At 66.0% G+C, this 45,897-nt stretch carries 42 protein-coding genes; 29 read left to right on the top strand and 13 right to left on the bottom strand.

The window, feature by feature from the left end; all coding sequences use genetic code 11:
• Positions 1-174 precede the first annotated feature (174 nt).
• A complete protein-coding gene (gene lexA, locus ACS5PJ_RS21650) occupies positions 175-921 on the bottom strand; it encodes a transcriptional repressor LexA (RefSeq protein WP_439436907.1) in 747 nt (248 codons plus the stop codon).
• A 310-nt stretch (positions 922-1,231) separates the two neighbouring features.
• Here lexA and ACS5PJ_RS21645 point away from each other — a divergent pair, with 310 nt between their 5' ends.
• The 8 genes from ACS5PJ_RS21645 (at position 1,232) to ACS5PJ_RS21610 (ending at position 7,465) form a co-directional block, all read left to right on the top strand.
• A complete protein-coding gene (locus ACS5PJ_RS21645; RefSeq protein ID WP_439436906.1) occupies positions 1,232-1,630 on the top strand; it encodes a LysM peptidoglycan-binding domain-containing protein in 399 nt (132 codons plus the stop codon).
• 85 nt (positions 1,631-1,715) lie between these two features.
• Positions 1,716-2,834 carry a histidinol-phosphate transaminase gene (locus ACS5PJ_RS21640; protein ID WP_439436905.1) on the top strand — a complete coding sequence of 373 codons (1,119 nt, stop codon included), beginning with the start codon at positions 1,716-1,718 and terminating at the stop codon, positions 2,832-2,834.
• 59 nt (positions 2,835-2,893) lie between these two features.
• The gene (hisB, locus tag ACS5PJ_RS21635; RefSeq protein WP_439436904.1) at positions 2,894-3,517 is read left to right on the top strand and encodes an imidazoleglycerol-phosphate dehydratase HisB; all 624 of its coding nucleotides are present in this window, start codon (positions 2,894-2,896) and stop codon (positions 3,515-3,517) included.
• Positions 3,514-4,248, top strand: coding sequence for an imidazole glycerol phosphate synthase subunit HisH (gene hisH, locus ACS5PJ_RS21630; protein ID WP_439436903.1), 735 nt, complete (start codon positions 3,514-3,516; stop codon positions 4,246-4,248). The genes hisB and hisH overlap by 4 nt, the downstream gene beginning before the upstream one ends.
• 1 nt (position 4,249) lies before the next feature.
• Positions 4,250-4,399 carry a CG2302 family histidine operon protein gene (locus ACS5PJ_RS21625; protein ID WP_500691046.1) on the top strand — a complete coding sequence of 50 codons (150 nt, stop codon included), beginning with the start codon at positions 4,250-4,252 and terminating at the stop codon, positions 4,397-4,399.
• Between the two features lie 59 nt (positions 4,400-4,458).
• On the top strand, positions 4,459-5,205 hold the full coding sequence (priA, locus tag ACS5PJ_RS21620) for a bifunctional 1-(5-phosphoribosyl)-5-((5-phosphoribosylamino)methylideneamino)imidazole-4-carboxamide isomerase/phosphoribosylanthranilate isomerase PriA (protein WP_439436902.1): 747 nt from the start codon (positions 4,459-4,461) through the stop codon (positions 5,203-5,205).
• Positions 5,206-5,223: 18 nt separating this feature from the next.
• Positions 5,224-6,111, top strand: a complete 888-nt coding sequence (locus ACS5PJ_RS21615) for an SseB family protein (protein WP_439436901.1) — start codon at positions 5,224-5,226, stop codon at positions 6,109-6,111.
• 52 nt (positions 6,112-6,163) lie between these two features.
• Positions 6,164-7,465 (top strand): MFS transporter, encoded by a 1,302-nt coding sequence (locus tag ACS5PJ_RS21610; RefSeq protein ID WP_439436900.1) that lies wholly within the window; start codon positions 6,164-6,166, stop codon positions 7,463-7,465.
• Positions 7,466-7,570: 105 nt separating this feature from the next.
• Here the strand turns inward: ACS5PJ_RS21610 and ACS5PJ_RS21605 are convergent, their stop codons facing one another.
• Positions 7,571-7,957 carry a DUF1844 domain-containing protein gene (locus ACS5PJ_RS21605; protein ID WP_131685122.1) on the bottom strand — a complete coding sequence of 129 codons (387 nt, stop codon included), beginning with the start codon at positions 7,955-7,957 and terminating at the stop codon, positions 7,571-7,573.
• Positions 7,958-8,268: 311 nt separating this feature from the next.
• On the opposite strand from ACS5PJ_RS21605, the gene infC reads away from it, so the two are divergent.
• From infC to ACS5PJ_RS21585, 4 genes are all read left to right on the top strand, one after another.
• Positions 8,269-9,450 (top strand): translation initiation factor IF-3, encoded by a 1,182-nt coding sequence (infC, locus tag ACS5PJ_RS21600; protein WP_439436899.1) that lies wholly within the window; start codon positions 8,269-8,271, stop codon positions 9,448-9,450.
• 115 nt (positions 9,451-9,565) lie between these two features.
• Entirely contained in the window at positions 9,566-9,760 is a 195-nt protein-coding gene (rpmI, locus tag ACS5PJ_RS21595) for a 50S ribosomal protein L35 (protein WP_009358635.1), read from the top strand.
• A 118-nt stretch (positions 9,761-9,878) separates the two neighbouring features.
• The gene (gene rplT, locus ACS5PJ_RS21590) at positions 9,879-10,325 is read left to right on the top strand and encodes a 50S ribosomal protein L20 (RefSeq protein WP_354147289.1); all 447 of its coding nucleotides are present in this window, start codon (positions 9,879-9,881) and stop codon (positions 10,323-10,325) included.
• Positions 10,326-10,375: 50 nt separating this feature from the next.
• Positions 10,376-11,299, top strand: coding sequence for a TrmH family RNA methyltransferase (locus tag ACS5PJ_RS21585; protein ID WP_439436898.1), 924 nt, complete (start codon positions 10,376-10,378; stop codon positions 11,297-11,299).
• 76 nt (positions 11,300-11,375) lie between these two features.
• On the opposite strand, the gene ACS5PJ_RS21580 is transcribed toward ACS5PJ_RS21585, so the two are convergent.
• Positions 11,376-11,651 carry a GlsB/YeaQ/YmgE family stress response membrane protein gene (locus ACS5PJ_RS21580; RefSeq protein ID WP_439436897.1) on the bottom strand — a complete coding sequence of 92 codons (276 nt, stop codon included), beginning with the start codon at positions 11,649-11,651 and terminating at the stop codon, positions 11,376-11,378.
• A gap of 222 nt (positions 11,652-11,873) precedes the next feature.
• Between ACS5PJ_RS21580 and ACS5PJ_RS21575 the strand changes: the two genes are divergently transcribed.
• Complete coding sequence (locus ACS5PJ_RS21575; protein ID WP_439436896.1) at positions 11,874-12,845, top strand: cation diffusion facilitator family transporter; 972 nt, start codon at positions 11,874-11,876, stop codon at positions 12,843-12,845.
• 66 nt (positions 12,846-12,911) lie between these two features.
• On the opposite strand, the gene ACS5PJ_RS21570 is transcribed toward ACS5PJ_RS21575, so the two are convergent.
• A complete protein-coding gene (locus ACS5PJ_RS21570) occupies positions 12,912-14,120 on the bottom strand; it encodes an MFS transporter (RefSeq protein ID WP_439436895.1) in 1,209 nt (402 codons plus the stop codon).
• 114 nt (positions 14,121-14,234) lie between these two features.
• On the opposite strand from ACS5PJ_RS21570, the gene ACS5PJ_RS21565 reads away from it, so the two are divergent.
• The gene (locus ACS5PJ_RS21565) at positions 14,235-14,696 is read left to right on the top strand and encodes a (deoxy)nucleoside triphosphate pyrophosphohydrolase (protein WP_439436894.1); all 462 of its coding nucleotides are present in this window, start codon (positions 14,235-14,237) and stop codon (positions 14,694-14,696) included.
• On the opposite strand, the gene ACS5PJ_RS21560 is transcribed toward ACS5PJ_RS21565, so the two are convergent.
• From ACS5PJ_RS21560 to ACS5PJ_RS21550, 3 genes are all read right to left on the bottom strand, one after another.
• Positions 14,693-15,820 carry an Rv2578c family radical SAM protein gene (locus ACS5PJ_RS21560; RefSeq protein WP_439436893.1) on the bottom strand — a complete coding sequence of 376 codons (1,128 nt, stop codon included), beginning with the start codon at positions 15,818-15,820 and terminating at the stop codon, positions 14,693-14,695. The two genes, ACS5PJ_RS21565 and ACS5PJ_RS21560, sit on opposite strands and share 4 nt — an antisense overlap.
• A 111-nt stretch (positions 15,821-15,931) precedes the next feature.
• Positions 15,932-16,576 (bottom strand): SIMPL domain-containing protein, encoded by a 645-nt coding sequence (locus tag ACS5PJ_RS21555; protein WP_439436892.1) that lies wholly within the window; start codon positions 16,574-16,576, stop codon positions 15,932-15,934.
• A gap of 2 nt (positions 16,577-16,578) precedes the next feature.
• Positions 16,579-17,025, bottom strand: coding sequence for a hypothetical protein (locus ACS5PJ_RS21550; protein WP_439436909.1), 447 nt, complete (start codon positions 17,023-17,025; stop codon positions 16,579-16,581).
• Between the two features lie 276 nt (positions 17,026-17,301).
• On the opposite strand from ACS5PJ_RS21550, the gene pheS reads away from it, so the two are divergent.
• From pheS to ACS5PJ_RS21535, 3 genes are all read left to right on the top strand, one after another.
• Complete coding sequence (gene pheS / locus ACS5PJ_RS21545; RefSeq protein ID WP_439436891.1) at positions 17,302-18,363, top strand: phenylalanine--tRNA ligase subunit alpha; 1,062 nt, start codon at positions 17,302-17,304, stop codon at positions 18,361-18,363.
• Positions 18,364-18,365: 2 nt separating this feature from the next.
• Positions 18,366-20,909, top strand: coding sequence for a phenylalanine--tRNA ligase subunit beta (pheT, locus tag ACS5PJ_RS21540; protein ID WP_439436890.1), 2,544 nt, complete (start codon positions 18,366-18,368; stop codon positions 20,907-20,909).
• Between the two features lie 94 nt (positions 20,910-21,003).
• Positions 21,004-21,606 carry a 4'-phosphopantetheinyl transferase family protein gene (locus tag ACS5PJ_RS21535; RefSeq protein ID WP_439436889.1) on the top strand — a complete coding sequence of 201 codons (603 nt, stop codon included), beginning with the start codon at positions 21,004-21,006 and terminating at the stop codon, positions 21,604-21,606.
• Between the two features lie 6 nt (positions 21,607-21,612).
• On the opposite strand, the gene ACS5PJ_RS21530 is transcribed toward ACS5PJ_RS21535, so the two are convergent.
• From ACS5PJ_RS21530 to ACS5PJ_RS21515, 4 genes are all read right to left on the bottom strand, one after another.
• Entirely contained in the window at positions 21,613-22,992 is a 1,380-nt protein-coding gene (locus tag ACS5PJ_RS21530) for a M1 family metallopeptidase (RefSeq protein ID WP_439436888.1), read from the bottom strand.
• Between the two features lie 48 nt (positions 22,993-23,040).
• Positions 23,041-26,913 (bottom strand): Pls/PosA family non-ribosomal peptide synthetase, encoded by a 3,873-nt coding sequence (locus ACS5PJ_RS21525; RefSeq protein ID WP_439436908.1) that lies wholly within the window; start codon positions 26,911-26,913, stop codon positions 23,041-23,043.
• Positions 26,914-27,097: 184 nt separating this feature from the next.
• Positions 27,098-28,063 carry a quinone oxidoreductase family protein gene (locus tag ACS5PJ_RS21520; RefSeq protein ID WP_439436887.1) on the bottom strand — a complete coding sequence of 322 codons (966 nt, stop codon included), beginning with the start codon at positions 28,061-28,063 and terminating at the stop codon, positions 27,098-27,100.
• 213 nt (positions 28,064-28,276) lie between these two features.
• Positions 28,277-29,368: a fatty acid desaturase family protein gene (locus tag ACS5PJ_RS21515; protein WP_439436886.1), complete on the bottom strand. Its 1,092-nt coding sequence runs from the start codon at positions 29,366-29,368 to the stop codon at positions 28,277-28,279.
• Between the two features lie 173 nt (positions 29,369-29,541).
• On the opposite strand from ACS5PJ_RS21515, the gene argC reads away from it, so the two are divergent.
• From argC to ACS5PJ_RS21470, 9 genes are all read left to right on the top strand, one after another.
• Positions 29,542-30,573 (top strand): N-acetyl-gamma-glutamyl-phosphate reductase, encoded by a 1,032-nt coding sequence (argC, locus tag ACS5PJ_RS21510; RefSeq protein WP_439436885.1) that lies wholly within the window; start codon positions 29,542-29,544, stop codon positions 30,571-30,573.
• Positions 30,570-31,736, top strand: a complete 1,167-nt coding sequence (gene argJ, locus ACS5PJ_RS21505; protein WP_439436884.1) for a bifunctional glutamate N-acetyltransferase/amino-acid acetyltransferase ArgJ — start codon at positions 30,570-30,572, stop codon at positions 31,734-31,736. Before argC ends, argJ begins: the two co-directional genes overlap by 4 nt.
• Positions 31,737-31,777: 41 nt before the next feature.
• Positions 31,778-32,734: an acetylglutamate kinase gene (gene argB, locus ACS5PJ_RS21500; protein WP_439436883.1), complete on the top strand. Its 957-nt coding sequence runs from the start codon at positions 31,778-31,780 to the stop codon at positions 32,732-32,734.
• Positions 32,731-33,990 carry an acetylornithine transaminase gene (locus tag ACS5PJ_RS21495; RefSeq protein WP_439436882.1) on the top strand — a complete coding sequence of 420 codons (1,260 nt, stop codon included), beginning with the start codon at positions 32,731-32,733 and terminating at the stop codon, positions 33,988-33,990. The genes argB and ACS5PJ_RS21495 overlap by 4 nt, the downstream gene beginning before the upstream one ends.
• Positions 33,987-35,039 (top strand): ornithine carbamoyltransferase, encoded by a 1,053-nt coding sequence (argF, locus tag ACS5PJ_RS21490; protein ID WP_439436881.1) that lies wholly within the window; start codon positions 33,987-33,989, stop codon positions 35,037-35,039. Before ACS5PJ_RS21495 ends, argF begins: the two co-directional genes overlap by 4 nt.
• Positions 35,036-35,575, top strand: coding sequence for an arginine repressor (locus ACS5PJ_RS21485; protein WP_108598535.1), 540 nt, complete (start codon positions 35,036-35,038; stop codon positions 35,573-35,575). The genes argF and ACS5PJ_RS21485 overlap by 4 nt, the downstream gene beginning before the upstream one ends.
• Positions 35,576-35,668: 93 nt before the next feature.
• Complete coding sequence (locus ACS5PJ_RS21480; protein WP_439436880.1) at positions 35,669-36,874, top strand: argininosuccinate synthase; 1,206 nt, start codon at positions 35,669-35,671, stop codon at positions 36,872-36,874.
• Positions 36,875-38,290: an argininosuccinate lyase gene (gene argH / locus ACS5PJ_RS21475; RefSeq protein ID WP_439436879.1), complete on the top strand. Its 1,416-nt coding sequence runs from the start codon at positions 36,875-36,877 to the stop codon at positions 38,288-38,290.
• A 160-nt stretch (positions 38,291-38,450) separates the two neighbouring features.
• Positions 38,451-38,987 carry a pyridoxine/pyridoxamine 5'-phosphate oxidase gene (locus tag ACS5PJ_RS21470; protein WP_439436878.1) on the top strand — a complete coding sequence of 179 codons (537 nt, stop codon included), beginning with the start codon at positions 38,451-38,453 and terminating at the stop codon, positions 38,985-38,987.
• Here ACS5PJ_RS21470 and ACS5PJ_RS21465 read toward each other — a convergent pair.
• Together ACS5PJ_RS21465 and ACS5PJ_RS21460 are read right to left on the bottom strand one after the other, a co-directional pair.
• Positions 38,984-39,484: a methylated-DNA--[protein]-cysteine S-methyltransferase gene (locus ACS5PJ_RS21465; RefSeq protein WP_439436877.1), complete on the bottom strand. Its 501-nt coding sequence runs from the start codon at positions 39,482-39,484 to the stop codon at positions 38,984-38,986. The genes ACS5PJ_RS21470 and ACS5PJ_RS21465 overlap by 4 nt on opposite strands.
• Positions 39,481-41,046 (bottom strand): DNA-3-methyladenine glycosylase 2 family protein, encoded by a 1,566-nt coding sequence (locus tag ACS5PJ_RS21460; RefSeq protein ID WP_439436876.1) that lies wholly within the window; start codon positions 41,044-41,046, stop codon positions 39,481-39,483. Before ACS5PJ_RS21460 ends, ACS5PJ_RS21465 begins: the two co-directional genes overlap by 4 nt.
• An 80-nt stretch (positions 41,047-41,126) precedes the next feature.
• On the opposite strand from ACS5PJ_RS21460, the gene ACS5PJ_RS21455 reads away from it, so the two are divergent.
• From ACS5PJ_RS21455 to tyrS, 3 genes are all read left to right on the top strand, one after another.
• Positions 41,127-41,789, top strand: a complete 663-nt coding sequence (locus ACS5PJ_RS21455) for a DNA-3-methyladenine glycosylase (protein ID WP_439436875.1) — start codon at positions 41,127-41,129, stop codon at positions 41,787-41,789.
• Positions 41,790-41,841: 52 nt separating this feature from the next.
• Entirely contained in the window at positions 41,842-44,070 is a 2,229-nt protein-coding gene (locus tag ACS5PJ_RS21450; RefSeq protein ID WP_439436874.1) for a HelD family protein, read from the top strand.
• A 78-nt stretch (positions 44,071-44,148) separates the two neighbouring features.
• Complete coding sequence (gene tyrS, locus ACS5PJ_RS21445; protein WP_439436873.1) at positions 44,149-45,462, top strand: tyrosine--tRNA ligase; 1,314 nt, start codon at positions 44,149-44,151, stop codon at positions 45,460-45,462.
• Positions 45,463-45,897: the final 435 nt, after the last annotated feature.

Below are 45,897 nucleotides of genomic sequence, written 5' to 3'. Positions count from 1 at the left end.
TTCACCGACACCCCCTGCCGCAGAAGCGAAAAGAACTCATCCTTCAGCGCATCGGGCGCCCGAAAACCACTCGGCATGGCAACCTCCAGAAATCAGATGTTGCAACGACCGTATGATTCTGCCTCCTCCCGAAGGGCAGTAAGTGACCCCGCGTTGCTTTTGGCCCAAACGGTCTTAGAGTGAGCGCAGGACCGAGACAACTTTTCCCATGATGGTGGCGTGGTCTCCGAGGATGGGCTCGTACTGGGTGTTCTGGGGCAACAGCCAGGTGTGCCCATCGCGCTGGCGGAAGGTCTTGACGGTTGCTTCGTCGTCCAGCAGAGCCGCCACAATATCGCCGTTGGCGGCGTCGGCCTGCCGGCGGACAACCACCCAGTCGCCGTCGCAGATGGCGGCGTCCACCATGGAATCGCCGGCCACCCGCAGCATGAACAGTTCCCCCTGGCCCACCAGTTGGCGCGGCAGAGGCATCACATCTTCCACCACCTGGTCGGCAAGGATCGGTCCGCCGGCAGCGATCCGGCCGACCAGCGGCACCATGGCTGTGTCCATCGCGGTCGGGAGTTGCGTAACCGTTCCGCCGATGCCGTGCATCACCGCAGGTTTGCCTGACCCGCTTGGTTTTGTGGATCCGCCGTCCAGGGTCAGGGGCATCAGGACTTCCATCGCGCGGGGCCGCTTCGGATCCCGGCGAAGGTATCCCAGCTTTTCGAGCTGCGAGAGCTGGTGGGTGACGCTGGACAGGCTGGCCAGCCCTACGGTGTCACCGATCTCGCGCATGGACGGCGGATAGCCGTTGTCATTGACCGAACGCTGGATGGTTTCGAGGATCTTCTTTTGGCGGGCAGTGAGCCCCTTCGGGATCCTCTGGGGCTGGCGGCCCTGCGGGTTCGCCTTGCCTTCGGCGGCTGGTGCTGCCATGTTCGCCAATGCCTTTCGGTTGCCCGGGTGCTGTCCGGATTAATTGTCAGACCCTGCTGATCAACTGCTGGGGTGGTTGTTCTTTGATCCAAACGTAGGCCAGCCACATTGCTTTTTCAAACATTTGTTCTAGCGAGTCTCGACAATGTTCGTTGATAAGTGCTAAAACTGAGAAAGCAAAGTTCGAATATGTGTTCTACTCGTCGCATGCAGCCTTCGAAACCTGGTCCACAACGGGCCAGCCCGGACACCGCAGGCGGACGCACAGAGCGCACCGGGCAGCACAGTATGGTCCAGGAGGGCTAATTTCATGTCAGCTACATCCGCTTCACACGACTCCCGTCCGCAGTTCGTTTCCGTGCAGCACCTGACGTCGGGGCCTGAGCGCAGCAAGGCCCAGCCGCTGCGCCTGACCCGACGCGGCAGGATTGTCCTGATCGGCATCCCGCTGGTCATCCTGGCTGTGGTCCTGCTGTCCCTCGCAGGATTCCTTAATGCCCCCGCCAAGGCAGCCGATTCGGCCGCGGACCTCTCGGTGACTCCCACGGTCTCTGTTACGGTCCAGGCCGGCCAGTCGCTCTGGTCCATCGCCGGCGCCGTAGCACCCGGGCGGGATCCACGCGATGTCATTGCCGATATCGTTCAGCTGAACAACCTCTCTGCCGGCGGCGTGGTGCCCGGCCAGCAGCTCTTTGTCCCGGCCAAGTAGGCTTCGGGGCAGTCAAAGAGGTCCTGCGCAGCCAGTCCGGACCGTCATATTTTTCGGGTGTCTTCGTCGGAACTAAACTGTTCAGGTGAATGACCAGCTAGAGCGTCTGAACCGACTTCCCCTCCGGACCAACCTCCGTGGACTGACACCCTATGGTGCCCCGCAGCTGGATGTCCCCATTTTGCTGAATGTCAACGAGAACACCCACGGCGTCCCGGCGGACGTTCGGGCAGCCATCAGCGAGGCCGTGACCGAAGCTGCCGCAGGGCTCAACCGGTACCCGGACCGTGAATTCACCGAACTTCGGGAAGCTCTGGCCGAGTACCTTGGCCATGGACTTGATGCCACGAACATTTGGGCTGCAAACGGGTCCAATGAGGTCCTGCAACAGATACTCCAGGCTTTCGGCGGGCCGGGACGCACGGCCCTGGGTTTCCCGCCCACGTATTCCATGTACCCCCTCCTGGCCAGTGGTACTGACACCGAGTACATCACCGGGCAGCGTGCGGCGGACTACGGGCTGAGCGCAGAATCGGCTGCACTGCAGGTCAAGGAACTGCAGCCGAACATCGTCTTCCTGTGCTCGCCGAACAATCCCACGGGGACGGGCCTGGGCCTTGACGTGGTTGAGGCCGTCTACGCGGCAGGCGAGGCGAGCCAGACCATGGTGATCGTGGACGAGGCGTACCACGAGTTCGCCCACGACGGGACGCCGAGCGCACTGACGTTGCTTCCCGGGAGGGAACGCCTCATTGTGTCCCGGACGATGAGCAAGGCGTTTGCCCTCGCAGGGGCGCGCCTGGGCTACATGGCGGCGGCTCCCGAAGTGACGGACGCCCTGCGCCTGGTCCGGCTGCCGTATCACCTCTCCGCCATAACCCAGGCGACAGGCCTGGCCGCCCTCCGGCACCGCACCGCCCTTATGGCTGATGTCCAGGACATCAAGGCCCAGCGGGACCGCATCGTGACGGAACTGACCCGCATGGGCCTCAAGCCCGCAGCCTCAGATTCGAACTATGTCTTCTTCGGCGGGCTGGACAGGCCGCACGAGGTCTGGCAGCAGCTGCTGGACGCCGGGGTGCTGGTCCGGGACGTCGGAATCCCCGGCCACCTGCGTGTCACGGCGGGAACTGAGACTGAGACCACAGCGTTCCTGACCTCGCTGGAAGCCATCCTGGCCAGCCAGTCCAGGCTCCCCGCCTAAACTTGAACTACCGGTGCCTCGGGTGCCGCACCTCTGACTTCCCCAAAGGACATATCACCATGACTTCCACCGGATCGAATGCTGCTGCACGGACCGCACGCATGGAGCGTGCCACCAGTGAATCGTCAGTGCTCGTGGAGATCAACCTTGACGGCACTGGCGTCTCAGACATCGACACGTCAGTCCCGTTCTACGACCACATGCTGACAGCGCTGTGCAAGCACTCGCTGATCGACATGACCGTCAAGGCGACCGGTGACACGCACATCGACGTCCACCACACGGTGGAGGATGTCGCCATCACGTTCGGCGAAGTACTCCGCACAGCCCTGGGGAACAAGGCGGGCATCCGCCGCTTCGGCGAGGCGACGGTTCCCCTCGACGAAGCGCTGGCACACGCCGTGGTCGATGTCTCCGGCCGGCCATACCTGGTCCACGGCGGCGAGCCGTCCGGGCAGGAATACCACCTGATCGGCGGCCACTTCACGGGCTCGCTCACCCGCCATGTCTTTGAAGCCATCACTTTGCACGCCGGCATCTGCCTGCACATGAACGTCATTGCCGGCCGGGACCCCCACCACATTGTGGAAGCCCAGTTCAAGGCCTTTGCCCGCGCCCTGCGTGCAGCCGTCGAGCCCGATCCCCGCGTGGAGGGAATTCCTTCCACCAAGGGTGCGCTGTGAGCGGCCAGATCCTCCGTGATGGCGCCGTGATCGATCCGGCAACCGGTAAGAAGCCCGTATCGTCCGAGGGCAAGCCCACGGTCACTGTGCTCGACTACGGTTCCGGGAACGTCCGTTCAGCCGTGCGCGCCCTTGAGCGGGCCGGCGCAGAAGTACTCCTGAGTTCCAAACCCGAGGACGTTCTAAATGCTGACGGCCTGGTGGTGCCTGGAGTGGGCGCCTTCGAGACTGTGATGCGCGAGCTCAAAGCCGTGGACGGCATTCGCCTCATCGGCCGGCGCGTGGCCGGAGGCCGTCCGGTCCTGGCGATCTGCGTCGGTCTGCAGGTGCTGTTCGAGGCCGGCGTCGAACACGGGACAGAGGCAGAAGGCATGGGGGAGTGGCCCGGCAAAGTGGAACTGCTTCCCGCGGACGTGGTCCCGCACATGGGCTGGAACACTGTTGATGTCCCCGCCGGGTCCAGGCTGTTCGCCGGCGTGGAGCAGGAGCGCTTCTACTTTGTCCACTCCTACGGTGTCCAGGAATGGGACTTTGACGTGATCCAGCCCCGGATGACCGCGCCGCTGGTGACCTGGTCCGAACACGGGGCCCGCTTTATCGCCGCGGTGGAGAACGGGCCGCTCTGCGCCACGCAGTTCCACCCGGAGAAGTCCGGGGACGCAGGAGCCAGGTTGCTGCGCAACTGGGTTGACGGCCTTCGCAAGCCGAAGACTGCGGGCGGCGCTGCCTAGAATGTGGTCGATTATCCTCATGGGCCTCGCCGGCCTCCTGGTGGGCGGCGCGCTGTCCTTCAGGCAGCAGCATAAGCCGCTGTGGACCCAGGTCAGCTTCTGGGTCCTGGCGGCAATGTCCTTACTGGCCGCTTACCTGCTGACGCTGTAAGCATTGTTATGAACCAGCCTTAGCTCCCATCACCAACACCCCACCGAAGAGGATTTGAGATGACCAGCGCAACCGATCTGCCGGTTCTTGAACTGCTGCCCGCCGTAGACGTCGTCAATGGCCAGGCCGTGCGGCTTGTCCAAGGGGAGGCCGGCAGCGAGACGAGCTATGGCACCCCGCTCGAGGCGGCGCTGAACTGGCAGAAGCAGGGCGCGGAATGGGTTCACCTGGTGGACCTGGACGCTGCGTTCGGCCGTGGTTCCAACGCAGAACTGCTGCGCGAAGTGGTGGGCCGGCTGGACATCAAGGTGGAGCTCTCCGGTGGGCTCCGGGACGACGAATCCCTGGAGGCTGCACTGGACCTCGGCGTGGCCCGGGTCAACCTTGGCACCGCGGCCCTGGAAAACCCGGAGTGGACCAGGCGGGCCATCGACCGCTTCGGCGACAAAATCGCCGTCGGCCTCGACGTCCGCGGCACAACCCTGGCCGGCCGCGGCTGGACCAAGGAGGGCGGGGACCTCTGGGAGGTCCTGGAGCGGCTCGAAGAAGCCGGCTGCGCCCGCTACGTGGTCACGGACGTCACGAAGGACGGCACGCTTAAGGGGCCGAATGTCGAACTGCTCCGTCAAATGGTGGACAAGACAGGCAAGCCCGTTGTGGCTTCCGGCGGCATCTCCAGCCTGGATGACCTGAAAGTCCTCCGGTCGCTCGTCCCGCTGGGCGTAGAGGGCGCAATCGTGGGCAAGGCCCTGTACGCCGGTGCGTTCACCCTGCCGGAAGCACTCGACGTCGCCGGACGCCGCTAGCAGGAGTCCGTGGACACCATGAGTAACGGAGAGGCCTCCGGCAGCACGCCGCCGCCGCGCAATCTCCCCGGACACATTGCGGCCGCGCTGGCGGGCGCAGGCGGCCCCACCGACTCGGCAGGCCGGCCATGGGACGGACGGAGCCTCGCCGGGGACGACGCGAAAATCCACAACTTCGAGAACGACGACGGCGCGGCCGACCCCGGCTACCTTGCTGCCGTTGCCGCTCTGGTCCAGGGCATAGGCGACGAAGCGGCGGTGGTGGCCTCGCTGGCCACCAGCAGGGTCTTCATCCCCATCATCGCCCAGCTCGGAGCTGAGGCGCCCGGCGTGGCCGGCCTCACGGCCGACAAGCAGGCCGACATGGCCCTGGTGATGCTGAAGGCGGCCGACGGCAGGTCAGCCCTGCCTGCCTTCACCTCGGCCCAGGCACTGGCAGCCTGGCATCCGGACGCCCGCCCGGTGGCGGTTTATGCTGCCAGGGCTGCCCTCTCGGCAGTGTCCGAACAGGCGGAACTCATGGTGCTTGATCCCGGCTCAGACATCACATTGGTGGTCCGCCGGCCCGCGCTTTGGGCGCTGGCGCAGCAACAGCAGTGGGTCCCCTCCTACGCCGATCCCGCGTTGGCCGCTGCAATGACCGCGGCAGCAGCAGGATTCCCGGAAGTCCGCAGCATCTCGCTGCTCCCTGGCTCCGGGGTCGCAACCGTGACCGGCACCGGAGCGGAGCTTGCCGGGGGAGGACCGGGACCTGAGCTTCAGGCAGTGCTCTACCTCGCAGACGGACTCGATGCCTCCGCTGTCCAGGAACTCGTATCCGGCCTCCAACAGGAGTGGTCGCGGAATGTATTGTTTGGAGAGCGCGTTGACTCACTGGAAATCAAGTTGCGGCGCGCGTCGCAGTAGCTGACGGTGGGCACGGAGATCCCGGGCAGCCGCGGCAGACCAAAGGATTCTTGTGAACTTCGCTCTTTACCGGGAGCTGCTGGCCGTCCCGCGCATCCGGCGCCTGCTTATCGTGGGCATGATCGCCCGGATCCCCCATTCGGCGGCCGGCGTTCTCCTCACTCTGCACATCGTCCTCAACCTGGACAAGGGTTATGCCGCGGCCGGCGCTGCGGCGGCAGTAATGACAATCGGAATTGCGGTGGGAGCCCCCTGGCGTGGCCGCCGTGTGGACACCGTCGGACTTCGCAGGGCACTGATCCCCTCGGTGGTGTCCGAGACCATCATCTGGTCTGTTGTGCCGCACGTGTCGTACGAGTGGCTGCTGCCCCTGGTGTTCGTAGGCGGCCTGCTCACCCTCCCCATCTTCAGCGTGGTGAGGCAGTCCCTGGGTGTCCTCGCCGTCGGCAACCAGAGGCGCACTGCGTTCGCCCTTGACGCAATCACTACCGAAGTGGTTTTCATGATCGGTCCGGCGGCCGGAGCCGTGGCGGCGACGAGCGGCTTCACCGTCGCGGGACTCACCGTGGTGGGTGTGTCCACTTCCTTGGCGGGGCTGTTCCTGATGTGGTTCAACCCGCCCACGCGCAGCGCTGCCCAGCCGGCAGTGTCTGCGTCAGGCCAGCGCCACGCAGCCGAGGTGGCAGCGGTTTCAGCTGCTCCCGGCCATCTCCATGGGACAGCTGCCGGTCCGGGTCCCGCAGGAATCCTGCGGGCTGCCGGCCGCCCGGGGCTTCGGGACAAGGTCACGGGAAGTTTCACCTGGTTCACAGCCACCGTAGGCGCCGTCTTCGCCGTGGCAGCAGGGGCCGGCATGGTCCTCAGCGGCTCCGATGTCGGCATTGTGGCGGCCCTGGAGAGGGGCGGCCACCAAAGCGAGATCGGGATCGTTTTCCTGTTCTGGTGCGCCGCATCTGTGGTCGGCGGCCTGGTATACGGTGCCATGCACCGTCCGGTTTCGCCCATCGTCCTGCTGCTCGGGATGGCAGCACTGACCATCCCCATGGGGTTCGCCCAGGACACGTGGACACTTGCCGCGGTGTCCGTTCTCCCCGGGCTTCTGTGCGCGCCGGTCCTGTCGGCCGCGTCAGAAAAGGTGGCCGAACTCGTGGTTGAGGACCGCCGCGGCGAGGCCATGGGCTGGTACGGATCCGCCCTGACCGGCGGCGTTGCCCTTGGCGCACCGCTGGCCGGAGTCTTCATCGACGCAGTGGGTCCTGCCGGCGGCTTCGTCTCCGTGGGAGTGTCCGGCGTGGCGCTGTGCCTGGTGGGGCTGTTGCTCCAGGCCCGCCGACGCCGCCGCGCGGCCGTGTGACCGCCCACCGGCCTTAACCACGACGGCGGCGGACAGACCGTGTGGTCCGTCCGCCGCCGTCGTACTTCTTTCGTGCCTGGCCCCGTGCCCCGGAGCAGCGTCCGCCTAGTTAACGGCGCCGGTGTATTTCTCGCCCGGGCCCTTGCCGGGGGCGTCCGGAATGATGGATTCTTCGCGGAAGGCGAGCTGGAGTGAACGCAGGCCGTCGCGCAAAGGACCGGCGTGCTGGGAGCCGATTTCGGGTGCCGCTGAGGTCACCAGGCCGGCCAGGGCCGTGATGAGCTTGCGGGCCTCGTCCAGGTCCTTGAGTTCCTCGGCGTTGTCCTCGGCTGCCAGGCCCAGTTTCACGGCGGCTGCGCTCATGAGGTGGACGGCTGCCGTGGTGATGACCTCGATCGCCGGCACCTCCGAGATATCGCGGATTTGCTGGGTCACATCAGCCTTTGCATCAGTGGCCTCGAAAACGTGTGAATTACTGTCTGGGGTGCTCATACTGGTAAGCTTGTCACAGACCGACTGGATGTCGTTATTTTGCTGTCGAAGGTCCCACTGGCGCCAAGCTGCGCTGAGCGGGATTTTCTCTGTAGAATGGCATGCAGTTTGCAAGCGGAGTTCTCTCCCACCCGCGTCAGCCGTTTTCCCCTGGAAGCAATTCCGCCGGAAGCAAGGTTGCCGGGTACCTGGTCGGGCATTTCCGGCGGCTATCAGCCGCGGGCAGTGCGCACAGCCTCTTTGGGGGAGTGTGCATCCGATCTTCGAGGCCTTCGATTGCTCCGGCAATTGGGGGCCTTCTCTATTTGCCGGTGGAATACCACATCAATCACAGGAGCTTTAACATTAGCGAGCCAAGAATCAATGAGCGTATCCGCGTCCCCGAGGTGCGGCTGGTCGGCCCTGCAGGTGAACAGGTAGGAATCGTCCGTATTGATGATGCCCTGCGTTTGGCTGCCGAATCCGACCTTGATCTCGTTGAAGTTGCTCCGCAGGCCAAGCCTCCGGTGTGCAAGCTGATGGACTTCGGCAAGTACAAGTACGAGGCTGCAGTCAAGGCACGTGAAGCCCGGAAGAACCAGACCAACACTGTTCTGAAGGAAATCCGCTTCCGCCTGAAGATCGACACCCATGACTACGAGACCAAGCGCGGCCATGCACTGCGCTTCCTCGGCGCCGGTGACAAGGTCAAGGCCATGATCCAGTTCCGTGGCCGTGAGCAGCAGCGTCCTGAAATGGGCATCCGCCTGCTTCAGCGCTTCGCCGACGACGTCGCCGACGTGGGCGTTGTGGAGTCCAGCCCGCGAATCGATGGCCGCAACATGGTCATGGTGGTGGGCCCGCTGAAGAACAAGGCGGAAGCCAAGGCTGAAGCACGCCGCGCGACGCAGCGTGCAGAGGCCAAGGCGCAGAACGAAGCCAAGGCAACAGGCGGCGGCAGGGTCGACGTCTCCGGCGACGACCAGGCACCGTTCACGCAGTCGCTGGCTGATCTTCTTCCGGAAGGTTTCGCCATCACCACGGAGCCGGAAGCTGAGGCCCCGGCAACGGAGTCTGAAGCACCGGAAACAGGGACTGAAGCAACCCAGGCACCGGAGACTGACGAGCCGGCGGCACAGGCTGGGTCGCCTGTTGCGGCTGTCCCCGAAGCTGCTGCCAAAGCCGAGCCCGTGAAGGAAGCCTCCGCCCCGGCGGCCCCCAAGCAGGCAGCCCCCAGGCAGACGGCGCCCAAGGCAGCTCCGAAGGCCGTGGCTCCCAGGCGTGAGGCTCCTAAGGCTGCCCCGGCAGCCGCTGCGAAGGCGCCCGCTGCTGCCAGGCCTGCGGAAGCTGCGAAGCCTGCGGAAGCTGCCACGCCGGCAGCTGCACCGGCCCCGGCAGCTCCCAGGCCTCCGGTTCCGATGCCCAAGCCGATAGCCCGGCCGGCAGCTCCGAAGCCTGCTGCGCGGCCTGCCCCCAAGGCAGCCCCGAAGCCCGCCGGCAAGAAGACCACCTAGTTCAAAACTGTTGGAGTTGTCCTCCCGCAGTACGCAACCAGCACGCCGCCTGCAGGGGTGGCTGCTCGAAAGAACTGCAGACAATGTCTGCGGACACGTAAGGAGATCGGTTCCCATGCCGAAGATGAAGACCCACAGTGGTGCTAAGAAGCGCTTCAAGCTGACCGGCAGTGGCAAGCTGCGCCGCCAGCAGGCCAACCGCCGCCACTACCTGGAGCACAAGTCCTCCAGGCTGACCCGTCGTCTCGCCGGCGACAAGATCGTTTTCAAGGGTGACGCAAAGGTCATCCGGAAGATGCTCGGCATCTAAGTTCCAAGTTCTCTGACTGATGCCACCTGGCAGCAGTCAACTACCAAAAAGGCTTCTCAGGCCAGCCGGTTGTTCCGGCAGTAGATGCTTGGGATCAGATTTTCGAAGGAGTACGCACGTGGCACGTGTGAAGAGGGCGGTCAACGCCCACAAGAAGCGCCGGGTTATCCTTGAACGCGCAAAGGGCTACCGTGGACAGCGTTCACGCCTGTACCGCAAGGCCAAAGAGCAGCTGCTGCACTCGTTTGTGTACAGCTATGGCGACCGCAAGAAGAAGAAGGGCGACTTCCGTCGGCTGTGGATCCAGCGCATCAACGCTGCATCCCGCGCCAACGGCCTGACCTATAACCGCCTGATCCAGGGCCTTAAGGCCGCTGAGGTCGAGGTTGACCGCCGTATGCTCGCAGAGCTGGCTGTTTCGGATGCCAACGCATTCGCTGCCCTGGTCAAGATTGCCAAGGACTCCCTGCCCGCTGACACGTCCGCTCCGGCTGTCCAGGCTGCGGCTCCCAAGGCTCCCAAGGCGAAGGCTGCAAAGCCGGCCGCTGAAGTGGCTGCCAAGTAGTTCCTGTTCGTCGTTCAAGCTCTGGTGGCTCCAGCCACTAAGGTTCTTGTATGAACGAAACCGGGCGCCCGCAAGATGATTCACTGTCCAACCCCCGAGCTGATCGGGCGAGGAAGGTGGCACAACTTGCCGGGCGCCCGGCCCGTTTAAAGCGGGAACAATTCCTGGCTGAAGGCCCCCAGGCCGTGCGCGAAGCGCTCACCCTCCATCAGAAGCGCCTGGCTGCCGGGGAGCAGGGCATCGTCGAAGAGGTATACGCGAGCGAGTCCTGCCTGGACCGGTACCCCGAATTTGAAGAGCTGGCTGAGGGCACCACCGCCTACATCGCCACTGACGAAGTACTTGCCGCCATGGGGGATACCGTCACCCCGCAGGGCATTCTCGCTGTTTGCCGTTTCCTGGATGTCGGCCTTGAAGAAGTGCTCGACGGCGGACCCCGCCTGATTGCCGTGTTGTGCCAGGTCCGTGATCCCGGAAATGCCGGCACCGTGCTGCGGGCCGCCGATGCGGCCGGGGCCGACGCCGTGGTGCTGACAGGATCCAGCGTGGACATCTACAATCCCAAAGCCATCCGTTCCACCGCCGGATCCATCTTTCACCTGCCGGTGGTCGTGGGCGCAGACGTTGCGGAAGTGGCCGCGGCGTGCCGCGCCCGGGGCATCGGGGTGCTGGCCGCTGACGGCTACGGGGACCTCAATCTGGACACCCTTCAGGACGAAAACGCCGCCCGCAGGACGGCCGGCTCAGGCGTCGAATCGGTGTACGGGCTGGAGCACCCCACCGTCTGGCTGTTCGGAAACGAAGCTCAAGGGCTCTCGGAGGAGGAACTGGCCCTGGCTGATCACCGGGTGGCTGTGCCCGTCTACGGAGCGGCGGAGAGCCTCAACCTCGGGACAGCTGCGACGGTATGCCTGTATGCCAGCGCCAGGGCCCAGAAGAACAACCCCGCTCTCAGCCAGGGAACCGCCGGCTAGGACACCGCATTTAAAAGGCAGGGCCCCGGATGAAGCTCCGGGGCCCTTGCTGTATGAATAGGTGGGATGACGCGAATCAGGGTGCGCGTGTGCTCTTGCTGCGTCCCGTGACGGCGCCATAGATGCCGGCAACAAGCAGGCCGCCGACGATCGCCAGGATCCAGGTACCCAGATCGAAGAAGGACTCAACGCCCCTGCCAAACAGGAGGCTGCCAATCCAGCCGCCGACGATAGCACCAACGACGCCAAGGACGAGGCTGGTGACCCAGCCGCCGCCCACCCTGCCGGGCATAACGGCCTTGACGATGGCCCCCACTATGAGGCCGAGAATAATCCAAGCAAGAAAACCCATGTCTCCTCCTTCATATTCGTCGGGATTAATTGTCCCGATTGTGTTCAAGCTAACATAAGGCCTCCCCGTTGTCAGCAGTCGTATGGCCTGTCGGAGATGCGTGCCCCGCGCCCGGAAAGGTACGGTATTCATGGGCGGCGCCCTGCGGGTGCCGTGACTGTTTCTACTGGTTCTTCCAACCCTGAATGCTGGTTCTTCCAACCCCGAAGAGGAGAAGCCTCCGTGGCTGCAAATGGCGGTACCAAGGCGATCGTTGCGGCTCTCGCCGCAAACCTGACGATCGCCGTCCTCAAATTCGTTGCATTTATCCTGACGGCGTCTTCGTCCATGCTGGCCGAAGCCATTCACTCCCTTGCCGACTCCGGCAACCAACTTCTGCTTTTGATCGGCGGCAAGCGGGCGCGGAAAGAGGCCAGTGCGGAGCACCCGTTCGGATACGGCCGTGAACGCTACATTTATGCGTTCATCGTCTCCATTGTGCTTTTCAGTGTGGGCGGGTTGTTCGCACTTTTCGAATCGTGGGAGAAACTGCAGCACCCGCACGCCATCGAGGGGGACTTCTGGTGGGTTCCGCTTGCCGTGCTTTTCGGTGCAATCGTTGCTGAGTCCTTCTCCTTCCGGACGGCAATCATCGAATCCAACCACGTCCGCGGCAAGCAGGGCTGGGTGAGCTTCGTGCGCACGGCCAAGCAGCCTGAACTACCGGTGATCCTGCTCGAGGACCTGGGGGCACTTCTGGGCCTGGTATTCGCACTGATTGGGGTGGGGCTGACCCTCATCACCGGCGACGGCATCTGGGACGCCCTGGGAACCGGCATGATTGGCCTCCTGCTCGTGGCCATCGCAGTGGTGCTGGCCATCGAAACCAAGTCACTCCTGCTGGGCGAATCAGCTACCCGCGATGACGTGGCGAAGATCAGTGACGCGATCGAGGCCGGGGGTACCAACCGCATCATCCACCTCAAGACCCTCCACCTCGGGCCCGAGGAGCTGCTGGTGGCAGCAAAGATTTCCGTCGGCGCCGCCGACTCCGGCCGCGACATCGCCGCCGCCATCGACGAAGCCGAGGTCAGGATCCGGACGGCGGTACCGATCGCGCAGGTGATCTATCTCGAACCCGACCTGCACCGCGAAGAAACGCAGCGCGGCGGCCAGGTTACCGCAGACGCGGGGCCGCAGGACGTACAGCCCTGATTGACTGCAGGCAGGTGAAGGCACCAGCCGCCCTTTTGTGAAGCCGCTGGCCATGATGATCCCCGATCAGGTGGCCAGCGGCTTCCTGCGTTCGAGGAAGCCGCTGAGTACGGCGACCGCCAGGCCGAGGATGGCCAGAACGGCGCCTACCAGCGCCGGCGCCACGAAGCCCCAGCCCCAGGCGATCACCACACCGCCCAGGAAGGCACCCAGGGCGTTGGCAACGTTGAGCGCCGCATGGTTCAGGGAGGAAGCAAGGGACGGGGCATCCGGCGAGGCATCCAGGAGCCGGGTCTGCAGGGCAGGGATCAGTAGGGAGCCGGATGCCCCCACCACAAAGACCATCACCAAGGCCGACCACTGCCAGTGGGCGGCCACGGCGTAAACCACGAGCGCGACGGCGATTCCGGGCAGTACCCAGTACAACGTACCCATCACCGACCTGTCGGCCAATCTCCCGCCGATGACTGTCCCGGCCACCATGCCCAGCCCGTAGAGCGCCACCACAACAGGCAGCAACCCGCCCGGGATTCCTGCCACGAGGGTCATGGTGTGTGCAATGTACGTGTAGGTGGCGAAGAAGCCGCCAAAGCCCACGACGCCGATCAGGATGGCAAGCCACACTTGCACGCGCCTCAGCGCACCGAGTTCACGGCGGATGCTGGCGTCCGGATGAGCGGCCTGGAAAGGGACGAACCTCCACAGCAGGAAGAGCGTCAGCAGGCCGATGCCGCCCACGAGCAGGAAAAGCAGCCGCCAGCCGAAGGTTTGGCCTACCCAGGTGGCCACGGGAACACCAACGACATTTGACACTGAGAGGCCGGCCATCACCATAGAGATAGCCCAGCCCCGCCGGGTGGGAGGAACGAGGGATGCCGCGATCACGGCCGCGACGCCAAAGAATGCTCCATGCGGCAGTCCGGCCGCGAAGCGGGAAACGAGCATCATCCCGTAGTCCGGGGCAATGTAGGAGAGCAGATTCGACAGCGTGAAGAAGAGCATCAGCCCCAGTGCGAGGTGCTTTCGCGGCAGCCTGGCCCCAACGGCGGCGAGCAGCGGCGCACCCACCACGACGCCCAGTGCGTACGCAGAGATGAGATGCCCCGCCTCCGGAGTGCTGATGCTGAGTCCTTGCTCCACCTCTTTGAGCAGGCCCATCATGGTGAACTCGGTGACGCCGATCCCGACGCCGCCCATCGCCAGCGCGAAAATGGCGGCCGCGACGTTGGGCGTTCTTGTTTTGGGAATGGCGGGAGTTTGGACAACGCTGCTCATGTGCCTGCTTTTCAAGGTTTTCCGGAGTATTTCCTCCATGAAATTCTCCCTCATGCGTCAGCCGGCGCTGGACGGCACCTCCATCGAGGAACGGCTAGCCCATAGAATGGGCCGGTGACTGGACTGATACAGGTAGTGGGCGGCGCGGTGGTGGATTCCCTGGCGGAGCCGGCCAGGATGCTGGTGGCCCGGCGCAGTGCTCCCGAGCAGTTCGCCGGGATGTGGGAATTTCCCGGTGGAAAGGTTGAGCCCGGGGAAGCCCCGGAGGCCGCCCTCCACAGGGAGCTCCGGGAGGAGTTGGGGATCGGGGTCCGACTGGGGGCCGAGCTCCCGGGCGAAACGGCGGCGGGGTGGCCACTGAACGCAAAGGCAAGCATGCGGGTCTGGCTGGCTGAGGTCACCGAAGGGGAGCCCCATCCCCTTGAGGACCACGACGAATTACGGTGGGTCGGGTTGGCGGACCATGCTGCCGTGCTGGATCTTCCGTGGATTCCCGCCGATTTCCCGATCGTTCTGGCGTTGCTTCGCTCCATCAGCCCGCAATCGGTGACGTCGCAGGGGCGCCTGGGCTCTTAGAAGAGGGTTGGCTGCTGGCGAAGCACTGCTGCGGGGTGGCCGGTAGCGGCACCGGATCCAGCGGCGTCACCCTGCCAGGAATTGGGCAGGCTACCGGCAGGATATTGCGCTTCCTCCGTGCGGGCATCGTCCTCCAGGTCGCGGTGGCTGAAACCGTGGCCACCTGAGAAGCCGTGCCGCTGCTTGAAGTACCGCACCTTTGCGGCAAGCCACGTGCGGTACTCCTTCGAAGCGTACGATCCCGTGCCGTAGAGGCGGCGATAGCGGCCGGCGAGTTCCGGGTGGGTCTTGGCGATCCACTGCATGAACCATTCCCGAGTGCCGGGCTTCAGGTACAGGGCGCCCGCCGTCACGCCGGTGGCTCCTGCCGCTGCCAGGGAACTGAAGAGGGAATCAAGTGCTTCGTCGCTGTCAGAAAGCCACGGCAGGATCGGCATGGCCATCACGCCGCAGGGGAGTCCGGCATCGCGCAGCCGGGAAACCAGTTTCAGCCGGGCGCGTGGGCCAGGGGTTCCCGGCTCCACGGCCTCGGACAAGGCCTCGTCCGTCATGGCCAGCGAAATTCCCACGCCGACGGGAACCTGCGCGGCGGCCCGCTTCAGGAGGGGAATGTCCCGGGCAAGGAGCGTCCCCTTGGTAAGGATGGACAGCGGAGTACCGGAGTCGGCCAGCGCCATGATGATGCCCGGCATCAACTGGTAGCGGCCCTCGGCCCGCTGGTAGGGATCGGTGTTGGTGCCCAGTGCCACTTGGTGGCGGCCCCAGGACGGTTTGGCCAACTCCTTACGGAGGACCTCCGCGGCATTGACCTTAACCACCACCTGGCTGTCGAAATCCAGGCCGGCGTCGAAATCCAGGTAGGTGTGGCTCTTGCGCGCAAAACAATAGACGCAGGCGTGGCTGCAGCCGCGGTACGGGTTGACGGTCCACTCGAACGGCATCTTCGAACCGGCAACCACCTTGTTGAGCACCGATTTGGCGGTGACCTCATGGAAGGTGATTCCGGCGAATTCAGGGGTGGTGACGGAGCGGACCAATCCGGCCAGAGGCAGCAGCGCAGGCAGTGGTCCGGTTCCGGCCTCACCGGCGGACGGCGGCAACAGTGCTTGTGCATCCCATCTCATGCCCTCTATTCGAAGATATGTACTAATGAATGTCAAGGACCGCCCCGCACTTGCCTGCAAACTGCCGCTGCCCGCTGCCTTTGCCCGGCGCGGCCCCGGCCCCGGCCCGGACTAGTCCAGGAGCTCCCACACCACGGTGACGCTGGCGCCGATGCTTGCCTGCCCCGCCTCCACGCTGAGGGCTTCGGTGGCGACGGCCCGCTTGATCCGCGCAACGGGGACGGGGCCGGGCGCATCAGGGTGTTCGGCAACAGAGACCACAGCGCCCAAGCGCGCCGAGGCAAGGGAGGCAAACTGTTCGGCCGCAGCAACCGCATCCTCCCAGGCGGCGGCACGGGCCAGCGCCATCACTGCCGACTCATCCGAGAAACCGAGTTCCAGGCCGTTGAGCCGCACGTCGTCGCCGCCGGCCTCAACCACGTCCGCAATCACCGCGGAGGCTGCCGCAACCTGGCGCAACCGCACCGTCAGCACGCTCGATGCCACGTATCCGGCAATGCGCTGGCCCTCGCCGTCGCGCCAGATGAGTTCGGGCCGCACGTTCAGCCCGGAGGTGCGGATGTCAGCATCACCCACCCCGTGCTGCCGCAGCACGCCTGTGACGGCCGAGGATGCCGTTCCGGCTTCCGAGTACGCGGCACCCACGCTGTCCCGCCGGCACTCGACCCCCACGGATAAGGTCAGCAGGTCAGGCGGCGCCTCGGCAGTTCCTGTTCCCGTGACGGTGATGGTCCTGGGGCTGGGCTGGTCCGGCATGGCTAAACCTCGATTCCGCCGGCATCGCGGGGAGCCGGACCTGGTGTTCTCCTGTCAGGGTAGCCGCCGGCCGCCAGGCCTGCCTGCCGCTCGAAGAAATTCGCCGACGCCGGATTACCGGTCCGGAGCAGAGACCAGCCGGCGGCCAGGAAATAGAGCGGAAGGAACGGCGCCCCCAGGCAGCAGGCGTACTGGCTGCAGTGTTTTTCCTCGTGTCCAAGGAGTTCCCTGTTCGACATGAGCTGGTCAGTCCGGATCCGGCAGAGGATCACGTTGCCCAGCGTGAACGCGCCCGCGTGCGGCAGCCGCCACCGGTATCCGGAAGCGATGATGAGCCCCCTCGGGCCCTGGCTGATTGACCTGCTGGCCGCCAAGGCAACCGCCAGGCCAAGGAGAGTGGTGCCATTGACCACGTTGGCAACCTGCCTGGCCCGCTGCCCGGCCGTCAACTGACGCCGCGTTACACGCGGGAGTCCTGCCATCCGATCCGTTGCCCGGCGCCGCCGTTGTGTCATGAGGACATGGTAGCCGGGGCGTTCAATTAGACTGGACGGTAGTGGCTGCCGGTAGTTCCGGTGGCCCTGACCTGGTCACTGAGTGCCTCCATCGCGCATGGATCCGCTTTGGTGACCTGCCAAACACGGATGCGCTGCCGGGAAACCGGTCGCGGCTGTGCTGGCCATTGAGTAAATTCATCAGCCCCGACTCGTAGCTAAGAACAGTAGATGTCTGAAACTTTGCCGGGCGCCGCCATCCCGAACCCCACGGATGAAGCCGCCATCACTGCCGCTGTAGACCAGGCCATCGCCGCCATTGCCGGCGCCGGCTCCCTCGACGAACTCAAGGCGGTGAGGCTGGCCCATACCGGTGAGAAGTCACCGCTCAGCCTGGCCAACCGGGAAATCGGTGGCCTGCCGAAAGACCAGAAAGCCATTGCCGGCAAGCTGATGGGTTCCTCCCGCGGCCGGGTCAACAAGGCGCTCGCGGACCGCACAGCCGAGCTGGAAGCGGAAAACGACGCCCGGATCCTGCTGGAAGAAACAGTGGACGTCACCGCCGCACCGCGCCGTCGTCGGGCAGGCGCCCGGCACCCGCTGTCCACGCTCCAGGACCGCGTGGCGGACATCTTTGTGGGCATGGGCTGGGAAATTGCCGAAGGGCCTGAGGTGGAATCCGAGTGGTTCAACTTCGACGCCCTGAACTTCAAGCCTGACCACCCGGCCCGCGAAATGCAGGACACGTTCTTTGTGGAGCCTCCTGAAGCGCACCTCCTGATGCGCACCCACACCTCACCGGTGCAGGTCCGCTCCATGCTGGAACGTGAAGTGCCCATCTATGTCCTGTGCCCCGGCAAAGTGTTCCGCACCGACGAACTCGACGCTACGCACACCCCGGTGTTCCACCAGTTCGAAGGCCTGGCCATCGACAAAAAGCTCAGCATGGCCGACCTCCGCGGAACGCTGGAGCACTTCGCCCGGCAGATGTTCGGCGACGAAGCCCAGATCCGCCTGCGCCCCAATTACTTCCCGTTCACCGAGCCGTCCGCCGAACTGGACATCTGGCACCCGGGTGCCAAGGGCGGCCCGCGCTGGATCGAATGGGGCGGCTGCGGCATGGTCAACCCCAACGTGCTGCGCGCGGCGGGCATTGACCCGGACATTTATTCAGGTTTTGCCTTCGGCATGGGCATTGAACGCACCCTCATGTTCCGCAACGAGGTGGGCGACATGCGCGACATGATCGAAGGCGACGTACGTTTCAGCGAGCACTTCGGGATGGAGATCTAACAGTGCGTATCCCAATTTCATGGCTGCGTGAATTCGCAGAGGTACCGGCCGGAGCAACGGCCGAAGAGGTCATGGCAGAACTGGTCAAGGTCGGCTTTGAAGAAGAGGACGTCCACCGCCCCACGGACGCCCTGCAGGGTCCGATTGTGGTGGGCCAGGTGCTGAGCCTGGTCAAGGAGCCCCAGTCCAACGGTAAGACCATCAACTGGTGCCAGGTCCGGGTTGTCCCCGAGGGCCGGGAACAGACCCTCACGGGCGAGGGCATCGACCCCTCCGGTGTGCAGGGGATCATCTGCGGCGCCCACAACTTCGTCGAAGGCGACAAGGTGGTGGTCACCCTCCCCGGCGCCGTGCTGCCCGGCGACTTCCGCATCTCCGCACGCAAGACCTACGGCCACCTGTCCGCCGGCATGATCGCCTCCGTGCGGGAGTTGGGCATCGGCGAGGACCACGACGGCATCCTGGTCCTGTCCCGAATCGGGCTGGACCCGGAAATCGGCACCGACGCCATGGAACTGCTGGGCCTCTATGACGAAGCCGCCGAGATCAACGTGACCCCGGACCGCGGCTATGCCTTCTCCATCCGCGGCGTTGCCCGTGAATACGCCCACGCCACCGGAACCTCGTTCACTGATCCTGCCGCCAAGGTCAACGCGCCTGCATTGCTCTCCGGCGGCTACGGCGTCAAGCTCAACGACGACGCCCCCATCTACGGCAAGCCGGGCTGCGACCGCTTTGTGGCCCGCACCGTCCGCGGCGTGGACGCCACGAGGCCGACTCCGCCGTGGATGACCTCCCGGCTCCGCCTCGCCGGTATCCGCTCCATCTCCCTGCCCGTGGACATTTCCAACTACGTCATGCTGGAACTCGGCCAGCCCACGCACTGCTATGACCAGGACAAGCTGTCCGGCGACATCGTGGTCCGTCGTGCCGTCGCGGGGGAGAAGATCACCACCCTTGATGCCAAGGAACGCGCGCTCGACGTCGAGGACCTCCTGATCACCGACGGCTCCGGTGCGATCGGCATCGCCGGTGTGATGGGCGGCGCGGCAACTGAGGTGAGCGATTCGACGTCGACCGTCCTGGTTGAAGCAGCGCATTTCGACGAGGTATCCATCGGCCGCTCCCGCCGCCGCCACAAGCTGCCCTCCGAGGCCTCCAAGCGCTTCGAGCGGGGCGTTGACTGGCAGGTTGCCGGCATTGCTGCGCAGCGGGTTGTTGACCTCCTCGTGGAGCTCGCCGGCGGCGTCGCGGACGAGGCAGGGACCGACGTCGGGACGTCCCCGGACGCCGTGACCATCGCCCTGCCCGCGGCCTTCGCCGCTCAGCGGATCGGCATCGATTTCACCGAGGAGCAGATAGTCACCTCCCTGGAAGACCTCGGCGCCACCGTGGAGAAGAACGACGGCGGCTGGACGGTCACTGCGCCGAGCTGGCGCTCCGACCTGGAGACAAAAGAGGACCTCTCCGAGGAAATCGCCCGCCTCGTTGGCTACGACAACATCCCCGCCACCCTGCCCGTGGCCCCGCCTGGACGGGGCCTGACCCGCGTCCAGCAGCAGCGCCGTCGGCTGATCCAGGCGCTCGCGGACGCGGGGCTGACCGAAGTCCTGGCCTACCCGTTCGTCTCCAAGGCGGCCAACGACACTTTTGGCGCCGCGGAGCAGGGGACTGAACGGAGCGCCGTCAAGCTGGCCAACCCAATCAGCGAGGAGCACGGCTACCTGCGGACGTCCATCCTGCCCGGCCTCATCGAGGTGGCCAAGCGGAACCACTCCCGCGGTTTCCGCGACCTGGCGCTGTTTGAATCAGGCCTGGTCTTCCTGCCCGGTGGAACCGTGGGAACGGCCTCCATTCCGCCGTTGGGCGTCAAGCCCTCCGATGAGGTGCTGGACGCACTGTACGACGGCGTGCCGGACCAGCCGCTGCACGTCGCCGCGGTCCTGACCGGCCACGATTCACCCGCCGCAGCCAGCCATACCCCCCGCGCGTGGGACTGGGCGGATGCCCTGGACATCGCCACGCTGGCAGGCGACGTCCTGGGCGTGGAGATAGTGGTCAGCCAGGGTGCGCATCAGGCTTTCCACCCGGGCCGCGCCGCGCAGCTGTCCCTGCGCACCGGCGAGGTGATCGGTTATGCCGGCGAGCTGCACCCGAAACTCCTGGCTGCTCACGACATGCCTGCCCGCTCGGTGGCAGTGGAGTTCAACGCGGACGCCCTGTTCGAAGCAGCAGCGGACGTCATCGTGGCACGCCACATCTCCACGTTCCCGGTGGCCACCCAGGACGTGGCCCTGGTAGTGCCGCAGGATGTTCCGGCCGCGGATGTCCTGGAGGCGCTTCGCGAAGGTGCCGGCGAGCTGCTGGAAGACGTTGCCCTGTTCGACGTCTACGTGGGCAAAGGCATCGAGGAAGGCAAGAAGTCGCTCGCCTTCGGCCTGCGCTTCCGGGCGACGGACCGGACGCTGACAGCGGACGAGGCGTCGGCCGCACGGGCAGCCGCCGTGGCCCTGGCGGCCGAGCGCTTCGGTGCCGTCCAGCGCTAAGAGCGGGATTTTCATGGCGGGGTCGGGGTCACCGGTTCCCGTACTGCGTGCCTGCCCTCCCGGCTTCACGGAAGGGCAGGACCCGACGCCGGCTTTGCCGCAATTGCTGGACTCGGTTGAACTTGAGCGAGCCGCCGCCCTCGCTGCCGGGCCGCGGGCCAGCTTTGTGGCCGGCCGGCTGGCCCTGCGACGGTTCGCGGCAGAACTGCTGGACGTCCCGCCGTCGGACCTGACAACCCACTTCAGCTGCCCACGATGCGGGACAGGCCCCGCGCTTGCCCACGGCAGGCCTGGCTACATGCTGCGGGGGGAGCCGTTGCCGCTGGCGCTGAGCCTGTCCCGGAGCTCGGGATGGATCCTGCTGGGCGCGGTGGTTGATCCGCCCGCCGGAGCGCAGATCGGAGTGGACGTGGAGGACCCGTCCCGGCTGGGCTTTGACGGGTTCGACGCGGTGGCCCTGACACCCGCTGAGCAGGCCCACCTGGCCGGTCTGGCCGGAAATGCCCTGCTGCAGGAACGGGCACGCCTGTGGGTCCGCAAGGAAGCCTGGCTCAAAATGACGGGCGACGGGCTTACCACCGGCCCCGAAACCCTGGACGTTCTCTGCCGCCCCGAAATCCAGGACCTGCCTCCGGGCGAGGCGGGTCTCCCGCCGCACCTTCGGGGCGCCGTCGCGGTAGCGCGCCCCCAGCGGTGATTGCTCCTACTGCCGGACCGGCAGCGGCGGAAGCGCTGTCTCGTGCAGCCAGGGGTGCAGCAGTGCCTCGGAGTCCAGCCCAGTGGTCCGGTCAACGGCCAGGATAAAGCCCGCGGTGGAGACCGTGCCGTGGCGGTTGGCAGCGGTCCAGTCCTGCAGGAGGGCAAAAAACGCGAGGTCCCCGCACCGTAGCCGCAGGGCATGGAGGGCCAGTGCTCCGCGCTTGTAGACACGGTCATCGAACATCAGCTCCGGCCCGGGATCGCCGATAGCGATGTCCTGCCTTCCGGAGGCCAGCTTCCGCCACGCCGCAGCGGCCCTCTGCGCGACCGGAAGAACGCCCGCCTCCTCGGACCAGATCCATTCCGCGTAGCACGCGAATCCTTCGTGGAGCCAGATATCGGCCCAGGACGCTGCGGTCAGGGAATTCCCGAACCACTGGTGCGCCAGCTCGTGGGCGATGAGCCGCTGGGACTCCCACGTCTGCTCCAGGTGGTTCCGGCCAAAGATGGACAGCGTCTGCGCCTCGAGCGGAATCTCAAGTTCGTCCTCGGTGATCACCACCGTGTACTCCGGGAAGGGGTAGGGCCCAAAACAGTTGGTGAACGTGCGCATCATCTCCGGCTGCCTGGCGAGGCCCAGACGGGCCGTGTCGGCGAGCATCGCAGGGACGGCGGCGAACTGCGGCACGCGCCCTTCCGCGGGTGCTCCGCCAAGGGTGAGCAGCTCGTAGCGGCCGATCTGAACGGTGGCAAGGTAGGTGGCCATCGGCTCGGCCTGTTCGTAAACCCAGGTCTCCCGGCTGGCCCTGCTGCTGTGGGAGATCAGTGCGCCGTTGCAGACAGCCCGGTAGCCGGCGTCGGTGGTGACACTGATACGGTAACTGGCCTTGTCCCGCGGGTGGTCGTTGCAGGGGAACCAGGATGCGGCGCCGTTGGGCTGCCCTGCCACGAGGACGCCGTCGGTCAGCTCCTCCCAGCCCACTTCGCCCCACAGCCCGCGGCGGGGAGCGGGGCTGCCTTCATACCGGATGTCGAGGGTGAAGTCTTCGCCGGCGGGCAGCGGGGCGTCAGGAATGATCACCAGCTGTTCGGCGCGCTGGCTGAACTTGCGCACCCGCCGGCCGCTGAGCTGGATCTTGGTGGCCCGGAGCCCTGCCAGGTCCAGCACCAGTGCAGCGGTGGGGTAGTGCGTGACGGCGTGCAGGACCGCCCGCGCGCTCAGGCGGTTGGTGCTAAGCCGGTAATCAAGGTCCAGCTCGTACCGGCTGACGCGGTAGGCGTTCGTGCCATGGCCGGGCATGTAGGGATCAGGTGCTGCGGCCGCTTGCTCCGAAGTGAAGGCAGGACCCGCCGCCGTACTCGGGCTCGGTGCAGTGGAACTCATAAGACTGTCTCTCGATTGGCAGGAATGGCGGGCACTTGTACTCCGGCGCTACTTCAGCTTCGCGGCAGGGGACGCGGGGCCGCTCCAGGGACTCACCGGGTTGCCCATCCAATACGTGGAGGCAGGAACTGATTCGCCCCGCATGACCAGCGACGCCGGCCCGACAGTTCCACCGCTTCCGATGCTTGCCTGCGGAAGGATCACGCCGTGGGGTCCCATGGTGGCTCCCTCTTCGAGGGTAACAGTGTCCAGACTCATCACCCGGTCGTGGAAGAGGTGGGTTTGGACCACGCAGCCGCGGTTGACCGTGGAGTTGCGTCCGAGGCTCACAAGGTCCGCTTCGGGGAGCCAGTAGCTCTCGCACCACGTGCCCCGGCCGATCCGTGCCCCGAGCGCCCGCAACCACCAGACCAGCGCCGGCGTTCCCGTCGCCGCCCGTGCAAACCAGTAGGCGCTGACCATCTCGATGAACGTGTCCACCACTTCGTTGCGCCAGATAAATGAGCTCCAGAGCGGGTGCTCGCCGGCGCGGATCCGGCCCACGAGGACCCATTTGGCGACGACGGCGCTCCCGGCGGCGGCTGCGCCGGCAACCAGCATCACGATGCCGCCCAGTGCTGCCGCAATCCAGTAGTTATACGTGCCGGCCAGCCAGTCCATGGCAAGCATGACGCCGACTGCAACCGATACCGTCACCACTACCGGGATAAAGCGGCCGAGTTCCCAGAGGCTGCGGGCGAATTTGAGACGCAGCGGCGGCTGGTAGGTCCGGGTGTCGTCCGAGGCGATGGCCGTGCGCCGAAGCCGCACCGGCGGGCTGCCAAGCCACGATGTTCCCGATTTGGCTTTGGCCGGCGTGGCGGACAGCACGGCCACGAGAGAGTTCTTGGGGACGTTCCGGCCGGCCGCAGTCATGCCGGAGTTGCCCAGGAAGGAACGCTTGCCGATCTTCGCGGGCGCGATCCGCATCCACCCGCCGTCGAGCTCGTAGGACGCCACCATGGTGTCGTCCGCCAGGAAGGCGCCCTCGCCCACGGTGGTCATCCTGGGAATCAGCAGGACGGTGGAGGCTTCGACGTTCTTGCCGACCTTGGCGCCGAGGAGGCGAAGCCAGACAGGCGTGAAGAGGCTGGCGTAGACCGGGAACAGCAGGTCGCGGGCCAGGTCGAGCACCCTCTCGGTGGCCCAGACCTGCCAGCCGATCCGGCTGCGCACGCGGTAGTAACCCTCGGCAAGGCCGATTCCCAGCAGCCGGGTGGTGACCAGGACGAGCACGAGGTTGACCAGGAACCAGGCCAGGGCCGCCGGGGGGAGGGCAAGAAGGATCTGCGGCAGGGCCGAGGACAGTGATTCCCGGCCCTGGATGAAACTGAAGATCACCATCGCTGCGGCAGCCGCGGACAGATACGGGATGAGCGCCAGCGCGGCCGAGGCAAGGGCGAAGCCCACGAACCACAGACGCCCCATCAGCGGGTGTTCCGCCGGGGCGTCCGGCGACGAGTGTTTCGCCTTGCCGCGGCGCTCGGCCGGGGAACCGGCAACCTGATGGCCGGCTTTTACTTTCCCGAGGACGGCCGAACCCGGCTCGACGTGGGCGCCTGCGCCGATCGAGGCGCCGGGCATCAACGTGCTGCGTGCACCGACGCTGGCTCCTGCGCCGATATGGACGGCGCCGATGTGGACAACGTCCCCGTCGATCCACCAGCCGGAGAGGTCCACCTCAGGCTCGATGTTGCAGCCGCTGCCGAGGGAAAGCAGCCCCGTGACCGGCGGCATTGAGTGCAGCTGGACGTTGTTGCCTATTTTGGCGCCCAGGGCGCGGGCGTAGTACGGCACCCACGGTGCGCTGGCCAGGCTGATGGCGCCTGCCAGGTCCTGAATCTGCTCTGTCAGCCAGAGGCTCAGATGGACCCGCCCGGAACGCGGGTACGTTCCCGGCCTGACCTTACGGAGCAGTATCCGGGCAGCGGCCACGGAAATCAGCATCCGCCCGATGGGCGAGACGAAGACCAGCCATGATGCGCCCACCCACCACCAGGACAATGTGGGAGCGGCGCTGAAGGCGGCCAACGCGGACAGCAGGTTGTTCGCCACCATCAGGTAGGTCAGCCAGCGCATCCCCACCAGGATATGCAGGGGAATGCCCATCAGGGTCTGGAAGATCTGGGACTTCAGTGCAGGGGGGCGGACAGCCCGGACCGGCACGGGTCCCGGGGCCAGGCCGTCCGGAAGCGAAAGGCGCGCCGTGTCAATCAGCGCCCCGATTCTGGGCGTCGCGTAGATATCTGCGACAGTGATGGTCGGGTAGCGCACCCTGAGTGCGGAGACGAGTTGCGCAGCCGACAGCGAGCCGCCGCCGTAGGCGAAGAAATCGGCGTCAAGGCTGGTCACCCTGCTCCCCAGGACGGCAGCCCATTGCTCCGCAACCCACGTTGCGTCTTCCGGCAGGTTCAGCGGCGCAGCGTCAGCTTCCGCGGCGCCCGTCCCCGTTAACGGCCAGGGGAGTGCATGGCGGTCAACCTTGCCGCTGGTTTTGGTGGGCAGCGAGTCGACAACGGTCAGCAGTGGAATGAGCGGGGCGGGCAGGCTGGCCGTGAGGAGTTCGCGGGCGGCCATAAGGTCCAGGTGCGCGTCAGCCGCCGCCAGGTACCCTACGAGGATCTGGTTTCCGGCTGCAGTGGTCCGGACAGCAGCCGCTGCCCCCGCGACGTGGGGCAGGGACTGCAGGGCGGCGTCAATTTCGCCAAGCTCGATCCGGCGGCCGCCCAGTTTGACCTGTTCGTCCGCGCGGCCCATGAAGATCAGGCCGGCTGGCTCATACCGCACGAGGTCGCCGGACCGGTAGGCGCGCTCCCAGCCGAAGGCGGGCATCGGCGCGTACTTCTCGCGGTCCTTGCCAGCGTCAAGGTAGCGGGCAAGTCCGATCCCGCCGATGATCAGTTCACCGGTTTCGCCTTCTCCGACGGGCAGCCCGGCAGTGTCCACCACTGCGAGGTCCCACCCGTCGAGCGGCAGCCCGATCCGGACCGGGCCGGGGCCTCCCAGGGGTGCTGCACAGGCCACCACCGTGGCTTCGGTGGGGCCATAGGTATTCCAGACTTCGCGGCCGGGAACGGCCAGCCGCTCGGCCAGCTCAGGTGGGCAGGCTTCGCCGCCGAAAATCAGCAGGCGGACGCTCTCCAGGGACTCGGCCGGCCAGAGGGCCGCGAGGGTGGGGACCGTTGACACCGCGGTGATGCCGTTGCTGATAAGCCAGGGACCAAGGTCCGTTCCCGTCCTGACCAAGGCTCGTGGGGCGGGCACCAGGCAGGCCCCATGACGCCAGGCCAGCCACATCTCCTCGCAGGACGCGTCAAAGGCAACCGAGAGTCCGGCGAGCACCCGGTCCTGCGGGCCGAGGGGTTCGTCCTGAAGGAAGATCCGGGCTTCGGCGTCCACGAAGGCAGCCGCCGAACGGTGTTGAACGGCGACACCCTTAGGCGTGCCGGTGGATCCGGACGTGAAGATCACCCAGGCGTCATCGCCTGGCTGTGCCGAAGGCGGCTGGGAAGAACGGCGCCCGACGTCGGTCCCGTCGCCGGGTCCCTGTCCCGGACCGATGACTATGTCCGCACCCGTCAGGACTGCTGCCACACGCGCCTCGCCAAAGACGAGCCGGGCCCGTTCCTCGGGATCATCCGCATCCACGGGCACGTAGGCTGCGCCGATGTGGAGGATGGCGAGGATGGAGACATAGAGCCCGGCCGTTCCGGAAGGAATCCGCACGCCGATTTTGTCGCCGGCGCCAAGTCCGGCAGCCTGCAGCTCCTGCCCTTTGGCCCGGACCGCAGCCAGCAGCTCGGCATAGCTCAGGGAACGCCGGCCGTCATCGAGGGCCGAAGCTTCAGGGAAGCGGGCGGCGGTGTCCTCAAGAATGGCCATCAGCGTCCGCTCCGGCGGAGCCAGCGTTGAACCGGCCAGCTGGGGGCGGTACAGGACTTCCGACGGGGAAGCGACGACGTTCGACAGGTGCTCACTCACCGTCGAATTCTGCCTGAGTAAAGTGAACGGAAGGTGTATGAAATTGGTTTAAGGTTCATCTTAAGTTCACCCCGGGAGTTCACGGCTAGGGTACGAGCAGGACCTTGCCGGTGGTGCGCCGGCCCTCGAGATCCTCGTGGGCGCGCCTGGCGTCGGCCAACGGGTACGTGGCTCCGATCCGTACCTTGAGATGTCCCTTTTCTGCGGCGGCGAAGATCTCACTGGACCGCCAGCGGCGCTCCTGCTCATTGAGCAGGAAATGGGCCAGGGACGGACGGGTCAGTGTCAGTGATCCGCCCGCATTAAGGCGCTGGGGGTCCACTGGTGGAACCGCTCCCGAGGCCGCTCCGAAGAGGACCAGGGTGCCTCTGGTCCGCAGGCATGACAGGGAACCGTCAAAGGTGTTGCGGCCAACGCCGTCGTACACCACGTCCACGCCCTTCCCCCCCGTGAGCTCACGGACATGGTGTGGAAAGCGCTCGTAGCGCAGCACGTGGTCGGCCCCGGCGTCCCGGGCGAGTTCTTCCTTGGCGTCCGAAGAGACTGTGGTAATGACACGGGCGCCGCGCTCCTTGAGCAGTTGCGTCAGCAACAGGCCGACGCCGCCGGCGCCGGCGTGGGTCAGGACGGTGTGGCCCGGCTCCACCCTGAAGGAGGAGTTGATCAGGTAATGCGCTGTCATGCCCTGGAGGGGCAAGGCGGCCGCCGTGAGGTCGTCGACGCCGTCCGGTACCGGGAGGGCCTTGGCCGCATCGATCACCGTATGGCCGGCATAGCATTTGGTGCCCTCGGCAGTGGCGACCCTGCTTCCGGCGGTGAAGTTTTCGACGCCCTCGCCCACCTGCACCACCGTACCGGCGGCCTCGGAACCTGGGGTGAAGGGAAACGGAACCTGGTACATACCGCCGCGCTGGTATGTCTCGATGAAGTTGACGCCGGCAGCAGCGACCTTGATGAGCAGCTGGCCGGGACCCGGGACGGGGAGTTCAGCCTCCACCAGTTCCAGTACTTCGGGTCCGCCGGGCTCGCGGGCAACAATCGCGTGCGTCATGTGTCTCCTTCCCGGGGGCTGGAATTTCCTTCCCCGGATCCTCAAACCATCCTAGGGACCCCCGGGCGAACGAAGAAGCGGCGGCCGGTATCCGGCCGCCGCTTCGTTTGTGCTTTCTGAGGGGGTGCGTGCAGTCCGCAGGCGCAGCAACGCGGGGTTACTCCCTGCCCAATAAAAGCCCTCCGAGGGGCCGGAAGTGACCCCGCGTTGGGTTTAGTAGCGGCGGGTCACCGTCGCCATGGGGCATTCGAAGTGTCGTCCGGCGGAAAGGCCGACGTCGTTGAGGTAGCGGACGATGATGCCGTAGGACTGGAGCAGTGTGGTCTCCGTATACGGAACCTGATGCTTCCGGCAGTACTCGCGGACGATCTTGGCGGCCTTGTCCAGCTGGGGCCGTGCCATGTCCGGGAAGAGGTGATGTTCGGCCTGGCGGTTCAGGCCGCCGAGCAGGATGTCCATGAAGCGGCCACCGGAAATGTTCCGGGAGGTGAGGACCTGGCGGCTGAAGAAGTCCACGCGGCTGTCAGCCGGCAGGACCGGCATGCCCTTGTGGTTGGGAGCAAAGGAGGCGCCCATGTAGAAGCCGAAGACGGCCAGCTGGACGCCGATGAAGGCGAATGCCATTCCCAGTGGCAGGAACGTAAAGGCCAGGGCGGGGAGGGCGCTGAGCCGGACGAGCAAAATGGGCAGTTCCACCCAGCGGTGGGTCACCTTGGCCCGACGGAAGACGAACTTCACTGAATCGATCTGCAGCCCGAGACCTACAAGGAAGAGCAACGGGAAGAAGAACCAGCCCTGTTTGCGGGTGAGGAAGGCGAACCGTCCCTGCCGGTCGGCAACCGCTTCGGTGTGGAAGGCGATGGGTCCGGGGGCGATGTCCGGGTCCTTGGAGATGACGTTCGGGTGGTTGTGGTGTGCGCCGTGTTTCTGCTCCCACCAGGAATAGCTCATGCCGGCCACCGACGTGGCCAGTATCCTGGCGGTCCAGTCATTGGCCCGGCGCGACGCGAAGATCTGGCGGTGGCCTGCCTCGTGGGCAAGGAAACTGAGCTGCGTGCAGAGCACACCAACAGCTGCGGCGATCAGGAGCTGGAACCAGCTATCACCGATCAATGCAAAACCGAACCAGGTGGCGGCCATCAGCAGAACCAGGCTGGAAAAAACTGTGACGTAGAACCCCACGCGGCGTTCCAGCAGGCCAGCGGCCTTGACGCTCTTCAGAAGTTCCGAATAGCTCAGGACAACGGCATTGGGTTGCCGGACGCGCGATTGCGGGCGCCCCGATGTTGGGAGGGTGGTGGTCATTAAAGGGGGCCTCGTGACTGTTGCGGGCAACGCTGCAGCCGACATTCGGACTGCACGGTCAGGATCACCCTCATTCAGCATACGCCTGCCTGTCCAGCCAACCGGCAGAGACGGACTGCCCGGAATGCATAAATATCGGGCACAATGAATACTTTTGCTGTAGGATTCTGGGCATGACTATTTCTGTTGCAGTCTCCGGAGCCAGCGGGTACGCCGGGGGAGAGGTGCTCCGCCTCCTGGCCGGACACCCCGACGTCACCATTGGCGCCATCACCGCGCACAGCAACGCCGGCTCCCGCCTCGGCGAGCTGCAGCCGCACCTGCATGGACTGGCCAGCCGCATCCTGGAAGACACCACGGTGGAGAACCTGTCCGGCCACGATGTGGTGTTCCTGGCGCTCCCGCACGGCGCTTCGGCTGAAATCGCCGCACAGCTCCCCGAAGGCACGGTAGTGATCGACGCCGGCGCTGACCACCGGCTCGAAGACGCCGCCGCATGGGAAAAGTTCTACGGCTCTGCCCATGCCGGAACCTGGCCCTACGGCCTTCCGGAGCTCCCGGGCCAGCGCGAGGCGCTCAAGGGTGCCACCCGCATCGCGGTTCCCGGCTGCTACCCGACGTCGGCCCTCCTGGCGCTGACGCCCGGGTTCGCCGCGGGACTCCTCCAGCCCGACGACGTCGTCATCGTCTCCGCCTCAGGCACCTCGGGTGCCGGCAAAGCTGCGAAAGTGAACCTCATCGGAGCCGAAGTGATGGGCTCCATGAGCCCGTACGGTGTGGGCGGCGGACACCGCCACACCCCGGAAATCGAGCAGGGGCTCTCCAACGCGGCAGGCGAAAGCGTCACCGTATCCTTCACCCCCACACTCGCTCCGATGAGCCGGGGCATCCTCACCACCGCCACCGCGAAGGTCAAACCGGGCACCACGGCCGCCGACCTCCGCCAGGCATGGGCTGAGGCCTACGACGACGAACCGTTTGTGCACCTGCTGACTGAGGGGCAGTGGCCGGCCACCAAGGCCGTCCAGGGCTCCAACCACGCGGCCATGCAACTGGCTTTCGACGAACACACCGGCCGCGTGATTGTCACGTGCGTCATTGATAACCTCACCAAGGGAACTGCCGGCGGAGCCGTCCAGTCCATGAACATCGCGCTTGGCCTGGCGGAGACCGCCGGCCTCAACCTGCAGGGAGTTGCCCCGTGACCGTTACCGCCCCCCAGGGATTCCGGGCCGCCGGCGTCACCGCCGGACTGAAGACCTCCGGCAAGCCGGACCTCGCCCTGATCGTCAACGACGGACCGTCCAAGGCAGCCGCCGCCGTGTTCACCAGCAACCGCGTGGCCGCGGCGCCGGTCCACTGGTCCCGCCAGGTCGTCTCGGACGGCCGCGTCGACGCCGTGATCCTCAACTCCGGCGGCGCCAATGCGTGCACCGGCCCCCAGGGGTTCCAGAACACCCACAGCACTGCGGAGAAAGTTGCCACGGTCCTGGGCATCTCCGCGACGGACGTTTTCGTCTGCTCCACCGGGCTGATCGGCGAGCAGCTGCCCATGGACAAAATCCTCCCGGGCGTCGAAGCCGCATCGGCTGCGCTCAGCGCTGACGGCGGCGCGGACGCGGCCAACGCCATCATGACCACCGACTCGGTGCCCAAGGCCGCCCTGTTCATCGGCACCGACGCCGACGGCCAGGAGTTCACCATCGGCGGCATCGCCAAGGGCGCCGGCATGCTGGCACCCGGCCTCGCCACCATGCTGGTTGTCATCACCACCGACGCCGAGGTCGAAGCGGAGATGCTCGACGTCGTTCTCCGCGATGCCACACGCGTCACCTTCGACCGGGCTGACTCGGACGGCTGCATGTCCACCAACGACACCGTGGTGCTGCTCGCTTCGGGCGCCTCCGGGGCGGTTCCGTCCGCAGAGGCCTTTGGTGCCGGGCTGACCCAGGTGTGTGCGGAGCTCGCGCGCAAGCTGATCGGCGATGCCGAAGGTGCCAGCCACGACATCGCTATCCGTACCTTCAACGCGGCAAGCGAGCGGGACGCCGAAACGGTCAGCCGCTCTGTTGCCAGGTCCAACCTCTTCAAGGCCGCGATCTTCGGCAAGGACCCCAACTGGGGCCGCGTGCTCTCTGCGGTGGGGACCACTGATGCGGCCTTCGAGCCGGAGCAGCTCAATGTTTCCATGAACGGCATCCAGATCTGCCGAAACGGCAGTATCGGGGACGACCGCAACCTGGTGGACCTGGAACCACGCGAGGTCCTGGTGGAGATCGACCTGCAGTCCGGTGACTCTGAAGCAACCATCTGGACCAACGACCTCACCCACGATTACGTGCACGAGAACAGCGCCTACTCGAGCTGATCACCGGCCACATCCGACAGCACCCTGGAGAAACTGCCAGCATGAACACCCAGCCCCGTGAGACAACCTCCATGAGCGATGCCCAAAGCAAAGCGGGCACGCTGATTGAAGCACTGCCGTGGATCCAGCGCTTCGCCGGCACCACCATGGTGATCAAGTACGGCGGCAACGCCATGGTCAACGAGGAACTGCGCCGGGCGTTCGCCGAGGACGTGGTGTTCCTCCACCATGTGGGCATCCACCCCGTGGTGGTCCACGGCGGCGGCCCGCAGATCAACTCCATGCTGGCCCGGCTGGGCATCGAGTCCGAGTTCAAGGGCGGTCTCCGCGTCACCACCCCCGAAGCCATGGACGTGGTGCGCATGGTCCTCACCGGCCAGGTGGGCCGCGAACTGGTGGGCCTGATCAATTCCCACGGCCCCTACGCGGTGGGAATGTCCGGCGAGGACGGCGGCCTGCTCCGCGCCATCCGCACCGGCACCGTCATTGACGGCGAGGAGGTGGACCTGGGCCTGGTAGGCGAAGTGGTGGGCGTGAACCCGGAGGGCATCCTGGACATCCTGGCAGCCGGACGCATCCCGGTGATCTCCACAGTGGCACCGGAGATCGAGAGTGACGGCACAGAGACAGCCGCAGGTGCAGTACAGACCACCGGGCAGGTCCTCAACGTCAACGCCGATACGGCTGCGGCCGCGCTCGCGGAGGCACTGGGAGCGTCCAAACTGGTGATCCTCACCGACGTCGAGGGCCTCTACGCCAACTGGCCGGACCGGTCCTCGCTCATTTCCTCACTGACGGCAACGGAGCTGCGCGGGATGTTGCCCTCGCTGGAATCGGGCATGATCCCGAAAATGGAGGCATGCCTCAAAGCCATCGACGGCGGAGTGGAACGCGCGCACATCGTGGACGGCAGGCTGCCGCACTCCATGCTCCTGGAAACCTTCACCACCGCCGGTATCGGCACCCAGGTGGTCCCTGACGAGGAAGTGAACGCATGAACGAAGTCCAGCAAACCCCGGTGACCGAGCTGGTGGAAACCACGGGCCACACCAGCGGAGCTGACTGGCTCGCGCGCTATTCCACCTCACTCATGGGCGTGTTCGGCACCCCGCAGCGCGTCCTGGTCCGCGGTGCCGGCTGCCTGGTCTGGGACGCCGACGGCAAGGAATACCTGGACCTGCTGGGCGGTATCGCCGTCAATGCCCTGGGCCATGCCCACCCGTTCGTCACCTCCGTGATCTCCAGCCAGCTGGCCACCCTGGGGCACGTCTCCAACTTCTTCACCAGCCCCACCCAGGTGGCGCTCGCAGAAAAGCTGCTGGCACTGACACACGCACCGGCGGGCTCCAAAGTGTTCTTCGCCAACTCGGGAACCGAAGCCGTGGAGGCCGCGTTCAAGCTGGCCCGGCGCAACGCAACCGGTCCGGACGGCGCACCCCGGACGAAGATCATCGCCCTCGAGGGAGCCTTCCACGGCCGCACCATGGGCGCCCTGGCCCTGACCGCCAAGGAGGCCTACCGTGCTCCGTTCGAACCCCTGCCCGGCGGGGTGGTCCACATCCCCTTCGGCGACGTAGCCGCCCTGGAAGCTGCCATCGACGAGACAGTGGCTGCCGTGTTCCTGGAGCCCATCCAGGGCGAAGCCGGCGTCCGTCCCCTGCCTGCGGGGTATCTGGCAGCCGCCCGCGAGGCAACCACAAAAGCCGGTGCCCTGCTGATCCTGGATGAGGTCCAGACCGGCATCGGCCGGACCGGCAAGTGGCTCGCCAGCGAAGACGCCGGGATCGTGCCCGACGCCGTCACGCTTGCCAAGGGCCTCGGCGGGGGCTTCCCCATCGGCGCGCTCATCACCTTTGGCGGACCTGTATCCACCCTCCTGGGGGCCGGCCAGCACGGGAGCACCTTCGGCGGCAACCCGGTGGCGACGGCGGCCGCCCTGGCCACGCTGCATGCGATCGAAAGCCAGCGTGTTCTGGAGAACGTCGTGACCGTGGGGGACTACCTCCGTGCCGGGCTCGCTGCCATCGACGGTGTCACGGAAGTCCGTGGCGAAGGCCTCCTGATCGGCTTCGACCTGGATACGGACGTCGCCCCTGCGGTGGTCACCGCCGGGCTCGACGCCGGGTTTATCGTCAACAGCCCCGGGCCGCGCACCATCCGGCTTGCCCCGCCGCTGATCCTCACCACCGACCAGGCCGGCGCCTTCCTTGCCGCCTTCCCGGCAATCCTCCAGACAGCTAAGGACGCGCAGTGACCCCTGTAGGCAGCACCACCCGCCACTTCCTCAAGGACACCGACCTCACCCCGGCTGAGCAGGCCGAGGTGCTGGACCTGGCTGTCCGCATGAAGGCCGCGCCCTACAGCGTGCAGCCTTTTGCCGCCGAGGGGAACGGCCGCAAGACCGTCGCCGTCATTTTCGACAAGACCTCCACCCGCACCCGGGTGTCCTTCGCCACCGGCATCGCGGACATGGGCGGCAACGCCCTGATCATCAACCCGGGGGAAGCCCAGATCGGCCACAAGGAATCCGTGGAGGACACTGCCAAGGTCCTCGAACGCATGGTCTCCACCATTGTCTGGCGCACCGGAGCGCATGCCGGCCTCGTGGCAATGGCGGAAAACTCCAGGGTGCCGGTCATCAACGCGCTGTGCGACGACTACCACCCCTGCCAGCTCCTGGCCGATCTGCTGGCGGTCAAAGAACATAAAGGCGAGCTCAAAGGCCTCACCATGAGCTACCTCGGCGACGCCGCCAACAACATGGCCAATTCCTACCTGCTGGCCGGCGTCACCGCCGGGATGCACGTCCGCATCGCAGGGCCGGAAGGCTATCTGCCGGCAGCGGAGATCGTCGCCGCGGCTGAGGAACGTGCAGCCCGGACCGGCGGGTCCGTGCTGATCACCACCGACGCCGCCGCCGCGCTTAAGGGCGCCGACGTCGTGGCAACAGACACGTGGGTGTCCATGGGCCAGGAAAACGAAAAGGCCGCCCGGATGGAGCTGTTCCGGGAGTACTCCGTCGATGAGGCGGCCATGGCACACGCGGCGGATGACGCCGTCGTACTTCACTGCCTGCCCGCGTACCGCGGCTATGAGATCTCCGCGGGAGTCATCGACGGGCCGCAGTCGATCGTGTGGGACGAGGCCGAGAACCGGCTCCACGCCCAGAAGGCACTGATGGCCTGGCTGATGCACCGCTCCGGCCTGGCCGTCGTCGAAGGACTGCCGCCGTTGGATGGGCTGGCGCCGTTGGATGGGCCGGCACCGTCGGATGGGCCGGCGCCGGAGGCCGGCAAACCGTGACCGTCCCGCCGGCAGCACCGGGCTCCAGCCCGGCCACCAAAACGGCCCGCCAGGCGCGCATCACCGCCATTCTGACGGGTGAATCGGTGCGCTCCCAGGCGGAGCTCGCCGCTTTGCTCGCGGACGACGGCGTCCAGGTCACCCAGGCCACCCTCTCCCGTGACCTCGTGGAACTCGGCGCCGTCCGGGTCCGCGGCAAGGAAGGCGTCCTGGTCTATGCAGTCCCCGGCGAGGGCGGTGAGCGCGCCGCCAAAAGCGGGGTCAGCCAGGAAATCCTGGACGCCCGGCTGGCCAGGCTGTGCAGCGAACTGCTGGTCACGGCCGAGGCCTCGGCCAACATCGCCGTGCTCCGGACCCCGCCCGGCGCCGCCAACTTCCTGGCGCTCGCGATCGACCATTCGGTGATGCCGTCCATCCTGGGGACCATCGCCGGTGACGATACCGTGCTGCTGGTGTCCCGCGATCCCGCCGGCGGGCAGGACCTCGCGGCCCGTTTCCTGCAGCTGGCAGAGGAAGCCGGCGGAAGCCAGCAATAGCCCGCTGCTCCAGACCTGCCTGCGTTGTGACAGGCTTTCCCTAGAAGAATTTCCCGAACAGAAATCCCAACCCCCAATAAGAGGAGCATTTTCGTGACTGAGCGTATTGTTCTGGCCTACTCCGGTGGCCTCGATACTTCCGTAGCCATCGGCTGGATCGGTGAAGCCACCGGCGCCGAGGTCATCGCCGTGGCGGTCGACGTCGGACAGGGCGGCGAATCGCTGGAGACCATCCGCCAGCGCGCGTTGGGCTGCGGCGCCGTCGAAGCCTACGTGGCCGACGCGTCCGATGAGTTTGCCAACGAGTACTGCATGCCCACGCTGAAGGCCAACGCCCTCTACCAGGGCCACTACCCGCTGGTCTCCGCCATCTCCCGGCCTGTCATCGTCAAGCACCTGGTCAAGGCCGCCCGCGAATTCGGCGCCACCACCGTTGCGCACGGCTGCACCGGCAAGGGCAACGACCAGGTCCGCTTCGAAGTCGGCATCCAGACCCTCGGCCCGGACCTGAAGTGCATCGCCCCGGTCCGCGACCTCGCCCTGACCCGCGACAAGGCCATCGCCTTCGCCGAGGAAAAGGGACTGCCGATCGAGACCACGAAGAAGAACCCGTACTCGATCGACCAGAACGTCTGGGGCCGCGCCGTCGAAACCGGCTACCTCGAGGACATCTGGAACGCTCCCACGAAGGACATCTACGACTACACCGCAACCCCGGAGTTCCCGCCGGCACCGGATGAGGTCACCATTTCCTTCGTGGCAGGCATTCCGGTAGCGATCGACGGCGTCAAGGTCACCCCGCTGCAGGCCATCAAGGAACTGAACCGCCGCGCCGGCGCCCAGGGCGTGGGCCGCATCGACGTTGTCGAGGACCGCCTCGTGGGCATCAAGTCCCGCGAAATCTACGAGGCCCCCGGCGCCATGGCCCTCATCACGGCGCACAAGCACCTCGAGGACATCACCGTGGAGCGCGAGCAGGCCCGCTTCAAGGCAACTGTTGGCCAGCGCTGGGCCGAGCTGGTTTACGACGGCCAGTGGTTCTCACCGCTCAAGCGTTCGCTGGATGCCTTCATCGACGACACCCAGAAGTACGTCACCGGTGACATCCGCATGACCCTCCACGGCGGCCAGGCGATTGTCAACGGACGCCGCTCCGAGACCTCGCTCTACGACTTCGATCTCGCCACCTACGACACCGGCGACACCTTCGACCAGTCCATGGCGCGCGGCTTCATCGAGCTGTGGGGCATGTCCGCGAAGGTTGCCTCCGGCCGCGATATCCGCGTCGCAGGCCAGTAAATGGTCTCCGCAACAAACGAAGGCGCACTGTGGGGCGGCCGTTTTGCCGGCGGCCCCGCAGATGCCCTCGCGGCCCTGAGCAAGTCCACGCACTTTGACTGGCGGCTGGCCCGCTATGACATCGCCGGCTCCATGGCGCACGCCCGCGTGCTCCACAAGGCCGGCCTGCTGGACGACGCCGAGCTGGACGGCATGCTGTCAGCGCTGAAGCAGCTGGACGCGGACGTTGCATCCGGGGCCTACCTGCCGGCGGAATCCGACGAGGATGTGCACGGCTCACTGGAACGCGGCCTGATCGAGCGCGCCGGGACCCAGCTGGGCGGCAAGCTCCGCGCCGGACGCTCACGCAACGACCAGGTGGCCACGCTGGGACGGATGTTCCTGCGCGACCATGCCCGGATCATTGCGCGTGGCGTGCTCGCCACAATCGAAGCGCTGGTGGACCAGGCCAAGGCGCACCAGGGTGTGGCCATGCCCGGCCGGACCCACCTGCAGCATGCCCAGCCGGTCCTGCTCAGCCACCACCTGCTCGCCCACGCCTGGGCTCTGTTGCGGGATGTGCAGCGGCTGGCTGACTGGGACAAGCGTGCCGGGGTTTCGCCCTACGGCTCAGGCGCCCTGGCAGGGTCGTCGCTGGGACTGGATCCTGAAGCGGTGGCGGCGGACCTTGGCTTCTTCTCGGCCACGCACAACTCGATTGACGGCACCGCTTCCCGCGATGTCTTTGCCGAGTTCGCCTGGGTGACGGCCATGATCGGCGTTGACCTGTCCCGGGTGTCGGAGGAAGTCATCCTGTGGGCCACCAAGGAGTTCTCCTTTGTGACCCTGCACGATTCCTACTCCACCGGGTCCTCGATCATGCCCCAGAAGAAGAATCCGGACGTCGCAGAGCTGGCCCGTGGCAAGGCGGGCCGCCTGATCGGCAACCTGACCGGGCTGCTGGCTACGCTCAAGGGCCTGCCGCTCGCGTACAACCGCGACCTGCAGGAGGACAAGGAGCCGGTCTTCGACGCCGCCGACACCCTGGAGCTGCTGCTTCCGGCTGTCGCGGGCATGATCGCCACCCTGAAGTTCAACACCGAACGGATGGAGTCCCTGGCACCACAGGGCTTTGCGCTGGCCACGGACATCGCCGAATGGCTGGTCCGCCAGGGCGTTCCGTTCCGCGAGGCCCACGAGCTCTCCGGCGCGGCCGTCAAGCAGGCCGAAAGCCGCGATGTGGAGCTGTGGGACCTGACGGATGAGGAATACGCTGCCATCTCGGAGCACCTGACCCCGGAGGTCCGGACGGTCCTGTCCACGGAGGGATCGCTCAACAGCCGCAACTCCCAGGGCGGTACCGCACCGGCCGCCGTCGAACGCCAGCTGGTTGCGCTGGAAGCCGAGCTGGCCACCGTGCGGGAGTACGCGCACTAGCAGTCCACACGCTCTCTCACTTCCTGCATCATTTGGGCCAACGCTCTCGCACTTTCTTCAAGAAAGTGAAAGAGCGTTGCCGGTATTGATGCATCAAGTGGGAGAGCGTTGTGCGTTCGCGGCGGTTATCCCGCGGCGCTGCGGAGCTTAGGGTGGGGGAATGAGTGAATCCTTCCGCGACAAACTCCGGGCCCTGCCGGACTTCCCGCCCGACCTGCCGCACTTCGACCCTGGGACGGCGCCGGCGGACCCGGCAGCGCTGTTCAGGCAGTGGCTGGAGGAAGCGCTCGCTGCCGGTGTGCTGCAGCCGCATGCCTGCAGCCTGGCCACCGCGGACAGCGCCGCCCAGCCATCGTCCAGAATGCTCATTCTGAAGGACCTCGACGACGACGGCTGGCACTTCGCCACGGCCCGCACCTCGCGCAAGGGCAAGGAACTCTCGCTCAACCCCAAGGCCGCACTGAATTTTTTCTGGCCGGAGCAGGGCCGCCAGGTCCGCGTGGCCGGAACGGTGGTGGAGCTCTCCGCAGAAGCGTCAGCGGCGGACTGGGATGCCCGGCCCGGGGCGGACGGCAGCACCAATGCCCAGTGGCAGCTGTACGCCCTGCAACCTTCGGAGATCGAATTCTGGCAAGCCAGGCATGACAGGCGCCACATCCGGCATCGTTTCGGTCCGGACGGGAAGCTGCTGAGCTAGCGTGGACCGGCCTCACGGGCAAGCAGGCTTTCCTTGATGGCGAGGCCCCAACGGAAGCCGCCCAGGGAACCGTCTGTCCGGATCACCCGGTGGCACGGCACAAACAATGCCGCAGCATTGAAGGCGCAGGCACCGGCGGCAGCCCGAACGGCTTTGGGATTTCCGGACAGTTCGGCGTATTCCGTGTAGGTCACCGGCGCGCCGGGACGGACTGTCCGCAGGACGTCCCAGGCATGGGCTCGGAACGGTCCGGACTTCTGCTGCACGGGCACGGCCATGGCCTGCGCAGGGTCCCCGGCGTAGAAGGCCTCCACGGCGCGGGAAATTGGCCCAAGGTCAGTCACAGCCTCAACGTCCGCCGGACGCAGCGACGGGTGGATCTGCCCGGTCAGTTCGCCCGCTTCGGCCGTCCAGCCGGAGGCCAGTACCACGCCGTCCCGGGCAAGGATGGTGAACGGGCCGTCCGGGGTGGACATTTGCAGCAACTGGGCTTTCATGGCATCGCTTTCTCTGGAACGCTTTTCGCGCGTATGTTTTTCGCAAGTAAGTTGTCCGGCCGGGCGGAGCTTTTTGGTGCGGCCGCGGCACGCCACAGGTGCATCGTGGCATAGGACCGCCAGGGGCTCACTTCGCGGAACTCCGGGTCTGCGGCACCACCGGTCGGCACGCTGTCCAGCCCGGCCGGCACGCTGTCCAGCCCGGCCTGCGTGGCTAGGGCCCGGATTCCGTTCCGCACTGCGGCGTCGTTGGCCAGGAACACGTCAGGTGCGCCCAGGACGCGCATTGCCACGTAGCCCACCGTCCACGGGCCTACTCCGGCAAGGGGCAGCAGCTTGGCGGTCAGGCCCGGCAGGTCATCGCCGTAGCCAAAATCCAGCCCGCCGGACGCCATGGCGGACGCGGCCGCCCGAACGGCATCAATCCGGCGCTGAGGCCCCCGCAGCAGGGTGTAGCCTGCCTCGGCGATTTCTTCAGCGGTGGGGAAAAGCCGCTCGAGCCCGTCGGCCGGGACGGTACACGGACTGCCGGTCGCCGATAGCTGCGTCAGTGCCGTCCGGGCCGCCGCGACGGTGACCTGCTGCCCGATCATGGCCCGCACCAGAAGTTCCTGGGGGTCCACCGCACCGGGGAGCCGCATGCCCGGGACCTCCGCGACTGAGGCGGCAAGGCGCGGATCGGCTGCCAAAGCGTCGTCGATCGCCACGGGGTCGGCGTCCAGGTCAAAGAGCCGGCGCACCCTGCTCAGCAGCGCAGGCAGGTCCCGCAGGTCCACCGCGCCGACGGTGAGGGTCAACGGGCGCCCGGTGGCGCCGTCGTCGTACTCCACACTGAAGCGCGCGTCACCGTGGGGGAGCCGCAGCGTGCGGGCGTAGGACGTCGGGGTCCCCGCCTCGATCCCAGGAATGGCCCTGACAGCCAGGAAGGAAAAGACGCCGGGATCGAACGGTTCGCGGTAGGGGAGGGTGAGCGTCAGTGAGGCCGCGGCGGCAGTTGCCGGGTGGTGCCTGGCGGTGGAGCGCAGCGCCGTGGGGGTCATGGCGAAGACCTCCACCATGGTTTCGTTGAACTGCCGGACGCTGCTGAAGCCTGAGGCGAAGGCGATGTCCGCCAGCTTCATGGACGTGGAAACCAGCAGCGTGCGCGCGGTCTGGGCGCGGCTGGCCCGGGCGAGGGACAGGGGGCCGGCGCCGAGTTCGTGGCTCAGGATCCGGTTCAGCTGCCGGGCGGAGTAGCCCAGCCGGGCGGCCAGGCCTTCCACTCCGTCGCGGTTGATCACGCCGTCATTGATCAGGCGCATGGCCCGTCCCGCCAGGTCCTGCCGGATGTTCCACGCGGGAGTGCCGGGGACCGCCTCGGGGAGGCAGCGTTTGCACGCCCGGTAGCCGGCGTCGTGCGCTGCGGCGGACGTTTCGTAGAACGTAACGTTGGCTGCTTTCGGCGTCCGCGCCGGGCAGGACGGGCGGCAGTAGATGCCGGTGGTCCGGACCGCGGTGTAGAACTGCCCGTCGAAACGGGTGTCCCGTGCGTCGATCGCACGGTAGCGCTGCCAGAAGTCCATGCCCTCTATCCTGCCAGCAGCAGACACCCCCTGCTAGCGGAAATCGGACATCGCCGTGGGGGTTTGGGTAGAGTCGAAGCATGACCGTCCGCAGCCCAGCCGGCCCCGAAGCACTCCGCGACTTGCTTTCGGGTGATGCGCGCCGGGTGGCCCCGCAGCTGCTCGGGGCGGTCCTGAGCCACAACAGCCATGAGGGAACCGTGGCCGTGCGGATCACCGAGGTGGAGGCGTACATGGGCCCGGGCGACTCGCTGCACCCCGACCCTGGATCTCACACATTCCGCGGGCCCACAGCGCGCAACGAGCCGATGTTCGGCCCGGCGGGTCACCTGTATGTGTATTTCACGTACGGGATGCACTACTGCGCCAACATTGTCTGCGGCCCGGTGGGGACGGCGTCGGCTGTCCTGCTGCGGGCCGGCGAAGTGGTGGAAGGGCAGCACCTGGCCGGGGTGCGGCGGCCGACGTCGAAATCTCCACTCGACCTGGCCAGCGGCCCGGCCCGGCTTGCCACCACACTTGCCCTGACCACGGCCGACAGCGGCCGGGACGTACTGACCGGGCCTTTCGAGCTCCGGCTGCCTGCAGTCCCGGCTGGAGAATTCAGTTCCGGACCCCGCGTGGGCGTTTCGGGTCACGGCGGCTCCGACGCCTACCCATGGCGGTTCTGGCTGCCGGGGGACCCCACGGTCTCCCGCTATAAGGCGGCCAAGGTCCGCCCGGCCAAGTTTCAATCGCGTTAACCGAAATGGTTGTAGAATGGACGGTCTGTCTTTTGCGATAGGGGAACGTTTAATGCTCGACGCCGATTTGGCCCACGAACGGGACTATGTTGCCGGCCTGTATGCGCGGCTGGAAGAGCTCCGCGCGGAAAAGCGCAAGCAGTTGGCGCAGGTCCGGCGGGCCGGTGCCGTGGGCACCATGCAGAATGTTTCCGAACGTGATGCTTTCGCAGCCCTTTATGAGGACCGGCTCGCGCAGCTCGATGCTGTGGATGACCGGCTCGTTTTCGGGCGCCTCGACCTGGATTCAGGTGAGGCCCAGTACATCGGCCGCATCGGACTGACCACCGATGACCTGCAACGGCTCATGGTTGACTGGCGCGCGCCCGAAGCAGGGCACTTCTACCAGGCCACCGCCTTTGACCGGCAGGGCGTCCGCCGCCGCCGGCACCTGATTCTGCAGGGGCGTGAAGTCAAGGCCATCGAGGACGACGTCCTGGACGCGGACATGCTTGCAGACAACGCGTCGCTGCAGGGCGAGGGCGCATTGCTGGCCGCGCTGGATTCCAAGCGCACGGGCCGGATGTCGGACATCGTGGGTACCATCCAGTCGGAGCAGGACCGCATCATCAGGTCTCCCATGTCCGGCGCCCTGGTGGTCCAGGGTGGTCCCGGCACAGGCAAGACCGCTGTTGCGCTGCACCGCGCCGCCTACCTGCTGTACACGCACCGGGAACGGCTGAAGACTGCCGGCGTGTTGCTGGTGGGCCCGTCGTCGTCGTTCATGAAGTACATCGAACGCGTCCTTCCCTCGCTGGGTGAAACCGGCGTGGTCATGGCCAGCGTGGGACGCCTGATGCCGGGGATCAATGCCATCGCGGAGCCGGAAGCGGACGTCGCAGCCATCAAGGGGCGCCTGGACATGGCGGAGGTTGTGGCCAACGCGGTGGCGAACCGCCAGCGGATCCCTGCCGAGGACCGCATCCTCGAAGTGGATGGCCGCAGGCTGGTCCTGACCCCGCGCCAGGTCCGCCGCGCTCGTGAGCGTGCCCGCTCCACGGGCAAGCCCCACAACGAGGCACGGCTGTCCTTTGTCAAGATCCTGCTCCGTGAGCTCACCGAGCAGATGACCGAGCTCGTGGAGGCCGGGAGCCTGGGCAACAATGCCGACCGCTCCTACCTGGCCGAAGACGTCCGGTCCGCCCGTGACGTCCGCATCGCGCTGAACCTCTGCTGGATGCCCATGACTCCGGAGAAGCTGATCAGCGAGCTTTTCAGCAAGCCCGCAGTGCTCGCGGCCTGCACACCGCACCTCACCCTTCAGGAGCAGGCGCTGCTCCTGCGCCCGGCCGATGCTCCCTGGACCGAGGCGGACGTCCCGCTCCTGGATGAAGCGGCCGAACTCCTGGGCGAACTCGACCCGGCTGCCGGGCGCGGCCTCGCCCAGCAGGAGCACGACCGTGCCCGCGACCTCGCCAACGCCAAGCAGACACTGGTGAACATGGGGGACATGGGTGTCGACGTCCTCATTACCGCGGAGGAACTCGCCGATCAGAACCAGGAGCGCGAGAACCGGCAGACCGCTGCCGAGCGTGCCACCTCCGACCGGACGTGGGCTTTCGGCCACATTGTGGTGGATGAGGCACAGGAGCTCTCGCCCATGCAGTGGCGCTTGCTGGTCCGCCGCTGCCCGCTGAAGTCGTTCACCATCGTGGGGGACATCGCCCAGACGAGTTCCGTGGCCGGCGCCAACTCCTGGCAGGCGGCCCTGGCACCCATGTTCGGGGACCGCTGGCACCTGGAGGAGCTGACGGTCAACTACCGTACGCCCACACAGATCGCCGAAGCCGCAGCCCGGATGGCCAACGCCGCCGGCCTGGTGGTTTCCGTGCCGAAGGCGGTCCGGGAGGGCCGCTGGTCACCCATTATCGACAAGGTTGCTGACGGAGCTGTTGTCAGCCGCCTCGTGGAGGTGCTCCCGGATGAACTGGAAGCGCTCGACGGCGGCCTGCTGGCCGTTATTGCCGACGGCGACCTCCTCCCGGAGGCCACCGCAGCACTTCGTGCGGTGTATGGCAGGCGCATCGGCAGCGGTGCCGGCAGCTACGAACAGGACATCGTGGTCATCAGCCCGCGCGAGGCCAAAGGCCTGGAGTTTGATGGGGTGGTGGTCCTGGAGCCGTCAATGATGCTCAACCACGAGCACGGCCGGGTGGGGGACCTGTACGTTGCCATGACCAGGCCTACCCAGCGGCTCCGGCTCATCGCTGCAGCCGGCATTCCTGCAGGGATCGAACACTAAGCTCCAGCGGTCTTCTCGTGGACGCCCGGTGCCGTATGTTTCGGCGCCGGGCGTCGCCAATCCTGCTAACTTAGAGTCGTGCCAGAACTCAACGATCTCGAATCCCAGCAGAACGATCCCACCTTCGCCAACGTGTGGCAGGAACTGAAGTGGCGTGGCCTCGTCCACGTATCCACGGATGAAGAGGAGCTGGAAAAGCTCCTCGCCGGTGAGCCGTTCACCTATTACTGCGGGTTCGATCCCACAGCGCCGAGCCTGCACCTGGGGAACCTGGTCCAGCTCCTCCTGATGCGGCGCCTGCAGCTGGCTGGCCACAAGCCGCTGGGACTGGTGGGCGGTTCCACGGGGCTGATCGGAGATCCGCGTCCGACGGCGGAACGCACCCTCAATACCAAGGACACCGTCAATGAATGGGTGGGCTACCTGCAGGCGCAGGTCCGCCGGTTCCTGAGCTTCGAGGGCCCCAGCGCGGCGCGCATGGTCAACAACCTCGACTGGACCGCACCGCTGAGCGCCATTGATTTCCTGCGCGAGATCGGAAAGCACTACCGCGTCGGCACCATGCTCCGGAAGGATGCTGTTGCCTCCAGGCTGAGCTCCGATGAGGGCATCAGCTACACCGAGTTCAGCTACCAGATCCTGCAAGGCATGGATTACCTCCAGCTCTTCCGGGACTACAACTGCGTGCTGCAGACCGGCGGCTCGGACCAGTGGGGCAACCTCACCAGCGGCACGGAACTGATCCGCAAGGTGGAGGGCAAGACTGTGCACGCCCTCGGTACGCCCCTGATCACCAACTCCGACGGCACCAAGTTCGGCAAGAGCGAAGGCAACGCCATCTGGCTCGACGCCGGCATGTGCAGCCCGTACGCCTTCTACCAGTTCTGGCTGAACACCGCGGATGCTGATGTGGTGGACAGGCTGAAGGTATTCACCTTCCTGAGCCGGGCCGAGATCGAAGCTTTGGGCACCTCCGTGGCCGAGCGCCCGTTTGCCCGCGAGGGGCAGCGGAAGCTCGCGTACGAAGTGACTTCCCTGGTGCACGGGGTGGAGGCCACAGAGAAGGTCATCGCCGCCTCCGCTGCGCTCTTTGGCAATGGAGACCTTTCCGCGCTGGACAGGCCCACGCTTGAGGCCGCCACGTCCGAACTTCCATCGGCACGTGTCCTGGTCGATGGACTGGGCATTGTGGACCTGTTGGTGGCATCCGGCCTCTCCGAAAGTAAGTCCGCTGCCCGCCGCACCGTCGGTGAAGGCGGGGCCTACGTGAACAATGAGAAGGTCTCAGATCCTGAGGCGGTTATCTCGGAGTCCGAGTTGCTGCATGGCCAATACCTGCTCCTGCGCCGCGGCAAGAAGAACCTCGCCACGGTGGAAGTACTGGTTCCGTAGCCCTTTACGACTACCAATGCACGCTCCTCCGAGGCCGATTTGCACGGCCGCGGGGGAGCGTGTAATGTTTTCTGAGTCGCCGCCGCTGAGTGGTGACAAACCCCCTTCACAAGAGAAGCAATTCTTCATGTGCACAGCACGTAAATGATGAAAAGCTTCACTTTTGGCTGGGCGGATTCATTCCACCAGGTGAATATCGGGAAAATAACCCGGATTTGCAAAGTGAATAAGGATGAAATAAGCTAGAAACATCGCAGCGAAGAAATACGAAATAAGAATTCATTGAAATGAATTGTTTCGGGAATACTCGAATGTGTCTGTTGTTTGAGAACTCAATAGTGTGCCAAGTTTGTTGATACCAATTGTTTTATTGATTGGTTGTTTTGGCCGGGCCCTGTCCATCCCGTGGATTGTGGTCTGGTTTTTACAGCTGGT

This window comes from Pseudarthrobacter cremeus, assembly GCF_051857465.1.
In the GTDB taxonomy this organism is placed as follows: Bacteria; Actinomycetota; Actinomycetes; order Actinomycetales; family Micrococcaceae; genus Arthrobacter.
The sequence above is the reverse complement of the archived record's forward strand: the minus strand, read 5'-3'. Positions and strand labels throughout refer to the sequence as shown.

Coding starts and splice junctions, on each gene's coding strand:
- lexA (WP_439436907.1), bottom strand. CDS start 921: ATGGCAGCACCAGCCGCCGAAGGCAAGGCGAACCCGCAGGGCCGCCAG.
- ACS5PJ_RS21645 (WP_439436906.1), top strand. CDS start 1,232: ATGTCAGCTACATCCGCTTCACACGACTCCCGTCCGCAGTTCGTTTCC.
- hisB (WP_439436904.1), top strand. CDS start 2,894: ATGACTTCCACCGGATCGAATGCTGCTGCACGGACCGCACGCATGGAG.
- ACS5PJ_RS21625 (WP_500691046.1), top strand. CDS start 4,250: ATGTGGTCGATTATCCTCATGGGCCTCGCCGGCCTCCTGGTGGGCGGC.
- priA (WP_439436902.1), top strand. CDS start 4,459: ATGACCAGCGCAACCGATCTGCCGGTTCTTGAACTGCTGCCCGCCGTA.
- ACS5PJ_RS21615 (WP_439436901.1), top strand. CDS start 5,224: ATGAGTAACGGAGAGGCCTCCGGCAGCACGCCGCCGCCGCGCAATCTC.
- ACS5PJ_RS21605 (WP_131685122.1), bottom strand. CDS start 7,957: ATGAGCACCCCAGACAGTAATTCACACGTTTTCGAGGCCACTGATGCA.
- rpmI (WP_009358635.1), top strand. CDS start 9,566: ATGCCGAAGATGAAGACCCACAGTGGTGCTAAGAAGCGCTTCAAGCTG.
- ACS5PJ_RS21585 (WP_439436898.1), top strand. CDS start 10,376: ATGAACGAAACCGGGCGCCCGCAAGATGATTCACTGTCCAACCCCCGA.
- ACS5PJ_RS21580 (WP_439436897.1), bottom strand. CDS start 11,651: ATGGGTTTTCTTGCTTGGATTATTCTCGGCCTCATAGTGGGGGCCATC.
- ACS5PJ_RS21570 (WP_439436895.1), bottom strand. CDS start 14,120: ATGAGCAGCGTTGTCCAAACTCCCGCCATTCCCAAAACAAGAACGCCC.
- ACS5PJ_RS21560 (WP_439436893.1), bottom strand. CDS start 15,820: ATGAGATGGGATGCACAAGCACTGTTGCCGCCGTCCGCCGGTGAGGCC.
- ACS5PJ_RS21555 (WP_439436892.1), bottom strand. CDS start 16,576: ATGCCGGACCAGCCCAGCCCCAGGACCATCACCGTCACGGGAACAGGA.
- pheS (WP_439436891.1), top strand. CDS start 17,302: ATGTCTGAAACTTTGCCGGGCGCCGCCATCCCGAACCCCACGGATGAA.
- ACS5PJ_RS21530 (WP_439436888.1), bottom strand. CDS start 22,992: ATGAGTTCCACTGCACCGAGCCCGAGTACGGCGGCGGGTCCTGCCTTC.
- ACS5PJ_RS21525 (WP_439436908.1), bottom strand. CDS start 26,913: ATGGCCATTCTTGAGGACACCGCCGCCCGCTTCCCTGAAGCTTCGGCC.
- ACS5PJ_RS21520 (WP_439436887.1), bottom strand. CDS start 28,063: ATGACGCACGCGATTGTTGCCCGCGAGCCCGGCGGACCCGAAGTACTG.
- ACS5PJ_RS21515 (WP_439436886.1), bottom strand. CDS start 29,368: ATGACCACCACCCTCCCAACATCGGGGCGCCCGCAATCGCGCGTCCGG.
- argC (WP_439436885.1), top strand. CDS start 29,542: ATGACTATTTCTGTTGCAGTCTCCGGAGCCAGCGGGTACGCCGGGGGA.
- argB (WP_439436883.1), top strand. CDS start 31,778: ATGAACACCCAGCCCCGTGAGACAACCTCCATGAGCGATGCCCAAAGC.
- ACS5PJ_RS21495 (WP_439436882.1), top strand. CDS start 32,731: ATGAACGAAGTCCAGCAAACCCCGGTGACCGAGCTGGTGGAAACCACG.
- argH (WP_439436879.1), top strand. CDS start 36,875: ATGGTCTCCGCAACAAACGAAGGCGCACTGTGGGGCGGCCGTTTTGCC.
- ACS5PJ_RS21470 (WP_439436878.1), top strand. CDS start 38,451: ATGAGTGAATCCTTCCGCGACAAACTCCGGGCCCTGCCGGACTTCCCG.
- ACS5PJ_RS21465 (WP_439436877.1), bottom strand. CDS start 39,484: ATGAAAGCCCAGTTGCTGCAAATGTCCACCCCGGACGGCCCGTTCACC.
- ACS5PJ_RS21460 (WP_439436876.1), bottom strand. CDS start 41,046: ATGGACTTCTGGCAGCGCTACCGTGCGATCGACGCACGGGACACCCGT.
- ACS5PJ_RS21455 (WP_439436875.1), top strand. CDS start 41,127: ATGACCGTCCGCAGCCCAGCCGGCCCCGAAGCACTCCGCGACTTGCTT.
- ACS5PJ_RS21450 (WP_439436874.1), top strand. CDS start 41,842: ATGCTCGACGCCGATTTGGCCCACGAACGGGACTATGTTGCCGGCCTG.